This window comes from Methanobrevibacter arboriphilus JCM 13429 = DSM 1125 (assembly GCF_002072215.1).
Taxonomy (GTDB): domain Archaea; phylum Methanobacteriota; class Methanobacteria; order Methanobacteriales; family Methanobacteriaceae; genus Methanobinarius; species Methanobinarius arboriphilicus.
The window spans coordinates 1-51,263 of record NZ_JXMW01000015.1; the positions used below are offsets into that span (position 1 = coordinate 1).

At 25.1% G+C, this 51,263-nt stretch carries 44 protein-coding genes, 1 tRNA gene and 1 riboswitch; of the genes, 34 read left to right on the top strand and 11 right to left on the bottom strand.

Annotated features, from left to right (window positions below):
- From MBBAR_RS10305 to MBBAR_RS07320, 6 genes are all read left to right on the top strand, one after another.
- Nucleotides 1–2,366, top strand: a 2,366-nt coding sequence (locus MBBAR_RS10305; RefSeq protein ID WP_158082553.1) for a beta strand repeat-containing protein, incomplete at its 5' end; no start/stop codon positions are given.
- Nucleotides 2,367–3,111: 745 nt separating this feature from the next.
- Nucleotides 3,112–4,683, top strand: coding sequence for a phosphoglycerate dehydrogenase (gene serA / locus MBBAR_RS07300; RefSeq protein WP_080460646.1), 1,572 nt, complete (start codon nt 3,112–3,114; stop codon nt 4,681–4,683).
- Nucleotides 4,684–5,278: 595 nt separating this feature from the next.
- Entirely contained in the window at nt 5,279–5,650 is a 372-nt protein-coding gene (locus MBBAR_RS07305; protein WP_080460647.1) for a PRC-barrel domain-containing protein, read from the top strand.
- Nucleotides 5,651–6,322: 672 nt separating this feature from the next.
- On the top strand, nt 6,323–7,087 hold the full coding sequence (locus MBBAR_RS07310; protein WP_080460648.1) for an aspartate dehydrogenase: 765 nt from the start codon (nt 6,323–6,325) through the stop codon (nt 7,085–7,087).
- A gap of 227 nt (nt 7,088–7,314) precedes the next feature.
- On the top strand, nt 7,315–8,049 hold the full coding sequence (locus MBBAR_RS07315; protein WP_080460649.1) for a tRNA(His) guanylyltransferase Thg1 family protein: 735 nt from the start codon (nt 7,315–7,317) through the stop codon (nt 8,047–8,049).
- A gap of 37 nt (nt 8,050–8,086) precedes the next feature.
- Nucleotides 8,087–8,515, top strand: coding sequence for a Mov34/MPN/PAD-1 family protein (locus tag MBBAR_RS07320; protein ID WP_080460650.1), 429 nt, complete (start codon nt 8,087–8,089; stop codon nt 8,513–8,515).
- 163 nt (nt 8,516–8,678) lie between these two features.
- Here MBBAR_RS07320 and MBBAR_RS10310 read toward each other — a convergent pair whose 3' ends face one another.
- From MBBAR_RS10310 to MBBAR_RS07330, 3 genes are all read right to left on the bottom strand, one after another.
- Nucleotides 8,679–8,855: a hypothetical protein gene (locus MBBAR_RS10310; RefSeq protein WP_158082554.1), complete on the bottom strand. Its 177-nt coding sequence runs from the start codon at nt 8,853–8,855 to the stop codon at nt 8,679–8,681.
- A 271-nt stretch (nt 8,856–9,126) separates the two neighbouring features.
- A complete protein-coding gene (locus MBBAR_RS07325; protein WP_158082555.1) occupies nt 9,127–9,426 on the bottom strand; it encodes a DUF4389 domain-containing protein in 300 nt (99 codons plus the stop codon).
- Between the two features lie 94 nt (nt 9,427–9,520).
- Nucleotides 9,521–10,570 (bottom strand): transposase, encoded by a 1,050-nt coding sequence (locus tag MBBAR_RS07330; protein ID WP_158082556.1) that lies wholly within the window; start codon nt 10,568–10,570, stop codon nt 9,521–9,523.
- Nucleotides 10,571–11,191: 621 nt separating this feature from the next.
- Nucleotides 11,192–11,268: riboswitch (Fluoride riboswitch) on the bottom strand.
- 326 nt (nt 11,269–11,594) lie between these two features.
- Here MBBAR_RS07330 and MBBAR_RS10315 point away from each other — a divergent pair.
- The 5 genes from MBBAR_RS10315 to MBBAR_RS07350 all read left to right on the top strand — a co-directional run bounded on the left by MBBAR_RS10315 (nt 11,595) and on the right by MBBAR_RS07350 (nt 16,922).
- Nucleotides 11,595–11,744 (top strand): hypothetical protein, encoded by a 150-nt coding sequence (locus MBBAR_RS10315; protein WP_155930698.1) that lies wholly within the window; start codon nt 11,595–11,597, stop codon nt 11,742–11,744.
- Between the two features lie 197 nt (nt 11,745–11,941).
- On the top strand, nt 11,942–12,118 hold the full coding sequence (rd, locus tag MBBAR_RS07335) for a rubredoxin (protein WP_080460653.1): 177 nt from the start codon (nt 11,942–11,944) through the stop codon (nt 12,116–12,118).
- A gap of 432 nt (nt 12,119–12,550) precedes the next feature.
- Nucleotides 12,551–13,276 (top strand): tRNA-binding protein, encoded by a 726-nt coding sequence (locus tag MBBAR_RS07340; protein WP_080460654.1) that lies wholly within the window; start codon nt 12,551–12,553, stop codon nt 13,274–13,276.
- 75 nt (nt 13,277–13,351) lie between these two features.
- Nucleotides 13,352–14,626, top strand: a complete 1,275-nt coding sequence (locus MBBAR_RS07345; RefSeq protein ID WP_394334524.1) for a tRNA(Ile)(2)-agmatinylcytidine synthase — start codon at nt 13,352–13,354, stop codon at nt 14,624–14,626.
- A 481-nt stretch (nt 14,627–15,107) separates the two neighbouring features.
- Nucleotides 15,108–16,922, top strand: coding sequence for a DUF11 domain-containing protein (locus MBBAR_RS07350; protein ID WP_143746165.1), 1,815 nt, complete (start codon nt 15,108–15,110; stop codon nt 16,920–16,922).
- A gap of 135 nt (nt 16,923–17,057) precedes the next feature.
- Here the strand turns inward: MBBAR_RS07350 and MBBAR_RS07355 are convergent, their stop codons facing one another.
- Together MBBAR_RS07355 and MBBAR_RS10320 are read right to left on the bottom strand one after the other, a co-directional pair.
- Nucleotides 17,058–17,738: a DNA alkylation repair protein gene (locus tag MBBAR_RS07355; protein ID WP_080460656.1), complete on the bottom strand. Its 681-nt coding sequence runs from the start codon at nt 17,736–17,738 to the stop codon at nt 17,058–17,060.
- A 114-nt stretch (nt 17,739–17,852) separates the two neighbouring features.
- The gene (locus MBBAR_RS10320) at nt 17,853–20,837 is read right to left on the bottom strand and encodes a U32 family peptidase (RefSeq protein ID WP_158082557.1); all 2,985 of its coding nucleotides are present in this window, start codon (nt 20,835–20,837) and stop codon (nt 17,853–17,855) included.
- Nucleotides 20,838–21,259: 422 nt separating this feature from the next.
- Here MBBAR_RS10320 and MBBAR_RS07375 point away from each other — a divergent pair, with 422 nt between their 5' ends.
- From MBBAR_RS07375 to MBBAR_RS10435, 23 genes are all read left to right on the top strand, one after another.
- Complete coding sequence (locus MBBAR_RS07375) at nt 21,260–22,918, top strand: MmgE/PrpD family protein (RefSeq protein ID WP_158082558.1); 1,659 nt, start codon at nt 21,260–21,262, stop codon at nt 22,916–22,918.
- Nucleotides 22,919–22,947: 29 nt separating this feature from the next.
- Nucleotides 22,948–23,823, top strand: a complete 876-nt coding sequence (locus tag MBBAR_RS07380; RefSeq protein WP_080460658.1) for a hypothetical protein — start codon at nt 22,948–22,950, stop codon at nt 23,821–23,823.
- A 177-nt stretch (nt 23,824–24,000) separates the two neighbouring features.
- On the top strand, nt 24,001–24,873 hold the full coding sequence (locus MBBAR_RS07385) for a peptidase (RefSeq protein WP_080460659.1): 873 nt from the start codon (nt 24,001–24,003) through the stop codon (nt 24,871–24,873).
- Between the two features lie 132 nt (nt 24,874–25,005).
- Nucleotides 25,006–25,863 carry a fumarate hydratase gene (locus MBBAR_RS07390; protein ID WP_080460660.1) on the top strand — a complete coding sequence of 286 codons (858 nt, stop codon included), beginning with the start codon at nt 25,006–25,008 and terminating at the stop codon, nt 25,861–25,863.
- Between the two features lie 124 nt (nt 25,864–25,987).
- The gene (locus tag MBBAR_RS07395) at nt 25,988–26,980 is read left to right on the top strand and encodes a citryl-CoA lyase (protein WP_080460661.1); all 993 of its coding nucleotides are present in this window, start codon (nt 25,988–25,990) and stop codon (nt 26,978–26,980) included.
- Between the two features lie 646 nt (nt 26,981–27,626).
- Nucleotides 27,627–28,625, top strand: coding sequence for a peptide-methionine (R)-S-oxide reductase MsrB (gene msrB, locus MBBAR_RS07400; RefSeq protein ID WP_249025046.1), 999 nt, complete (start codon nt 27,627–27,629; stop codon nt 28,623–28,625).
- Between the two features lie 343 nt (nt 28,626–28,968).
- Nucleotides 28,969–30,057, top strand: coding sequence for a hypothetical protein (locus tag MBBAR_RS07405; protein ID WP_080460663.1), 1,089 nt, complete (start codon nt 28,969–28,971; stop codon nt 30,055–30,057).
- Between the two features lie 657 nt (nt 30,058–30,714).
- A complete protein-coding gene (locus tag MBBAR_RS07410; protein ID WP_080460664.1) occupies nt 30,715–31,221 on the top strand; it encodes a nitroreductase family protein in 507 nt (168 codons plus the stop codon).
- A 371-nt stretch (nt 31,222–31,592) separates the two neighbouring features.
- A complete protein-coding gene (locus MBBAR_RS07415) occupies nt 31,593–31,940 on the top strand; it encodes a hypothetical protein (RefSeq protein WP_080460665.1) in 348 nt (115 codons plus the stop codon).
- A 150-nt stretch (nt 31,941–32,090) separates the two neighbouring features.
- Entirely contained in the window at nt 32,091–32,213 is a 123-nt protein-coding gene (locus MBBAR_RS10650; RefSeq protein WP_282956051.1) for a hypothetical protein, read from the top strand.
- Nucleotides 32,214–32,473: 260 nt separating this feature from the next.
- Complete coding sequence (locus tag MBBAR_RS07425; RefSeq protein ID WP_080460666.1) at nt 32,474–32,836, top strand: hypothetical protein; 363 nt, start codon at nt 32,474–32,476, stop codon at nt 32,834–32,836.
- 17 nt (nt 32,837–32,853) lie between these two features.
- Nucleotides 32,854–33,540, top strand: a complete 687-nt coding sequence (locus tag MBBAR_RS07430) for an SdpI family protein (protein ID WP_080460667.1) — start codon at nt 32,854–32,856, stop codon at nt 33,538–33,540.
- A 1,293-nt stretch (nt 33,541–34,833) separates the two neighbouring features.
- Nucleotides 34,834–35,148 (top strand): ATP synthase archaeal subunit H, encoded by a 315-nt coding sequence (ahaH, locus tag MBBAR_RS07435; RefSeq protein ID WP_080460668.1) that lies wholly within the window; start codon nt 34,834–34,836, stop codon nt 35,146–35,148.
- 77 nt (nt 35,149–35,225) lie between these two features.
- Nucleotides 35,226–37,265: a V-type ATP synthase subunit I gene (locus MBBAR_RS07440; RefSeq protein WP_080460669.1), complete on the top strand. Its 2,040-nt coding sequence runs from the start codon at nt 35,226–35,228 to the stop codon at nt 37,263–37,265.
- Nucleotides 37,266–37,417: 152 nt separating this feature from the next.
- Nucleotides 37,418–37,900 carry a V-type ATP synthase subunit K gene (locus MBBAR_RS07445; RefSeq protein WP_080460670.1) on the top strand — a complete coding sequence of 161 codons (483 nt, stop codon included), beginning with the start codon at nt 37,418–37,420 and terminating at the stop codon, nt 37,898–37,900.
- A 12-nt stretch (nt 37,901–37,912) separates the two neighbouring features.
- Nucleotides 37,913–38,536, top strand: a complete 624-nt coding sequence (locus tag MBBAR_RS07450) for a V-type proton ATPase subunit E (protein ID WP_080460671.1) — start codon at nt 37,913–37,915, stop codon at nt 38,534–38,536.
- A gap of 12 nt (nt 38,537–38,548) precedes the next feature.
- Nucleotides 38,549–39,703 (top strand): V-type ATP synthase subunit C, encoded by a 1,155-nt coding sequence (locus MBBAR_RS07455; RefSeq protein WP_080460672.1) that lies wholly within the window; start codon nt 38,549–38,551, stop codon nt 39,701–39,703.
- Nucleotides 39,700–40,020 (top strand): V-type ATP synthase subunit F, encoded by a 321-nt coding sequence (locus MBBAR_RS07460; protein WP_054835030.1) that lies wholly within the window; start codon nt 39,700–39,702, stop codon nt 40,018–40,020. The genes MBBAR_RS07455 and MBBAR_RS07460 overlap by 4 nt, the downstream gene beginning before the upstream one ends.
- Nucleotides 40,017–41,771 (top strand): ATP synthase subunit A, encoded by a 1,755-nt coding sequence (locus MBBAR_RS07465; RefSeq protein WP_080460673.1) that lies wholly within the window; start codon nt 40,017–40,019, stop codon nt 41,769–41,771. The genes MBBAR_RS07460 and MBBAR_RS07465 overlap by 4 nt, the downstream gene beginning before the upstream one ends.
- A 3-nt stretch (nt 41,772–41,774) precedes the next feature.
- Complete coding sequence (locus MBBAR_RS07470; protein ID WP_080460674.1) at nt 41,775–43,163, top strand: ATP synthase subunit B; 1,389 nt, start codon at nt 41,775–41,777, stop codon at nt 43,161–43,163.
- A gap of 80 nt (nt 43,164–43,243) precedes the next feature.
- Complete coding sequence (locus MBBAR_RS07475) at nt 43,244–43,888, top strand: V-type ATP synthase subunit D (protein ID WP_080460675.1); 645 nt, start codon at nt 43,244–43,246, stop codon at nt 43,886–43,888.
- Between the two features lie 11 nt (nt 43,889–43,899).
- Nucleotides 43,900–44,292 carry a DUF22 domain-containing protein gene (locus MBBAR_RS07480; protein ID WP_080460676.1) on the top strand — a complete coding sequence of 131 codons (393 nt, stop codon included), beginning with the start codon at nt 43,900–43,902 and terminating at the stop codon, nt 44,290–44,292.
- A 105-nt stretch (nt 44,293–44,397) separates the two neighbouring features.
- Nucleotides 44,398–44,547: a hypothetical protein gene (locus MBBAR_RS10435; RefSeq protein WP_169835755.1), complete on the top strand. Its 150-nt coding sequence runs from the start codon at nt 44,398–44,400 to the stop codon at nt 44,545–44,547.
- Nucleotides 44,548–44,764: 217 nt separating this feature from the next.
- Here MBBAR_RS10435 and MBBAR_RS07485 read toward each other — a convergent pair whose 3' ends face one another.
- The 6 genes from MBBAR_RS07485 to MBBAR_RS07510 form a co-directional block, all read right to left on the bottom strand.
- Nucleotides 44,765–46,081, bottom strand: a complete 1,317-nt coding sequence (locus tag MBBAR_RS07485) for an ATP-grasp domain-containing protein (RefSeq protein ID WP_080460677.1) — start codon at nt 46,079–46,081, stop codon at nt 44,765–44,767.
- Between the two features lie 383 nt (nt 46,082–46,464).
- Nucleotides 46,465–46,536 (bottom strand) — tRNA-Gln (locus tag MBBAR_RS07490).
- A 183-nt stretch (nt 46,537–46,719) separates the two neighbouring features.
- The gene (locus MBBAR_RS07495; protein WP_080460678.1) at nt 46,720–47,370 is read right to left on the bottom strand and encodes a DUF1284 domain-containing protein; all 651 of its coding nucleotides are present in this window, start codon (nt 47,368–47,370) and stop codon (nt 46,720–46,722) included.
- Between the two features lie 326 nt (nt 47,371–47,696).
- Nucleotides 47,697–48,302 (bottom strand): biotin transporter BioY, encoded by a 606-nt coding sequence (locus tag MBBAR_RS07500; RefSeq protein WP_080460683.1) that lies wholly within the window; start codon nt 48,300–48,302, stop codon nt 47,697–47,699.
- A gap of 320 nt (nt 48,303–48,622) precedes the next feature.
- Entirely contained in the window at nt 48,623–49,792 is a 1,170-nt protein-coding gene (locus tag MBBAR_RS07505; RefSeq protein ID WP_080460679.1) for a UPF0104 family protein, read from the bottom strand.
- 23 nt (nt 49,793–49,815) lie between these two features.
- Complete coding sequence (locus tag MBBAR_RS07510) at nt 49,816–50,652, bottom strand: RraA family protein (RefSeq protein ID WP_080460680.1); 837 nt, start codon at nt 50,650–50,652, stop codon at nt 49,816–49,818.
- Between the last annotated feature and the right edge of the window lie 611 nt (nt 50,653–51,263).

The window sequence follows — 51,263 nt, forward strand, 5'->3', positions numbered from 1 at the left end:
TTATTCGTGGTAATACTATTTTTGCTACTAATGCTGGTTTGAATTTCGCTGGTTTAAGTGTTGGTTCATTGGTTAATGTTACTGTTGAGTATAATCGTATATTGGCAAGTTTTGGTGTTAATATTACTGGTCATAATGATAATAGTAGTTTTGATCGTAATTGGTGGGGTGTTAATGATATTACTGGTATGATTTTGGGTGTTGATACTCTTAATCATTTTATTTTGAATATTACTAATACTTCTAGTTTGGATGGTGTTCATTTTTGTGATAATGTTAGTTTTATGTTGTTAGTTTTGAATACTACGCTTAGTAATGATGGTGTTGAATTTTTACCTGATTTTGTTGTTAATGGAACTTTCAATGGTGCTGATTTTAATAGTAGTCGTGTTGATGGTTTTGTTTATAATGCAACAGCTACAGCTGGTGTTCAAACTTTAGCTGCTACTTTAGATAATGTAGATGATAATGTAGCTTTTAATGCCCAATTAACTACTAATTCTAGTATAATTGTTAGTAATGATCCAGTGAGTATTGGCAATAATGTTACTATTTCTGGTCAGTTAGCTAATTATACTGGTATAACTGGTGTTAATGTTACTGTTGATGGTAATCTTTATACAGATGTTTCTGTTAATGGTACTGGTGGTTGGAATTTTAATTATACAACTAATCGTACTGGAACTATAACTGTTAGTGTTACTTATGCTGGTAATGATAATTATACTGGTTTTACTAATAGTACTAGTTTTGAAGTGTTGAGGAATAGTACTAATTCTAGTATTATTGTAGCTAGTGTTCAAATTGGTACTAATGTTATTATTTCTGGTGAGCTTGAGGGTTATGTTGGTAATGGATCTGATTCTTTGACTGTTAGTGTTGATGGTAATGTTTATGATAATATTATTATTAATTCTACTGGTGGTTGGAGTCTTAATTACACAACTAATCGTACTGGAAATATAACTGTTACTGTTAGCTATGTTGGTAATGATAATTATACTAGTTTTACTAATAGTACTAGTTTTGAAGTTGTTAAGAATAGTACTAATTCTAGTATTATTGTAGCTAGTGTTCAAATTGGTACTAATGCTATTATTTCTGGTGAGCTTGTTGGTTATGTTGGTAATGGTTCTGATTTTTTGACTGTTAGTGTTGATGGTAATGTTTATGATGATGTTATTATTAATTCTACTGGTGGTTGGAGTCTTAATTACACAACTAATCGCACAGGAAACATAACTGTTACTGTTAGCTATGTTGGTAATGATAATTATACTGGTTTTACTAATGCAAGTAGTTTTACTGTGATTTTGAATGATACTAATTCTAGTATTGTTGTTAATCCAGATTCAGTGAGTATTGGTGATAATGTTACTATTTTTGGTGAGCTTGTTGGTTATGTTGGTAATGGTTCTGATTTTTTGACTTTTAGTGTTGATGGTAATGTTTATGATGATGTTATTATTAATTCTACTGGTGGTTGGAGTCTTAATTATACAACTAATCGTACAGGTACTATTGATGTTATTGTTACTTATGTTGGTAATGAGAATTATACTGCTTTTACTAATATTACAAGTTTCAATGTTACTAAGTTATCTAGTAGATCTACTATTGATATTCTCGAGACTGTTAAGTTTAATCAAACAGTTTTAATTTCTGGTCTTTTAACTGATCAGAACAACAATACAATAAAAAATGCTAATTTAGAACTCATTATTGAAAATGAATCATATAACATAGTTACTGATTCTGATGGTAATTGGAATTTAAATTATACTCCAAAAAAGCCAGGAATACTTGATTTATCATTGATTTATCAAGGTGATAACCATTACGAAGGTTTTATTGAAAATAAGACTTTCAATGTTAGTAAATTAGCTACTAATTCCACTATAAAACTTCCTAGTATTATTAAAGTAGGTGAAACTATAACAATTAATGGTAATGCCTATGATGAAAACGGTAATCCATTAGCTAATATTACTATTACTGTTATACTTGATGGTCGTGTTTATAATTTAAGAACTGATTCTAGTGGTTTTTGGAGTTTAAAATATAAACCAACTCATAATGGTAAAATCAATATTAAATTAACTTTTAATGGAAATGAAATATATTTAGGTTTCATTAACGATTCTAGTTTTAATGTAAAAAACAGCAACACTAATAACACTAACAACACTAATAATACTAACAACACTAATAACAATACTAATAATACTAATAATACTAAACATACTAATACTAGTACTGGTGATTTAGTTTATGCTTCTATGAAAAAAACAGGAATTCCAATAATAGCTGTTGTTTTATTATTGGTAGGTATTTTTACTGTTACTTTTGCAAGAAAACGAAGTTAAAAACACATTTAAAATTATATTTTATTTGGGGAGAATTGATTATTTTTCTCTTTTTATTTTTTTCTATTTTTTATATTTATATTTTTTATAATATTAATAATAATACTAATGATAATATTAATACTATCATTAAAACGATTGATAACATTAATAATGCTAATAATGTTAATACTATCTCTAATATTATTAATACTATTAATACTACTAATATTATTTAATAATACTATTTAATAATACTGATATTATTAATAATACTAATAATTTTGCAATTCTGATAATACTAAAATTTTGATAGTTTTGTAATTAGATTTTTATAATACTTTGAACATAGTAAAAATATTAGATAAAGTTAATATTTTATATCTATTATAAATGTTATATTTATTATGAATTTTTATATTGTTATATTATTATAATTTATATTATTATAATTTAAAATAGTAATATTTAAAATAGTATTTAAAATAGTATTATTTAAGATATTAATATTTAAAATATCAAATTTAAAATATTAAACTTAAAATATTAAACTTAAAATTTTATATTTATAATATTAATTTTAGTATATAAGTTTATATTATTATTAAGTTTAGTATATAATTCTATATTATTATTAAGTTTATAATATAAGTTTAGAATATTAAATTTAGAATATTAATGGTATATTAATTAATTGATTATATATAATAATAGTTTATTGTTATTACATCCAATTCTTAGCTAAAATATTATATAGGTGAATTTAATGAAGGTAATAGTTGCAGATTCAATAAATCAAAAAGGTATTGATAATTTAAAAGAAGTAGCGGAAGTTGTGGTTGACACTGATATAACTCCAGAGGAATTGCTTAGTACTATATCTGAATATGAAGCAATAATTGTAAGAAGTAGAACTAAAGTAACTCGTGAAGTAATTGAAAAAGCAGACAAGCTTAAAATAATAGCTAGAGCTGGTGTAGGTGTAGATAATGTGGATATAGAAGCAGCTACTGAAAAAGGAATAATGGTAGTAAATGCACCAGAATCAACTTCAATTACTGTTGCTGAGCATACTATGGGTATGATGCTTACAGCTGCAAGAAAAATAGCTATTGCTGATAAATCTGTTAAGGAAGATAAATGGGAAAAAAGCAGATTTATGGGTGTTGAGCTAAGAAATAAAACTCTTGGTGTTGTAGGAATGGGAAGAATTGGTTCTCAAGTTGTAAATCGATGTAAAGCTTTTGAAATGGATGTAATTGTATATGACCCATATTTACCTAAAGAAGTAGCTAAACAGATGGGTATTGATCTTGCTGATCTTGAAACAGTATTAAAAGTTTCAGATTTTATAACCATTCATGTTCCATTAACTCCTGAAACAAAACACTTAATATCTAAAAAAGAATTAGAAATAATGAAAGATGATGCATTTGTTGTCAATTGTGCAAGAGGAGGTATTATTGATGAAGATGCATTGTATGATGCTTTAAGTAATGATAAGATTGGTGGTGCTGCTCTTGATGTTTATGAAGAAGAACCTCCAAAAGGAAGTAAACTTTTAAGTTTAGACAATCTTGTAGCTACTCCTCATATTGCTGCTTCAACTAAGGAAGCTCAAAGAGATGCAGCTATTATAGTGGCTAATGAAGTGATTGAAGTTTTAAAAGGTGGAACTCCAAAGAATGTTTTAAATATGCCTGTAGTTGATTCAAAGACTTATGAAGAGATAAAACCTTATGTTAATTTATGTAAAAAATTAGGTAGTTTTGCTTCTCAATCTATTAATGGTCAGATAAAGGAAATCGAAGTTGTTTATTGTGGAGAACTTAGTGAAACTCCTCATCAGGATATATTAACTAGAACTGTTCTTCAGGGTGTTCTAAATCATGTTTTAATCGACCCAGTTAATATGATCAATGCTCCAACAATTGCACAAGAAAGAGGAATAAGTATAACTGAAGGAAAAACTTGTGATTCTAAAGGATATGATTCATCAGTTAGAGTTAAGGCAATTACTGATGATGATGAATTTTCAGTAGAAGGAACTGATTTATATGATCCAGCAATTATAAAAATTAATGATTATTGGGTTGATGTAAAACCAGAAGGACACATGTTTATATCTAAATATAATGATATTCCTGGAGCTATTGGTACTATTGGAACAAAATTAGGTGAAAGAAATATAAATATTGGTACTATGCAGGTTGGTAGGGATATAGCTGGTGGAAATGCTATAATGATTTTGACAGTTGATCAAAAAATCCCTGATGATGTTATGGAAGAAGTAAGAAATCTTGAAAATGTTTTTGATGCTGTTGGATTAGAGCTTTAATTAAGAATATTTTTATATTCTTATTTTTATTTTATTTTAATTATTTTTATTTCATTTTTAGATAGCTATTTCTTATTTATTATTATTTTGTTTCAACTATTTTTTATTATTTTTATTTCATTTTTAGATAGCTATTTCTTATTTATTTTTATTTTATTTCAACTATTTTTTATTATTTTTATTTTCATCTTTAGATAGCTATTTTTTATTATTTTTATTCTATTTTTCTAAATATTAGAAAAAATTATTCATATTTTAATCATTATTTTTAAATCTTTTTTTATTATTTATATTTGAAATATTTCATTATTTTTAATAGATTTCCTTGTTATTACCAAAACTATTTATATTATCAAAAATAAGATAATATATATTCTTAATTATATTTTATTAGTAAATAAATGACGATAAAATAAAACGATAAACAAACTATAAAATTGTTTATAATTCTTCAATAAAAAATAAAAATAATTTAATAAAAAAATAATTTGATAAAAATTATATATTTTTATAATATAATTATTTTTGATATATACTATTACAAATAACATTTAATAATAATTATAATTTGAATTAATAGGGGTATGGTGAAAAAATGGTAGAAGTTTCAAATCTTTATGATTTAGATATATATACTATTACAGGTCAGTATGTTGGGCGTGTTGTAGATGTAGTTCTCAATATTAGGATGGGAACAATTTCTAAACTTCAAGTAAAGGCTTTAGAGCCTGAAAACAAAAATGTTGGAATTAGAGATATTTTTAGAAATGGATTACAATTTGTTCCAGAAGAAAATGAGATGAGGGCTTTTCAAGAAGGAGTTCTTAACGTAGACTTTGATAAAGTCAGAGCTATTGGAGATATTATGTTAATAGATCCTCAAGATATTCAAAGACAATCTCAAACAGCTCAAACTCAACCACAGGGTCAAGTTCCAGATAAGGAGCCTCAAAACCAAATGCAATAAAAATTTTAACAGTTAATTTCTTAAATTATTATTTGAATTGTTGATTTCATTAGCCTTGTTAGAATGTATTATCTATTAATTTAATAATCATTTTATATTTATTTAATAAGGTTATTTAATATAATAATCATAATTTTATTATTTTTTCATTATTTCCATATTTAAACAACAAATATTAAACACATTTTTATTACTATAACTTTTCTATTAATATAATAATTTCTTTATATTAATGCATGATTTTTTAATAAATATCATGTTTAATATAAAATTATTTTTAATAAGATTGATTTTAATAGAGTTATAAATAATTCTTAGTATAAAATTATAAATATTTCTTAATATAAAATTACAATATGTTAATAGATATTTTTATTAAGTTTTAAAATTTAATGTTTTAAAATTTTAATTAAGTCTTTTAAGTTTTAATCAATCTTTTTAAGTTTAATTAAGTTTTTTAGATTTTATTTAACTTATTTATATTATAATATCTTATTTTATATTATAGTATTCTATTTAATTTATAATTTAACTTATTAAATTGTTTAATTTATTAATTCTTATTTAATTATTATTTAATTATTATTTAATTCTTCGTTTAAATGGGTTTTATGTGTTAGATAGTGTTTAAATAAGTTTATTAAATACTTTTAGTTCTAATAAAGTGGTCTTATGATAGTTGGAATATTAGGTTGTGGGGCAATAGCTAGCATCATTTTAAATAATTTTTTATCTAAAGATAGTGGAATTGATATTAAATATTTTTATGATCATGATATGGAAAAGGCTGAAAATTTAGCTACTATATCTGATGGAATAGCTGTTTTAGATATTGATGATATGATTGATAATGTTGATTTAGTTTTAGAAGCTGCTTCTCCTATTTCTGTTGAAAAATTCGGCCTTAAAGTTTTAAAAAAAGGTAAAAATATTATTATTATGAGTATCGGTGCTCTCATGGATAATAAATTCAGAGATCGCATGATTGAAGCTGCTACTAATAATGATGCTAAAATATTTGCTCCATCAGGAGCTATCGTTGGATTGGATGGTATTAAAGCTGCTTCAATTGGAAAAATCAATAGGGCTACTTTAACTACAAGAAAACCACCTAGATCTCTTGGAAAACTTGTTGATGAAGAAGAAATTCTCTATGAAGGAAAAGCATCAGAAGCTGTTAAAATGTTTCCTGTAAATATTAATGTAGCAGCTGCTCTTAGTATTGCTTGTAATTTAGATGTTGATGTTAAAATTATTGTTGATCCTAAAGTCGATAAAAATGTCCATGAAGTGATTGTTGAAGGAGATTTTGGTCAATTTAAAACTAGAACTGAGAATTTACCTTGTGAAGTTAATCCTAAAACCAGTATGTTAGCTGCTTACTCAGCAATTAAACTATTAAAAAGTTTAAATGAGAATTTTATAATGGGGACATAAGTCTAGGTAACATAAGTATAAATTTTACTACATAAAATAAATATTACTAAAACTAAATACTAATAAAATAAATAATATTAAATTAAATATTAGTAAAATGGATATTAATAAGCTAAATAATAGTTAAATAAATAATATTAAACTAAATATTAGTAAAATTAATATTAATAAGCTAAATACTAAATAAATTACACTTTATTTAAGTTATGAAAGAATTTGTGAATTATATGAAAGAATATGAAATTTATAATAATTTAAAAGTTCCTAAAGGATTCAAATTAATTTTAAGGTTAGATGGAAGAAATTTTCATAGTTTATCTAAGAATTTAGGTTTTAAAAAACCATACGATGAAAATTTCATTAAATCGATGATTAATACATCTCAAGATATTTTTAAAGAGTTTTCTCCATTATTCATATACACTTTTTCTGATGAAATAAATATATTACTATCTGAAATACCTTTTTCTGGAAGAATTGAAAAATTAAACTCTGTTTTTCCCAGTTTGGCTTCTAGTTCTTTGGCACTTAACTTAAATAAATATTTTAAACCAACTCATTCTATTATAATTTCGTTTGATTCAAGGATTATTCCAATAGCTAATAAAGATGATATCGTTAAATACTTTAAATGGAGGCAGGATGAATCTTGGAGAAATTGTATAAATAGTTATGGTTATTGGGTATTAAGAAAAAATTATTCACCTAAAGTAGCTACTCAAAAATTGAAAAATCTTAAATCTTCTGATATTCATCAGCTATTGTTTGAAAAAGGAATCAATTTAAATAATGTCCCTATTCATCAAAAAAGAGGAATAGCTATTTATAAACAAAAAGAAAAGATTTTTGGATTAAATCCAATAAAAAATAGAGAAGAACCATCTTATAGAAATAATTTAATTATAGATAAAAATATTACTATTTTTAATAAAGAATTCTTTAAAAATATTGATATTATATAAGATACAAATAATATATAAAAATTCAATCGGTGCAAATATGGGATTAGGAAACTTGTTTTCAAAGATTTTTGGGAATAATAAATATAAATTCAGTGAGGTTCACATAGATAGTGAAGTAATAGACTCTATAATATGGTATGCAAGGAGTTCTGATCCTGATGAATTTATGGCTATTTTTGATGGTGAGGTTAAAAATGAGATTCTTCACATTACTGGGTTAGTATTTTTACCAACACAAACATCTGGTGAAGGAGCTATTGTAAATACTGGAATGCTTCCAGTTATGACAACTCAGTGGGGTTCAGTTCACAGTCACCCAGGACCTAGTGCATTACCATCAGATACAGATTTATTTACCTTTGCTAAAACAGGATTGTTTCATATGATAATCTGTCAACCATACAATGTTGATGATATTTTAGCTTATAATAGATATGGTGAGTTTACTGATTATAAAATAATATAAAAAATAAAATAAGATAAATAACAAGATAAATAACAAGATAAATAATAAGATAAATAATAAGATAAAATAAATAATAAGATAAAAGAATAAGATAATAAAAAATAACAACAAAAAATATCAATTAAAAAAAGAAAAATAAGATAAAAAATAAAAAACAAGAATTCTAAGTTTTTTTATCATCAAAAATCTTTTTCTGCATTACTAAACCAATAATTCCTGCTATAATTAGTCCTAATATGAATCTAATCATGCCTACTGGTAGGAAGAAATACAGAATTAATATTGCAATTAAAAGTACTATACTAAGTCCAACTAGTTGGATTATCTTTTCTTTTTCCATTTATTAACCTCTAAATTAATTAAAATATTTATAATTCTATTATATTAAGCTTTACTAAATATTTTTATTCAAATAATAATAGCTATTTAAGTAATAATGGTTATTTGAATAACGCCTATTTAATTAATAGCAGCTATTCAAATAATAATATTAATAGTAATATTGATAATAATGTTAATAGTAATATTAATGATATTTATTCAAGTAAGAATAACTATTTAACAATAATAAATATTTGTAAAGAGAATATTACTTAGAAATAAGGGATTATCTATTCTTCTTTTTCAAAAAATATTCTATATGGTTCTGGTAGTATTTTTGGGCGTTCATCTGATAAGTTATGTGCATAAGCTAATACTTTGATTATATACTTCACATATCCTTGAACAAATTTACTTAGATATTTGTTTCTAAATCCAAATATTAATACTATGAACCATTGTATTAAGTGGCATATTCCTGCTAAGATAGTATATACATGTATTATTAATAATATGGGTATTAAATATATTATCCTTATGAAAAGTTCTATCCTGCTTGCTTTTCTTTGATATTTTAAGTATTCTTTCAATATTCTCACCCTTTAAATTATTTATATATTATTATATTTGAAGGGCTTATTTAATATCTTCTAAAAAATATAATCTTCTTAGGGTGCTAGATTTTTAGGTTTCTGAGAGCTTTTGCATGCTCTCTGATTCGTTGTATCCTTGTTTTATGATGAGTCCTGTTAAAAGTACAAGCAGATAACTTGTTTTTGCTATGGATTCTTTTGTATATTTGTGGAATTTGTTATTTTTCAGTCCTTTTTTGGTTAATTTGAAGAAATCTTCGATTTTTCCTCTTATTTTTTTAAATTTCTTCCATTTGGTGATTAGTTTTTTGAATTTAGAAACTAATTCTTTGTAAATGTCTTCTTTTTTGTTTTTAACTTTGAAATATTCTAAAGGATAATTGAATTGGCTTAAAATTTTGTTTATTTTCATGTTTTCTTTTGGAAATATTAATGGAACTATTTTATACTTTAAAATTCCCTCACGATAATTATTAAAACTTATATATCCTTTATCTGCTATTATAATGTCTTTGTTTCTTATTATTCTTCTTTTTCTTAGTTTTTCCATTATTTCAGGGAATAATTCGGAGTCATGCTTAGATCCTTTATGTATTAACATGGTCAATGGTTGTCCAGTGTGATAATCAAGTGCTAAAGTTAATTTAAATCCTATATAAAACCCTTTTGAAGCTGATTTGGCCCAATAAAGCCCTTTTTTCTCGAGAAATTTTTTAGTGTAATTTTGCTTGTTCCAGTTCATATCAACCTGTATATCGGTTCCATCAATTAAAACTGTGCGTTTTCCTCTTTTAATTGGTTTAAATTCCTTATTTAATGTTTTAATCACGAATTCAAGTATTTGCTTTTGATTAAATCTTGCCAAAAATTCATATATTTGATTTGATTTTGGAACTTGATTAAATCCTAAAGACTTTCTCAACTCATGGCTTCTTTTAAGCTCACTAACAACGTATGAAATATCTGATGCGAAAAACATACTCATTAAAACTATTTTAAAATTAACAACACCTTTTTTAACAGGTTTAATTCCATTTCGAGTGAATTCCTGATGAATTTTTCTAGAATCGATAATTTTAAATATATTCAACAGCAATATCCATTTAGGGTCTTTTTCATCATAAATAATTGGTATTTTCATTTTTATCATCAATAAAACTTTGTTAATACCAATATTTATATTTATCGATTTAAAAGACCCTAAAAAATAAAATAAAACTCATAAAAAATGTACTTTTAAAAACAAAAAATAATCCAACATAAAAATAATGAAAATAAGGCTAATGAAGCCCTCAATTCTAGAAAAAAATCTAGCACCCTAAATCTTCTATATCAATCTTCTAAAAATATCATTTAAGTAAATGTTTTAAATTAAAAATAGAGTTTTTAATATAAGAATAAAGAAAGTTTTAAATTTTTATATAATTCTTATAATTTTATTATAATATTAGAATATCTTTATCATAATATTATAGCATTAAAAATTAGAAATATTAAAATTTAAGAATATTAAAAATATTAAAAATTAAAATGAATAATTTTAAGAGAATTAATTCATTGCTGGATTTAATGTTTCATGAAATTGAACTAAATTTCATTTTGAGGTTGAGGTAAAGTTCATCTTTTTTTCATGCATTAATCATATTACAATAAAATTAATTATCAAAATAGTGAAAAGTATAAAAATGATTTTTTATATATTTAAAGATTTTAGATCATGCCTCCTAATTTAACAGATAATGCTGCCTTATCATTCTGTTTTTTATTAGTAGAGGTCATCATCCAGAAAAAATAGTATTCTGGCAGTTTAAATAGGTGAACCTCATCACCTTATTATAATATATGTATATTTTATTATAAATAGTTTTTTATAGTATTTAGTTTTTTATAGTATTAATTTATTACTTATAATTATTTTATTTTTATAATAACAATCGTATATATTAATTTTTCGCTAATAAATATATAACATTATTAATTAGATTATTGGCCTTAATAATCAGATTAATTAGCTCATAATTAGATTGATTCTTTTAATTAGCTTTAATAATTACATTAATTTTTTAAGTTTGTATAATACTTTTGTGCTATTTTTTAATATTTTAATAATATTTATATATTTTTTTATACATAATATATATAATACTAATTGGAGGTATAATAGCATGTTAGAAGATGTTAAAAAGAAAGCTAAAAAAGTGAAAGATGATGTTCAAGACAAAGCTGAAGAAGTAAAAAATAAAACTGAATATGAAGCTAAAAAAACTAAAGCTAAAGCTGAATATGAGAAAAAAGAAGCAGATAGAAAAAGTTAAAGATAATTATTTGTTTTTTGAATTTATATTTAATATTCATACTATAATGAACATATAAATACCAGTTTATTACTAATTTATTAATATTATCTATTAATAACATTTTATAGATACTGGCTGTAAATTTTATTAGATTATATAAATATTGAAATTAATAAACGAAAATATAAAGTTTAATAAATTGGGGAGTTTAAAAAATGAGTGAAGAAAAGAAAGCTAGCTATTTATGTGAAGTTTGTGGGTATGTTTATGACCCTGCTGAAGGTGATCCAGATAATGGAATAGAACCAGGAACTGCATTTGAAGATTTACCTGATGATTGGGTATGCCCTATCTGTTTCGTTGGAAAAGAAGAGTTTACTAAACAAGAATAATTATTTAATAATTTTCTTATAGTATAAATATTGTACTTATTGAGTATGTATTAAATATATACTGTACTTACTAAGTATATATTAAGTATAAATTTATAAATGACTATTTTATTTTATTCTTTATCCTATTTTATTTTTTTCTTTACTTTTCTTCTTTTAATTAATGTTTTTGTTGTTATTTTTTATTGGCTAATTCTTAAATATTATTCATATTTTCTAGATTTTTTTAAAATTATTGTATGTTATAGTTTGAAGATATATTAATAATATCTTCTTAAAAGTAATGTTTAATAATACATTTTAACAAAGTATATTTGACTATTTAAAGATTGAATTAAAAAATTAGTAATACTAATTTGTATTAATTTTAAGTTAATCTAATTAATTTTTATTAATTCTATATAATATAATAATAAAGACAAGATGATGTATATGTGGGATACTACGAAAGATTATAGACTTTTACTTGGACAAAAAACCATTAATATGTTTGTTGGAACTGCTAGAAGTGGTAGCTTCAGAGGAAGGTGGAATAAGAAAATGGCTATAGAAAGTGCTGAAAGCATGGAAAGTGATTTTCAAGTCTTAAACTATTCATATTTAGATCCTGAAGATTTGGCAAATACTCCAGAAATAGCTAATCTAGAAGAAAAAGCTAATTTAGTTTTAAGATACTTAGGTGGAGAAGACTGGGCTCATCAGTTTATGGCTCAAACTCCGAAAGAAGAAAAAGAAAAAGCTGAAGAAGCAATAGCTAAAGCAAGATTTTTCATTGATACTATATTAGGATTAAAGAATAGGATATTGTTTGGAGAAATAAATGATCCTATTGTAGCAATTGATATTAAAGTAGGGGAGTTAATGAGTGTTAGTCACCATCATCAAAATGATGGGCTTATGATTTGTAATGTAAATCTTGGAAAAAGAGCTATTAAAGTAGTTACAAATGATTTAACAGTTAAAGAAGGAAATAATGTAGCTATTGCAATGCTTCCTCCAGAAACCTTTTCTGGAATAGCTAGTGAAGGAATGTTTTTAGGTGCAGGGGAAGGAATTTTAAAAGATGTTCAAGGAGAACTAGGTTCTATGCCTAAAGGAATTCCACTTGAAGCATTAAATGAAAGCAGGAATTTAATAGAAGGATATTTAAGTAAATAGTCTAATATTTATTAAACTTTTATTTTTATAAAAATTATATTATCATAAAGATTATATTGGGAAAACTTATTTTAGGTGATATTTATTTTTTTACACATTGGTATTGATGACACAGACTCTCCAGAAGGTATGTGTACAACTTATTTAGCTTGTCATATCATTAATAGGTTGAGAGATGAGAAAATATTTATTGAAGGGTCTCCTAGATTAATACGTTTAAACCCATTTGCAAGATTTAAAACTCGTGGAAATGGGGGAGTATCTTTTAAGATAAATATTGATGGATTTAGTAAAGAAAAAATATATCTAATAAAAAAAATAGTTCTTGAAGATGTAGAAAAGTTATCTGAAACATCATGTGATAATACAAACCCTGGAATAGTATTTTTTCAAGGTGAAATCACAAAAGAAATGGAAAATTATGCAATGAAAGCTATTTATTCAATAATCTCAATTAAAGAAGCAGAAAAGTTTCTAAATAAGATAAATGCAGAATTTCACAAATTTAAAAAAGGAAGAGGAATCATAGGATCTCTTGCAGCTATATCTTGTCCACTTAAAGATTATACTTATGAACTTTTAGCTTATAGAAAAAAAGAAAATTATGGTAAAAAAAGACAGATAAATAAAGACTCAGTTTATTTAATGGATAAGGAAGTTACTGATACTTTTGAAAATATAGATTTAAAAAATGATTATATAGCTATTGAACCTAGAACTCCATGTCCTATCCTATATGGAATAAGAGGAGAATCATTAAAGGGGTTAAAATTAGCTAAAAGCATAGTAAAAACAGAAGAACCAATTGAAAGTTATTGTATTTTTAAAACAAACCAACACACAGATATGCATCTTCAAAAAATAGCTAAAATCTCAGACATGGAAAAATATGGATGCTATATTATTACTGGATATGTGAAAGAAGATCCTCATGTAATTGAAGGGGGGCATGTTTTCTTTAAGCTTGGGGATGATTCTGGTGAAATAGATGTAGCTGGATATGAACCAACAAAAGAATTTAGAAAAATAATAAAACAGTTGAAAACAGGAGACCAAGTTCAATTATTTGGTGGAATAGGTTGTGGTGGAACTTTTAATATAGAAAAAATTAGAATAATAGAACTTAAAAATAAACAGGTTTTTAAAAATCCTATCTGTGTTTGTGGTAAAAGAATGACTTCAGCAGGGAAAAATAAAGGATTTAAATGTAAAAAATGTGGTAATAAATTACCTAATGGTAAAAAAATTGTCGAAGATGAAAAAAGGGATTTAATTGAAGGTAAATTCTATGAAACTCCTGTATCTGCTCGGAGACATTTAGCTAAACCTCTATGTAGAATGGATTTGTAATAATCTATTCATTTACCAATAAAAAAAATATTAGTATTATTGACTATTATAAATTATCATGAAACTAAAACTATTATAATAAACTATTATTAAACTAAAATTATATAATAAACTATTATTGAAATATTATTAATAAAATAATATTCTGAAAATATTTTATTAAAATATTATTAAAAACTTTTTTTATAAATTATACATTTATAATTATATTTTTGTAAATTTTTTATCTACTATTTTTAACATTAATCTTTTATTTATTTAATCTGTTAGATTAATTAGAGATAATTTTATATTATATTAAATTCGTATTATATTGTATAGGTGATATAAATGATTTTTTATATATTTTAAAAATTTTATATATCCTAATATTAAAATTTTAATTTTTTCATTTATTTATTTAAAAGGGGGTGAAAAAATTTTAAAAATTAGAAAAAATAATAATTTAGCTTTAAAAATTACAATAGTATTAACAATTATATTGGGGTTTACTATTATTTTTAGTAGTGGATTATCTGCTGCTGATGTTATTATTGATAATAGTACGAGTGAAGGTATTAAAGGAAGTCTTGGTAATGATACAATCAGTTTAAATAATGGTACTTATACTGGAGTTAACAATACTAATGTTAATGTTCCTTCAGGCAAGAATTTAACTATTCAAAGCCAAAACCCAAACAATAAAGCAATAATTGACTGTCAAGGTACATGGTTTCTTAATAATAATGGTAATTTAACTTTAATCAACCTAATCATAAAAAATGCTAATGGTGGGGCAATAGGCTCTAATGGTTATTTAACTATAATAAACTGTACTTTCATTAATAATACTGGTGGAGATGGTGGTGCTATTCGTAATAATGCTAATTCTAGTATTATAGGTTCTACTTTCATTAATAATACTGCGACTGGTAGTGGTGGAGCAATTTATAGTTATACTGGAAATTTAAATGTTTCAGATTCAAATTTCATTAATAATATAGCTCTTTCTACTGGTTGGGGTGGTGGTGCTATATATACTACCTCAGATACTGTAATAATAAATAACTCTAATTTTACAAATAATACTTCGGGATTCTTTGGAGGAGCTATAATGGCTCAAAATGGAGCGAATTTCACAATATTAAACAGTAATTTCACAGATAATAATGCAAGTTATGGTGGGGCTGTTATGAACTCTGCTATTGCCAATTTTAACATATTTAACTCTTTATTCAATAGTAACAATGCTACAAAATATGGTGGGGCAGTTTATACTCATCCTAACTCTGGGTATACAAATATACGTAATTCTATATTTAACAATAATTATGCAAGTGAATATGGTGGAGCTATATTTAGTGGTAAAGCTATGAATCTTTCTGGTAACTTAATGTCTGGTAATATTGCAGGTATTATGGGTAATGCTATACTCAATTATGGTGCTATGGGGGTTTTAAATTTAACTTACCTTAATAATAGCACTGTTAAAGTTGATACTGGTACTAATGTTGTTATTTTTGCTACTTTGACTGATGATATGGGTAATCCTGTTTCTTATGGAAATATTTCTTTCTATGTTAATGGAGTACTTATAGGAATTGTTGAAGTTGTAGAAGGCTATGCAAACATTACTTACTATTTTAATGAAACAGAAGGTATATTTCCAGTAACTGGTCAATATTCTGGTAATGAAATGAATGTTTCAACAGTTAATGGAACAGTTCTTGTCCATTATGATATCAATATATTAAATGGTCAACTAATTGTTGGTGATACTAATGTTACTGGTGATATTAAACTTGATAAAAATGAATATTGGGTTAATGAAACCGTGAAAACTACTGTTAATGTTAAAAATAATGGTCCGAATATTGCAAAAAATGTTTCAGTTAAAATTAACCTACCCGATGGATTTGTACTTAACACTGGCAGTATTATTGTTTCCAAAGGAAGTTATGATCCTAATACTGGTATTTGGTCTATCGGTGACTTAAACCCTGATGAAGAAGTAATGATGACTTTTAATGGTAAATTCAATAAAGATGGAGAGTTCAGTATTTCTATGTTAGTTTATGGAGATAATTTTAATAATTCAACTAGTGTAGCTAACGCTTTAGTTAAACAAAACTCAACACCTACTCCCGGACCAACACCAGGACCAACTCCTGGACCTACTCCTCAACCAACTCCAGAACCTAACTATAATAAGCAAAATGTAAATGCAAATATGAAAGAAACAGGAATTCCAATAATTGCTGTTATTTTGATATTATTAGCATCTTTGGGTCTTTTAACCTATAAAAAAGGTAAATAATATTTTAAATTATCTTTGGGTCTTTTAACCTATAAAAAAGGTAAATAATATTTTAAATTTTTAAGGGTTTTTAATTTTCAAACCCTTTATTTTTTATTTTAATTATATCTTTTTAATTTTCATATTCTCAGTTTTTCATTTTTTCTTTATTCTTTGGATTGTTTTTTCATCTTTTAATTCTTTAAGAGCATTTTTAGCTATCCAATGAGCAGATTTTGAATCTATCTTATCAATCTCTTCTGCTTTATCTATAGCTATTTTATTTAATTTCACGTTTCTTTTTCCAATTTGCCTTAAAGCCCAATTCACTGCTTTTTTAACAAAATTCCTATTATCTTTTGATTCTCTTTCAATTATATTTAAAAGTTTGATGAATATTTCATCATCTTGCTTCTTATCATGAACAGCTAAAACAGCAATAAGTGCAAATCCTGCACGCTTAACAAATTCTTTATCTTCATTTGTCCATTGATATACCTTATCATATGCAAATCGTGTTTTTCTAAAAAGATTGATACAACATTGATCACAAATTTCCCAGTAATCAAAATCAGCTGCCCAATTATCCATTTGTTTTTGTGTAACTAATTTAGGATCATCTACAAGAGAAGCTAAAATTCTAGTTTCCCTAGTATTAATATCCCACAAACTTAAAGCTAACTCATGATCATTTTTATAATTTTTAGCTATCTTTTTAATAACTGGCATTCTTAAACCATAAGTATGTTCAGGGGTGATTCCAAATCTTGCCATTCCTTCAATATCTTCAGGGCTTGATAATTTCTTAAATGTAGTTATAATTTCTGAAACTGTCATATAATTCACTTAAAACTTTTAATAATTATTTATAGTACAATTTTTTTATTTATTTAATATATAATCTTAAAAATATATAATTTTAAAAATTAGAATTTTAAATATATACTACTTTTAGATATCTAGACTTATTTTAGAATTATGACTTTTTTTTGATTTTTTATTTTTTTCATGTATACGCCCATCTAAAAAGTTTCCTTTACTTAGATAAGAATGTGATAATGAATATATTTGGTTTTTAAGAGAATCTAGATTCTTTTTACTTGTGTCTTTTAGTCCTTGTTGATATATTGAGATAGTATTAGATGTATAATTATTATTTGAAAATCTACAGTCTAATATGATGGAATCAATACCAATCTTTTCAATCTTACTTATTTCATCAATTAAACATAAACAATCTTTATTTATAATATGGCTTTTATTATTAAAATCAGATAGGACTTTATACTTAAATTTTTTTCTTTTTTTATCTTCTAGTATAGCATAATCTTGTTTTTTCATATTAAGACTTTTATTATCTTTTAAATTAGAGAAATCATCATTACTAACAATTACTTCTAAGTTTCCATGTGCAATAATTTCAAGATCTATATCCTTTTTTATGTATTTTGAAACTAAAATCTTCATTTCATCATAAGATAGCTCAGGAGATAAGATTAAGCTTTTAAAGCCAGATTCACTTAATTCTTCACAACAAAAATTGTTCCATACATTCAAGGTATGATTACCATACATATTAGAATTAAATAAATCATTAACCCCAGGAATATCACTCATTATAGATATTGGGATTTTTTTACTTTCTAAACTATTGAAAACTTTCATACAATCTTCAATCTCATCATCAGATATAAATGATGGTAAAACCCAAACTAACTCTTGTGTTGTTATTTTAGCTAATGCATTGGTTAATATCTGTTCTATATTTTCAAAATATTCTTCAGGATTATTGAATAAATAAGAGGGGTCAAAATAAATTTTCTTCATGTCGTATTTTGAAGCAATTTCAACTAATTCAAGGGTATCTACAAAGACAGATAATCCTAAATTATTCTTAAATTTTGAATTATTTTTATTTTTTAAATTATTATTTTTTAAGATATTTTTATTATTTAAGTTATTTTTATCTTTTAAACTATTAACATTGTTTAAACTATTATTTTCATTATTTTTTATATTTTTAGATTTATAATTTTTAATAAAACGATTTAATCTACTTTTAGCATCTTTCATCTTATTTTTATCTTTTTTATAATAATTTAACAAATTTGCACTAGCTTCATCTAATATTTCACGACGAATTTTATTTAATCTGCTAGTTGGGATAAAAAGATTGTCTGGAAGATCATTAATAGCTATATCATTCATAAAAAATGAGGTATTTCCTGTTTTAGACAATTGTTTTTCTATTTCTTCTTTTGTAATAGGGCGATTAATAGCTTTTTCAAATTTTGATGAGGATTTATATTTAAATTTGATAGTTTCATTGTTTAAATTAAATTTAGTTTCTATTTTTGCATGTAATTCTTTATCTAAAGATATATTTAGTGAAATAGGTATTTTTGATTGAATAAATTCTTTTTTATATTTTTTAAGTTCTTTATTTATTGATCTAGAATAACTTATATAAACTTCATCTCCTACTCTAATGTTACGTGTAGTATTAAAGATAATATATTCATCATTTTGTTCTATTATGTCATCGATATATATTCCTTTAACTTTTTTGCCATATTTAAAAGCTATTCCATCTCCTTTCTCTATATTGATAGGATTTTCTTTAGATACTTTTATTTCCTTAACAGTTCTGTTTTTTCTCTCTTGAATATTGTTATTATTATTACTAATACCTTTATTATTAGTATTGTTAATATTACTATTTAATTCAGTACTATTACTATTTTCCACATCATTACTATTATTATAAATATTCCTATTATTATTATTATTATTATTATTATTATTAATATTCTCAATATTATTAATATTATTACTATTATTAATATTCTTAATACTATTATTACTATTATTATTAGTGTTGTTATTATTTTTATTATTTTTATTTTTCTTACTATTTTTTCTATTTCTATTATTTCTACTATTTTTGCTTGAAATTTCTATTTTTTCAAATATTTCTGGATATTCTCTATTTATAGCTACTATATCTCCAATATATAATCCTAAATGCCCTGAACTTTCACGCCCCATAACTTCACTTGGAGATTGGTTCATTATGTATCCTTTTGTAAATTTTCTATTGAAAACAAAATTCAAATCATCTTTAAATGAACCTTCTTTTTTATCTAGAATATTTCTATAGGAATTTACAATAGTTCCAACATAATCTTCTGATTTCATCCTACCTTCCAGTTTAATTGAGTTAATTCCTGATTTAGCTAACTTATTTAAATCATCAGAGAGATTTAAATCATGTGTAGATAATAAGTAGCCATCACTAACCTTATGTCCTTTATATTTTAGTATATATTCTCTTCTACAAGGTTGTGTGCAAGCCCCTCTATTACCACTTCTACCATTATTTAATGATGAAATATAGCATTTTCCAGAAATTGAATAACAAAGAGCTCCATGTGCAAAAACTTCTAATTCGAGCTCTTTATTATTTTCTTTTAATTTTGTATGTATTTTGGATATTTCATCAATACTAATCTCTCGAGGAAATATAACTCTAGAAATTCCATTTTCTTTTGCCCATAACACACTATAGTAATTATTTAATGACATTTGTGTAGAGGCATGTATCTTCATTTCTGGAAAAATAGATTTTATTAGTTTCAAAACCCCAAAATCTTGAACAATAACTGCATCAACACCTATTTTATAGAGTTTAAATATGTATTTTAAAAAATCAATTATCTCAAAGTTATTTATTAAAGTGTTAACTGTTATAAAAACTTTAACATTGTTTAAATGAGCATATTCTACGCTTTTTTTAATTTCTTCGGTATTAAAATTTTCTGCATATGCTCTAGCTCCAAAATTTTGTCCAGCTAAGTAAACCGCATCTGCACCAAGATTTATTGCAATTTTAAAAACATCATAAGAACCTGCAGGAGCTAATAATTCCATAACCATAATTTAAAACCTCTTTGAGTATAAAAATTTAATTTTTTAATAAATAATCCTCAATAAATAATCCTCATTAAATAATCATCTAATAAATAATTCTATAATAAATAATTTTTTAATAAATAGTTCTTTATATATAATTTCTTATAGATAATTTTCTATAGATAAATTTCTATAAATAAATTTTATATTTTCTTATTTAAATAAATATTATTAGAATTAATATAATATTAGAATTAATAAATATTATTAGAAATAATAAATATTATCATAATTAATATTATATAATTTATAGTGTGTAAAAAATTATAATTAGAAAAAACTTGTAAGTATATAATTAACTTATAATTTAATTAACTTATAGTTTAATCATTATATAATTTAATTATCTTATAGTTTAATTAGCTTATAATTAGAGTATGAATTTTATGATTGTAGAGGAAATATCTAAATTCATTGTAAATTTAGATTATGATGAAATTCCTGAGACAGCTATTGAAAAAGCTAAACTATGTTTTTTAGACTTTTTAGGGGTGACTAATAGAGGATTTCTTGAAGAAAGTGTTCAAATAGCTTTAAAATCTGTTGAAGAACTTTTTGGTTTTAATACTACTCTAAATAATAATAGTAATAATAATATAAATAATATTAATAACAGTAATAATATTAATAATATTAATAATATTGAGAATATTAATAATAATAGGAATATTTATAATAATAGTAATGATGTGGAAAATAGTAATAATACCGAATTAAATAGTAATATTAACAATACTAATACTAAGGGTATTAATAATAAAAAATCTTCTATTATTGGAAATGGTTATTCAAATATTTCTATTTCTGGTTTTATAAATGGTATTTCTGCACATGCTCTTGAATTAGATGATGGCCATAGATTTGCACAAATACATCCAGGTTCTGTTGTTTTTCCACCTGCAATAGCTATATCTGAGGCAAACAATATTGATGGAAAAAAATTTTTGGAGGCAGTTATCTGTGGATATGAAGTAGCTATTTTTCTTGGAATTTTAGCTAATCCACAACACAGAAACCAGGGATTTCACACTAGTGGAACTGTAGGAACTTTTGCTGCAGGTGCAGTTGTAGCTAAATTACTTGATTTAGATTTAGAAAAAACAATAAACACTCTTGGACTTTGTGGAACTCAAAGTTCTGGTCTTCTTGAATCAGATCATAAAGGAACAATGGGAAAACACCTCCACATAGGAAATGCAGTCTATAATGGGATTTTATCAGGATTTCTCGCAAAAAATGGTTTTACTGGGGCAGGATCTATTATTGATGGAGAAGAAGGCTTTCTAAGATCTATGTGTCTTGAAATGTTTAAAAATACAGATTTATGTAGTTCAAATAATATTCAAGATTATTTAAATCATTGTTTGGATGAACCTCTAGATGAACCTCTGGATGAACCTCTAAATGAATCTGTAGATAGACCTCTAGATGAATATTTAGATAAATATTTACATAAATATCTATATGAAAATCTTGGGAAATTCCATATTAATGATGTTTATTTGAAGAAATACCCTTTTTGTAGACATTTACATTCTTCCATAGACACTACTTTAAATATTAAGAATAAATTTGATTTTAAGGTTAAAAATATTAAAAAAATAACTATTGAAACCTATAAAATAGCTAGTGAACATGATAATTTTAATCCAGAATCTAAGGAAGACATTAAGCAAAGTTTACCTTATGCAGTAGCTATTTCTTGCTTTGATAAAGTTGATATTAACAATTTAAATTGTTTAAATTTTGCTAAAGATCATAATTTGAATGATATAATTAAAATAATAAATATTAAAGAATCTGAAGAATTTAATAAGTTAACTCCTAATAATAGACCTTCTAAAGTTATCGTTGAAACTAATAATAATGTTTATGAAGATTATATAATGCTTCCTAAAGGTGAATCAGAAAATCCTTTTACAAAAGAGGATATTTTGAAAAAATTCAAGTCACTTAATCCAAATTTTGATTTGAATAAGTTAAAAAGTATTGATAATATCGAATCTTCAAATATCGCTGATTTTATGAAAACAGTTAATATTTAAATGTATAATAAACTAAAAGAGGTTATTTTATGATTGAAATTCCAGAAAGCAATACTCTTGCAAATCAGTTAAATGAAACAATTAAAGGAAAAAAGATTTTGAGTGTTATTACAAACAATTATCATCATAAGTTTGCGTTTTTTTATAATGATCCTAAGGAATATAATAATCTTCTTAAAGGAAGACTCATTGGAAATACATTTGCATATGGAGGCCAAATTAAAATATCGGCGATTAATGATTCTAAATTTGAGGGTAATAATGAAATTATAAAAGATGATGTAATAATTGTTTTAAGTGAAGATACAATTATTAAATATGTTGATGGAGAAGAAGAAATTCCTAAAAAACACCAATTATTAATAAAATTTGAAGATTCTTCAGCACTTATATGTTCAGCACGTATGTATGCTCAGCTTCATGTTGCTTTAGAAAATGATTATGAAAATGAATATTTTGATATTGCTATGGAAAAACCTTCTCCTTTATCTGAAAATTTTGATATGGATTATTTTGAAGGATTATTATCTGAAGTAAGAGCTAATTCATCTGTTAAATCATTTTTAGCCACAAAACAAAGAATTTCTGGTCTTGGAAATGGTTCTTTACAAGATATATTATTTAATGCTAAGATAAATCCAAAGGCTAAGATTAAAAAATTATCTCAAGAGGATAAAAAGAGGTTATTTAATAGTGTAAAAAGAACATTGTATGAAATGACCAAAAATGGTGGAAGAAACACCGAAAAAACATTATTTGGAGATTATGGAGGTTATGAAGTAATATTATCTTCTAAAACATATAAAATTCCTTGTCCTTCTTGTGGGGATAAGATTGTTAAAGAATCTTACTTAGGAGGAACTATTTATTATTGTCCTACCTGTCAAAAAACTAATTCTTCTTAGAATTTGGAGATATTTTTAGTTAAACTAATAGTTAAACTAATAGTTAAACTAATAATCAAACTAATAATCAAATTTATAATCAAATTTAAATAATAATTATTTATATAAAATTTAGAAAACATTAAAAAAACATTATAGAATATTAGGGTATTATGAAATATTTTATGGGTTGTAAAAATGAAAAAAACTAAACATTCTCTTAAAAAACTTGGAATCAATGAAATTAGTTCTAATTATGTTTCAGAAAAAAGATTTTCTGATGGTAGTCAGTATAAATTTGAAGTTCCAGGTATTCAAAATCCTTCTGCTTTAATTTCTTTAATTTCTGCTTGTGAAGAAAAAGATGTTAAAATTCATAGAGTGACCCAGACAAAAGGAATCATGTTTTTAACTGATGAAGAAATTGAAGAAATGGTTAAATTAGCTAAATATAATAGTTTAGATCTTTTTTTAAGTGTTGGACCTCGTGCTGTATATGATACTAGTGCTACAGCTCAAACTAAAGAAGGTTCAAGGATAGGATATCGTCTTAGAGGTTATGATAATTTAGTTTATGCAATTGAAGATGTAAAAAGAGCATTAGAGCTAGGAGTTAGAGGGATAGTAATTTATGATGAAGGTCTTCTATTGGTGTTAGCTAAAATGAGAGAAAATGGAGAAATAGCTAAGGACACTAAATTTAAGCTTTCTGCACATGCGGGTGCTGCTAATCCTGCTTCTGCAAAATTATTTGAATCTATTGGTTTAAATTCTTTTAATCCTGTTCGAGATTTATCTATTTCTATGATTGGAAGCATTAGGGATGCAATTGATATTCCTATTGATATTCACACTGAAAATCCAAAGTCTACTGGTGGCTTTATACGTCATTATGAAGTTCCTGAAATAATCAAGGTTGGTTCTCCAGTTTATTTAAAAACAGGAGGATCGGTAGCTAAACATCATAATTGGGAAACTACATCTGTTGAAGCTAGAAAAAGAATCAAACAAGTTCTCTTAGTTCAAAATGTAATTGATAGATATTATCCAGAAGCTGTTGTTTCTAAATGAATGATTATATTTTAGTGGATAATTATTTTTAAATTGATAATTAATCATTTCTAACTGAATAATTATCTTTTGTGAATAATTTTTTCTAGATTGGAAACTTTTATATTATAATATACTATATTATATGATACTATGAATTTATCATCAAAAATAGAAAAAGAATTGATAAAAGCAAGTACTTCTTACCCTAAAGATAGAATAACTGCTTTTAAAAGAAGTTTAAATCAAGAAACCAATGAGAATGCAAGATGGGCATTGGAACTTATGCTTAAAAATGCAAAAATTGCAAATAAGCAAAAACTTCCTCTTTGTGATGATACTGGAATTCCGCATGTTTTTATAGAATTAGGTAAAAATACATCTTTATCCTCAGATTTATTAGAATCAATAAAGGAAGGAATAGCTAATGGCCTCAAAAGTTTACCTGGTAGACCAATGGCGGTTAGAGGAAATGATATAGAAAGGATTGACCAATCTAAAGGTCTTTATGATGAAAGTGAAAAGGTTGTAACTCCTTCATTTTTAATAGAAAACTCTAATGATGAAGATTTGTCTGATAAGATTAAGATTCATCTTTTATTGTTGGGAGGAGGCCCAGAAATAAGAGCTAAAACTTATAGGGTTTTCCATAAAAGGGACTATAAAGAAGTTTTAAATGTGGCTGTGGGGAGATTTGAAGGTACTTTGAAACTTTTAGGATGTACTCCTTCTATACCTGCTATTGGTATTGGGAGAACACATTTTGAAGCTAATTCTTTGATGATAAAAGCTATGATTTGTGGTAATTTAAATTATCAATCAGAAATTGAAGATTATATAACGAATAAGCTTAATAAAACTAATATTGGACCAATGGGGCTAGGTGGAAAGACAACTGTTCTTGGATCATTTGTAAAAATAGGTCCTCAAAGAGCAAGTGGTGTTAGGATATTAGCTACTCGTCCTTGTTGTTTTGTTGAACCTAGATCAGCTAGTATTTCTATCATTTAACTATTCAACTATTTAACATTTAATTATCTAATCATTTAATTATTTAATTATTTAGTTAATTAGTTATTTAGTTATTTAGGTTAATTAGTTATTTACTTATTTAAGTTATTTGTAGGTGGATTAAATGAAAATAGAAGAAAAACTATCAAAAATTAACAATAAAAATAACGTTAAAACTAATACTAAAACTAATACTAAAATCAATACTCAAATCAATACTAAAACTAAAACTAAAACTAATAATGGCACTGATAATCATAGAATAAGAACTTCTATTACTAATATTCAACCAAATAAGATTATTACAAGAGGTTATCCTCAAGAAGAGTTAATAAACAATATTAGTTTTTCTGAAATGGTCTATCTACTTTTAAAGGGAGAATTACCATCTCTTAAGGAAGCTAAAATGCTTAATCATATATTAATATCTTTTTGTGATCATGGAGTAACTCCTCCCAGTACTCAAACTTCAAGGTTAATAGCTTCTTCTGGATCTCCATTAAATGTATCTTTAGCTGGAGGATTACTTTCTTTTGGAAAAAACCATGCTGGAGCGATTGAAGATTCTATGGAGTTATTTCAAGAATTAATAAAATCTGATTTTTATATTCATAATAATCTTAATAATAACAATAAACATAATAATAACCATAATAATAACCATAATCGTAACCATAATCATAATAACTATAGTAAATGTAATAAAAATATGGATATAATTGCAAATGACATTATAAATGAATATAAATTAAAAAATAAGAAAATTCCAGGATTTGGACATAGATATCATAATAAAGACCCTCGTGGAGCTAAATTAATGGAGTTAGCTAAAAAAGAAAACTTTATTGGGCCACATAGTGAGCTTGCTTTAGCTATTGAAGAAGTACTTTTCAAGGAAAAAGGGATTAATATCAATGTTGATGGAGCAAGTGGAGCATTACTTTCTGATATGGGATTTTCAAGTAATGAAGGTTTTGGAATATTTATGATTGGTAGAATTCCCGGGATTATTGCTCATGTAACTGAAGAAGTTAATGATGAAGAAGAATTTAGAAAATTTTGTGATATTAGTGATATTTCTTATTGTGGGGATTTAAACAAGTCAATAGACGATTAATATTATTATATTCTTTAGATTTTTATAAAATCATTTACTTGTTATATTTTTCAGTTTTAGTAATTATTCAGTAATATTTCTTATCATCATTACTATTATTCGTATTGTTATTATTTTTATTATTATAATTTTTTATCACTATTATCACTATTATTATTCTTATTATCACTGTTACTGCAATTATTATTTGTTATTATTTATTATTATTTTTATTATTACTGTTACTGCAATTATTATTTGTTATTATTTATTATTATTTTTATTGTTCCTTTTTATTACTATTAATGGTAGTATGATTATATTGATATCATTACTATTACTAGTATTATAGTTAATATTATCATATATTACTGTTATTATCAATATAACGAATTTTATTATTAATGATATTTTTTATTTATAATTCAAATTAAAATTTTAACATGATTTTAATGAAAAATGTTATTTGCTTATTAATACATAATTATTAGTAGATAATTTATTAGAAAATTTGGAAATCTAAAAACCATTTTGAAAAATTTTTGGAGGAGATCTTATTTTTAAAAATAAAAAACAGAAAACAGATAAGGAAGATTCTCATAAAAATATTGATTTAGAAAATAATGATTTAAAAACAATTTATTTAGCTGGAGGATGTTTTTGGGGAATTGAAGCATACTTTTCAAAATTAAAAGGAGTTGTTGAAACTAAAGTAGGTTATGCAAATGGATTTATTCCAAATCCTAGCTATGAAGAAGTATGTAGGATAGATACAGGTCATGCTGAAACAGTTAAGATTGTTTATAATAAAAATATAATCTCTCTTCGTCGATTGATTGAAGAATTCTTTAAAATCATCGATCCAACTACATTAAACCAACAAGGTGGTGATATTGGTAAACAATATCGTACTGGAATTTACTATACTTCAGATGGTTCTAGAGAAGCTTCAAAAGATTTAGCTATTATAAATAGTGTTTTTTCCCAAGAACAAAAAAGATATGGGGGTAATAATGGAGTTAATAATAAATCAGTTGTTACTGAAATAAAACCTCTTGAGTCTTTTTATGAAGCTGAAGATTATCATCAAAAATATCTAGACAAAAATCCTAGTGGATATTGTCATATTGATCTGGATTTAATTCCTAAAGATATTCTAGAAATTGAGACTACTAGCTCTGAACTTATTGATGATTATGATTTCGATGAATGTAATTATAAATATTTCACTCCAGAAGAAAAAGAAGAAAGATTAAAAAAATTATCTTCTCTTGAATATGAAGTTACTCAGAAAAATGCAACAGAAACACCAGGCACTGGTAAATACAACGATTTCAATGAGGAAGGAATTTATGTTGATATTATTAGTGGAGAACCTCTTTTTACATCTTTAGATAAGTTTGATTCAGGTTGTGGTTGGCCTTCGTTTACAAAAACTATTAATGATGATGTTATTGATGAAACTAAAGATACTTCTCATGGAATGGTTAGAACTGAACTTAAAAGTAAAATAGCTAAATCCCATTTAGGGCATGTTTTTGATGATGGGCCTATAGAAAAAGGTGGAAAAAGATATTGTATAAATTCAGCATCTTTAAAATTCATACCTCTTAAAGATCTTAAAAAAGAGGGATATGGTGATTATTTACACTTATTTAAAAAATAATAGGTGTTTTTAATAATTAAAAGTTTTAATAATTATGGATATATTTATTAATATTAGATTTAAAATAAGTAAAAAACTAATATATTAAAATATAGATATATAATATATTAAAATAATACACACATAAAATATTAAAATAATATACACACAAGATTATAGACACAAGATATTAAAATAGTGTATATATTAAACTATTAGTAAGACATTAAAGTAATTTAAACATAACATAGTATATAATAAGTTATAATTTAAATTTTTTAGGCCTATATTTGATTATTGGGGTTTATATTATTTATGGACAACTTTTTGAGGTTTAATATTTCTAGAATAGGGAGGGGTGTTTTTGCATAAAAAGCTTTTTTTAATTTTAATTCTATCATTTTTTATATTAGTTTCTTTTAGTGCTGTCCATGCTACAAATAATAATGAAAATAATAACCAAACAATCGATAATACAAACTCTAGTTTAACTCTTAATAGTTTAAGTTCTAATTCAACTTCTACTACTTTTAAAACTTTAAATAAAGATAAAGATAAAAATAAAGATAAAAATAAAATTGAAAAAATTGCAAAATCAAAATCTGTTTTTAAAGCTGGAACTAAAATTAAGATAAAGGTATATACTGTATCATCTATTAAAAAGGTTCAAGGTCATGTTTCTGGCAAAAAAACTTTCAAATTCAAAAAAAATAACAATGGTATTTGGTATTATTATTTGAATACAAAAAAATATAAATCAGGAAAATATAAACTCTATGTTAAAGCTTTTGATTCTAAAAACAATATATATAAAAAATACACTAATTTCACAGTTGATAATAAGCCTCCTAAAGTAGTTTCAATAAAGCCTAGTTCTAAGTCTGTTATTGCAGGCAGACCTTTTTATATTGTGAACATTGCAGATAGTAGTTCTAAAAAAGTTATTGCAAAAATCAAAGGAAATAAATACTATTTTAAATGCAATGGTTATGTTGATAATAAGAAACTTAAAAATTATAAAAATTGGACTTTAAATACTAAAATTAATTATAAAGTGCTTGGAACTTTAAATATATCAGTTTATACTTTTGATTCTGCTGGTAATTATCTAAAGAAGAACATATATGTTAAATCAATCCCTTATTATGTAAAATGGAACCAAACAGTTTTACTTACTAAACCAATTCAGGTATATTATTCTAATCCAAAAAATGCTTATGAAAGAAGTATTAATGAATTAAGTAAATATGTAAATGTTTATGAGGGGTGTGCTGGGACTAAGTATACTTTAGGAATCACTTATAATAATGGTATTAAAGCAACTCGCGTTATTATTGCTTATATGGATCCTTTTGTTGTTTATCATGAAATGGGTCATGTTTTAAACTGGAAATGGACAGAATATCAGTGTGATTATTATGCTTATAAGCGAACTGGCTATTGGATAAAATAAATATTTAAAATTAAAAATATTAAAATTATTAAAAATATTTCATTATTTTATATTTTACATATATTATTCTATATTTTATATATATAATTCCATATTTTATATATACTATTCTATATTTTATATATATTTTTTAGATACATTTTAGATACTATTTTTGATATCATTTTTCGTCATGTTCATTAATTTAGTAATATTATTTTCTTGAAAAATAGAAATATTTAAATTAAATAGAAAATATAAAAATTAATGTTAATAATTTAACTAAAATTTAAATAAAAAATATATATAAAATTTAGCTAAAAATTAATTAAACTTTAAATAAAATTTAAATAAATTTAAAAAAGTTTAACTAAAACTTATATAAGGGTAAATAGAATTTATCTTTACAAAAATATTATAATTATGGAGGTGACATAATATGGCAAAAGTAAAAGGAACTAATAAAAGAACAAGACCTAAATCTCATTATAGGAAGCCTGGAACTAAAAGAGGTAGAGGTATTAAGAAAATATAATTCAATTTTACTTAAATTTAATTAATTCTTTCTAATTATTTCTTATTTAATATTTACTTATTATTATACCAGTTTAAATAGTTATAGAATACAATTTTTATTATTTCATACTATTTTTGATATACTTCTTGAAGGGATTTAAAATGGAATTTTCAGAACTTATTGAAAAAAGATATAGTGTAAGAGGATATAAAAAAGATCCTATTGAAAAAGAAAAGCTTGATAAAATCCTAAATGCAGGAATACTTGCTCCAACCGGAGTGAATGCGCAAGCTTTTAAAATTTATGTTATTGATACTGAAAAACATAAAGAAGCTTTGGAAAAGATTTATCCTCATCCATGGTTTGTTGAAGCACCTATAGTTTTGTGTTTAGCTATGGCTCCGGCTAAATCTTGGACTCGTCCATGGGATGGAAAAAATATTAGTGATATTGATGCAGGTATTGTAATGAATCATATTATTTTACAAGCTACTGATTTGGGAATTGGAACTTGTTTCATTGGTGCTTTTAAAAAATATGCTGCTCAAGATCTTTTACAACTTGATGAAGAATATGAGCCTGTTTTATTTACTCCTTTAGGATACCCGAATGATGATGGTAGAAATACATCAAGAAAGTCTATTGAAGAATTGGTTGTTTATAAATAATTTTATTGTTAAACTTATTATTTTTATTTTTAAATTTCATATTTTCATATTTTTATTTTTTTGTCATGTATTATTATAAATGTATTATTATAATATTATATAGTTTTTTTATTAGATACATTTTTATAGGATATTTTTAATATACTATTTTTAGAATAATTAATTAGCTTAATAGAAATTATAAAACTATTAATAATATTAAATTATTAAATATAATAGAATTAAGTATAATAGAATTAAATGTAATAGAATTAAACATAATAAAATCAAAAATAATAAAATCAAATAAAATTAATTTAAATAAGATTAAATTTAATAGATGGAAATTTAATAAATGGAAATTAAAAAACTTTTAACTACTATGTGAGATAATGAAAGAACCTATAATATTGAAAGCAAAAAATTTCGATGATATGGAAGATATAGCTGAAAAATTCATTGAAAATGGATATAAAATCATGTCAGCTGATTCTGAACATATTATAGCTAAAAAAAGAAACTTTGGAACTATTTATATACATTTACTATTACTATTCCTTATTTTATTCGTTGTTAGCTATAATTCCTTGGTTTTATATATTCTTTGCATGGTTTATATTGGTTATTTTATTTTTAATTTATTTAAAAATTCAAAAATAGTTTTAATTACAACAGAAACTGTTGATGAAAAAGGTAAACCTGTTAAATTTAATAATATTGAGAATATTGACTATTCGTAGGAATATAGGAATTTATTATAAAAATATATTATAAAATTATATATTTAATTTCCTTAAGATTATATATTTAATTTCCTTAAAATTATATATTTACTTTTTATCGTTTTATATTATTAAAAGTTGTGGTGATATTACAGATGATAAAGAAAAATGATTCAAACATTTAAAGACTCAGATGAACTTTTAAATGCAACAAAAGTATCTGAAATTTCAGGTATTGAAAAGACAGAACTAGATAAAATAATGAAAGAATTAAAAAAGATGAAACAATAATATCTCCAAAAAGATGTTATTTGGTATTTAATTATAATGATAATATTTTTAGTAATATTTATTATTTATAATAATTTTATATATTCTTAAATATAATATTTATAATAATTTTATATTAATCTTAAATATAATATTTTTTAATATTTATAATAATTTAATTTATAATAATTTATATATTCTTAAATGTAATATTTTTAATATTTATAGTAATTTTAGATGTAATATTTTTTAATAGTTATAATTTTATGGGGAGAAAATTTATGTCATATAGTAGAATTCAACAATTTTCAATTGTATTCGCATTTATCATGATAACATGGGGTCTATTGCCCTTTTTTAATATTGGAGGAACAACTCTTAACAATAATACTTTAGCTACAAGTACAATATTGTTCTTAATTGGTATAGCTTATCCACTAATTATTTTCATACCTGAATGGAAAAGAGCTATTTTACTTGTTGAGGGGATAATTTTTGCATCTGTTGGTGTTGCTTTTTTGGAACCTTTTTTCAATCTTTATTTTCTAGTAATTGGTATATTCTTTATAATAGTTTCTGTTTTAGCTTATGCTGAAAAACTACCTAGATCTATGTTAAGATTTTTTAATACAAGAAAAAGATAGTTTTTTTAGAGGATATTATGAAAACTATCCAATTTATTTTTCCTTTAGCTATATTGAATTTTTTAACTTTAATTTTAGTGAGTTTTGGGCTTCCTGATTTTGTTCCTACTCATGTTAATATATATGGATCTATAGATTCCTTTGGATCTAAATGGTTCATCCCACTATTGGGGATTATTCCAATTATCCTTATTGCTATTTATATCTTGTATTTATATTATGGAGAGTCAGATATAAATAGAAGTATTGAAGAAAAGGTGATTCCAGCAATAGCTTTTCTTTTTATTATTATAAGTTGGATTCCAGTTTTTTTGGCTCTAGAATTTAGTGATAGTAATAATCCTTTGAATTTGGTGTCTATTGATATATTTCATTTTCCTATTGATATAGTTCCTTTAATTTTAATATTATTGTCAGTTTTTTTTATTTTTATTGGCTATTTTATGGAGGATATAAAGCCTAATCATTTTTTAGGTATTAGAACTCCTTGGACTCTTAAAAATGATATTGTTTGGAAAAAAACTCATAAATTAGGCTCTTATACATATATGATAGCAGGATTCGTTTTATTAGTATATACATTAGCTACATTTTTAAGTAATAATATTGTTTATAGTATTATTGGATTACTTCTTTCTATAATTTTAGTTTTAATAGTTCCTATATTATATTCTTATTATAAATTTAATGAGATAAATAATTAATTTTTTTAATACTTCATTTTTTGGTTAGTATTTTATTTTCTGACTATTATTTTCTGTTTATAATTATATTTCAGAGTTTGATTTTATTTTTTAATTAACTTAATAAAATATTTAATTTAATATTTTAGCATTGTTTATCAGTTTTATTTGTAAAATATTATATTAAAATATTTTTATTACTTTTTTAGATATAATCTTTTAAAAAGGAAAATACTTACTTTTGATTCCTTTTTTAATGATTGGGATTATTATAATTTTATTATTAGTAATTTTTCTATATAATATAATGATTAATAATGAAAGATTAGCTAAAATGTATTTTCTGCTAAAATCTATTTTTCCTATAAAATCAGTAAATTTACATATAAACATATATATGTAAGTGTATTATTTAGTTAATTATTCAAAAAAGCTAATTTAAAAAAATAAATAATTGTTAAATTTATTAAAAATAAAGTTGAGTAAGGTAATTTCTAAAAAATAATTTCTAAAAAATAATTTCTAAAAAATAATTTTTAAAAAATACCTATCTTTATAATAGCATAAAGACTATTTATCTAGTTTAGTTGCAATTGCAAGTATAATTACTATTATTAGTATGATTAGAAGCATTCCCAATTGAACTATATTGTAGACTTGAAATATAATTGTCAAACCTAGCATAAATATGAAAATAACACTTAATAGAGTTAACAAACTTTTCTTTAATACATTTTCAGGCATCATGATATCACATAAATTATTCTATGAATTTTAAATATAATTTAGTATTTAATATAAATTATTCTAGTTATTCTAGTTATTATAATAATCTAGTATTTTAAATATTTTATTATTATATTTAATAAAAGTTTCGTCTTTATTTTTGAGTTTATAGTTATCTAATATTAAGTTATTTAATATTATAATTATCTAAATTTAATTTAGTTTAATTTTTCTCATATTATTATAATTTCATATTATTATAATTAATTTGACTTTAATTTAAATAATATCCATCTTAATTTTAAGATTTTTTAATTTTTTAAGTCTAATTTCTAATTTTAACTTTAAGATTCTAATTTTCAATTCTAGTTTTAAGATTTTAATTTTAAATTTTGAAATCTTTCTTTTATTGATATAATATCTTTTCAGCAGATTTAAAAGAATTTTGATTAAAGAATTAAAAGAAGCTAAAAAAAGTTATTAAAAATAATAAAGATTTTATTAAATGAAATGGATTTTCTATTAAAGCCAAGTAGAAAAAGGTATATATAAGGTGTAATAAAATTTTAGTTACCATGGTGGTAAATTATGACAGCGATATCGGAAGCTATTAAAACGATTAAGGAAGCCGAAAATAATGCTGATGAATTAGTTAATGATTCTAAAGCGAAATCAGTTGAAATGATTGAAAACGCAAAATTAGAATCTGATAATATCATTAAAGATGCTAAAGAATCAGCTAAAGATCAGGCTAAAGATATTATTTTTAAAATAGAAGAAAATGCAAGAAAAGAAGCAAGATTAATAATCGATAAGACTGAAAAAAATGTCAATATTTTTGAAAATGAATCTCGGTCTAATATTGACGAAGCTGCTTCAATTATTGTCAAAAATATACTATAAGTTCAATATTTGAATATTTAGTTAATATTTAAATATTTATATATTATTTATTGAAAAAAGATTGTAGTGTGAGAATAATGTTCCAAACAGAAAGGATGCGTAAACTCAAAGTTATAACATTGAGTGAATATTCTCCAGTAACTGTTAAAAAGTTACATGAAGAGGGTATTGTTCAAATCAATGATATATCAGAACGTATTCAACAAAATCCTGAATGGGGACAGCTATTAAAGCCTTCAAAGGCGGCTCCACTCACTAGTAAGATTTCTTCGCTTCTAATGAAAGCTACTGGAATTTCAGAGTTATTTGGAGATGTATTAACTCCCAACTTGGGTATTAAGGACATGATTAGTTCTTATATAAATCCTGTTATTCCTACTAAGGTAGAAGTTGAAGAAATTGATATTGATAGCTTAATTGTTAAAGCAGAATCAATTTTAGGTGAAGTAGAGTCTCAAACAAGTGTTATAGAAGATAAAATTGCTGCTCTTGATACAGAAGCTAGTGAACTTAATTCAAAAAAAGATTTAGCCGAAAAATTAAAAAATTTTGACATGGATTTATCTCTTTTAGAGGATTCTAAGTACACTTCTAATATTGTAGGAAGGATAAATGTTGAATCTGCTCAAGAATTCAAAAAAGACATTAAAAATATTAGTGATGATATTTTAATATTAGAAGAAAATGACAACGATAAAAATCAAATTATCTTTATTATTAAATTTTTAAATAGTTATAAAAATGATGCTTATTCTTTATTAAGAAGATTTGAGTTTGAAAAATTCGAAATTAATGGATTAGAAGGAAGTCCTAATGAACTAATAAATTCAGCCGATTCAAGACTCAAATCTATAGAAAATGAAAAATCTCAATTATCTAGCGAATTGAAAGAATTAGCTGATAAATGGGATGATGAAATATTTATCATCAAAGAACAGTTAGAAATCGAAAAAGATAGAAATGAGATTTTTGCTACATTTGGTGAAACTGAAAGTACAACCATGCTTGAAGCATGGGTTCCTTTAAAAAAATTAGATGAAACTTTAGCTTTAATTGATTCATCTACTGATGGACATTCTGTTGTTGAGGTCGAAGAACCTACAATAGATGATGATGATGAAGTTCCTGTTCTTAAAGATAACCCTGCATATGCTAAACCATACGAGTTTCTTGTAGATATGTATGCTCCATTAAAATATAATGCGATTGATCCTACTATTCTTGTAGCTTTATCTTTCCCATTTTTCTTTGGTTTTTGTTTAACTGATGGTTTTTATGGGATAATCGATGCTCTTATTGGATATATAATCTTTAGAGGTTTAGGTAAGAGAAGCGAAACTATGAAAAGTTTTGGTTTAATTTTAATTGCTTGTGGTATATGGACGCTTGTTCTGGCACTTATAAGTAATGGTTTTGTTGGAGATTTCTATGGTAGGATTTTCCCACTGCTTTTACCTGACTTTTTTGCTGCAGGAGCTGCTTTACCAACTACAATTGGTTGGTTTGATGCATTTGGACATCCAGATCATATATTGATGATGGCTATATTAACTGGTATTATATATTTGAATATTGGTTTTATAATAGGTGCAATCAACAATTATAGGTATGGAAATAAAAAAGAAGCATTAACTGCTCAAATCGTTTGGTTTGTTTTAGAAGCAGGAATTGTATTTTTAGCATTAGGCTTCATAATACCATCTATTGGAATGATAGGATTTGCCATTGGTGGAGCATTACTTGTTGCAAGTTTAGGTCTTTTACTATATGGTGGAGGAGCTTATGGAATAATGGATATATTTGGATATATGGGAGATATAATTTCCTTTTCACGTTTACTAGCACTTTGTCTTTCTACAGGGGGAATTGCTATGACCGTAAATATATTAACAGTAATGTGTGGTGAAATGATTCCATTTATAGGAATTGTTCTTGCAGTAATTGTTTTTATTTTTGGTCACATTGTGAATTTACTCTTCCAAAGTCTAGGTGCATTTATTTCAGGACTTCGTTTAAATTATGTTGAATTTTTCTCTCAATTCTACATGACTGGTAAAAATAAATTCCAAGCATTTGGTGTAAACAGAGTTTATACAAAATTAAAAAGTGATAATTAATATTAATATTAAAAATATTAATGTCATAAATTTTTATTAAGTTTCATATAGTTTTAATATAGTTTAATTAAAATGATTAAATTATTACTTAAATTAATTATTATTTAAATAAATCAATTAAGATAAATTAAATATTATAAGGAGATCAAAATATGGTAGAAATTGTTTTAGGAACTGCTTTAGCAGCTATTGGTGCTGGAATAGCAGTAGGTTTTGCTGGATTAGGATCAGGTTTAGGTCAAGGAATAGTAGCAGCAGGGAGTGTTGGTGCAGTAGCAGAAGATAATGATATGTTTGCTAGAGGTATTATATTCTCTGCATTGCCTGAAACTCAGGCTATTTATGGGTTTTTGGTAGCTATTCTCTTGTTAGTATTTTCCGGATTATTAGGTTCTGGTTCATTAGACGTCACATCAGGTATTGTTGCTATTGGTGTTGGTGCTGCAGTTGGTTTTGCTGGTCTTGGTTCTGGTATGGGTCAAGGTATCGTTGCTTCTGCATCTATCGGAGCAGTAGTTGAAGATAATGATATGTTTGCTAGAGGTATTATATTCTCTGCATTGCCTGAGACTCAAGCTATTTACGGGTTCTTGATTGCTATATTATTAATGGTATTCGGCGGAATATTAGGTTAGGAGGTTAAAAAAATGAGTTCTGGGACAGAAAAAATTGTCTCTAATATAACCTCTGAAGCTCAGAATACTGCAGATAATATTATTCAACAAGCAGAAGAAGAAGTAAGATCTATTTTAGATAATGGAAATAAACAATCTGAACTTGAAAAGAATAAAATACTTGAAGATGCCAAAAAGCAATCCGATATGAAATATCAGCAGATAATATCTGAAGCTAAAATGAATTCTCGTCGATTAGAATTAGAGACAAGAGCTAAATTAATTGAAGAAGCTTTTGATAAAGCTACTACTGATTTAACTAATATCGCATCTACAAATGATGCTGAATATGTAAATTCTTTAAAAGATATGATTAAAGAAGCCGCTATTGAAATTGGTGGTGGGAACTTAGTTGTATTATTAAAAGAGGAAGACATTTCAAAGGTTAGTGGAGATATTGATAATATTGCTAATGAGGTTAAATCTGAATTATCAAAAGAAACCACATTAAAAATTGGTGAACCTATTTCAACTATTGGGGGAGCTGTATTAAAAACTGAAAATGGTGAAATTGAAGTTAACAATACAATTGAAGCTAGAATGTTAAGATTTAAAAAATCTTTACGTTCAGAAGTTGCAAAAGTTTTATTTAAATAATGAGGAATGATTATGGCTGATGAATTAATTGGAATAATAAACAATTTGGGCATCCCTACTGAAGCATTTCTTGTTATAGTAATTCTTGCTTTTTTGGCTATTGGAGCAGTTATTGTTATTGTTGCAAGTAGGCCTGTACTGGATATTTATCCTTATCTTCAACCTAATGCTAGAGTTAGAGCTAGAAAAGGAAGATTATTCAATGAAAAGCAACTTTCTGAGATAATAGAAGCAGATAATATTGAAGAAGTTACAAATTATCTTAGGGGTTTTAAGGATTATGCCGATTATGTAGATAAATACCCTATTGAAAAGGCTTTAGATGTTCAGCTTGCTGAATCATATAATTTAATTTCAAGAATAGCCCCAAATTCAGTTAAAGATACTTTTTCTCTTCTAGCTAAAAAAGTTGATATTTCAAATATAAAAAGCCTCATTGCTGCTAAAGAAATGGGTTTGAGTAGAGAAGAGACTTTAAATTTCTTAATACCTGTTGGAAATCATTATGAAACTTTTGAACAACTAGCTGATGTTAAAACAGTAAGTGATATTATAAATGGTTTGGATGGAACTGAATATGCGACTTTACTTGAAGATGCACTTCCAACTTATAATGAATCAAAGATGGTTTTACCTTTAGAGTCTGCTTTAGATAAATACTTTTTAGAAAGTATCTTATCAAAATCTGCAGTTGCTACAGATAATAATAGTAGATTATTACATGAATTTATTGGTGCTCAAGTTGATGTAGCTAACCTAAAACTTATAATTAGGGCAAAAAATGATAATTTATCATTTGATGAAGCAGGTTCTTTCTTAATTAAAAGTGGTTATCAAATAAGAGAATGGAAAATGAAAGATCTTCTTGAATCTGATAGTGTTTCAGATATTGTTGGTAGGTTAGAAGGAACTGATTATCATGAAGTGCTTTCTGAGTCTCTTCCAGAATATAATGAAAAAAATTCTCTCGAAGTTCTTGAAAAAGCATTGGATAATTTTGTTTATGAAACTGCAAAGTCATTATCTATACAAAACACTTTAGGTGTAGGTCCAATAATTAGCTACTTAACAAAGAAAGAAAATGAGATTAAAAATTTAAAACTTATTTTACGTGCTAAAAGAGAGGTTAACTTTTCAGTATCTGAAATTCAGGAGATGTTAGTATGAAGTCCTCTGTAGCAATAATTGGAGATCTTGATACTGTTACAGGTTTTCAACTTGGTGGAGTAAAGGTAAGTAAGGTTGTAGAAACAAATGAAGATGCAGAAAATGCATTGGATGAATTAATTAATGATGAAGTTTCAATTATAATTATCACAGAAAATATAGCTGATAATATTAGGAAATACATGGAGAAAAAAATTGGTTCCAATGTGTTACCAATGATTATTGAAATACCAGATAAATCTGGCCCATCTGATAGGGAAAGCGATCCTATGGGTGAACTTATTAAAAGAGTTATTGGGGTAGAGATGGTTAAATGATTACTGAAGGAAATATTATTAAAATTGCAGGTCCTGTTATCATCGCAGATGGTATGAGAGGAACTCAAATGCATGAAATGGTTAAGGTAGGTAGCGACAAGCTTATTGGTGAAATCATTGAGCTTGAAGGTGACACTGCAACTATTCAGGTTTATGAAGAAACAGCTGGGTTAAAACCTGGTGAAAAAATAGAAAGTACTGGTGGACCATTGTCTGTAGAACTTGGACCTGGTATTATGGGTTCAATCTTTGATGGAATCCAAAGACCACTAGAAGTTATTAAAGAAAAAACTGGCGACTTTATTGAAAGAGGTGTAGATGTACCATCTATTGATAAAGAGAAAAAATGGACTTTTAAACCAGTAGCAAAAGTAGGAGATAAAGTACAAGGTGGAGATGTTCTTGGAGAAGTACAAGAAACTTCTGCAGTTCTCCAAAAGATTTTACTTCCTCCAACTATTGAAGGTACAGTAAAAAGCATTGTTAGTAGTGGTGAATTTACAGTAGAAGAAGATATTGCTGAGATAGAAACTGCTGATGATGTTAAAAAAGTTCAAATGTTACAAAAATGGCCAGTTAGGAAAGGTAGACCTTACAAAGATAAGCTTGACCCTGATGTTCCTCTTGTAACTGGACAAAGAACACAAGACACATTTTTCCCTGTAGCTAAAGGTGGTACTGCTGCTATTCCTGGTCCTTTTGGGTCTGGAAAAACTGTTACACAACAACAATTAGCTAAATGGTCTGATGCAGATATTATTGTATATGTTGGATGTGGAGAACGTGGAAACGAAATGACTGAGGTACTTTTAGAGTTCCCAGAACTTGAAGATCCAAAAACTGGAAATCCTTTAATGGATAGAACAGTTCTTATAGCTAATACATCTAACATGCCTGTTGCAGCTCGTGAAGCTTGTGTATATACTGGTATTACTATTGCTGAATACTTCCGTGATCAAGGTTATGATGTAGCTCTTATGGCAGATTCAACTTCACGTTGGGCAGAAGCTATGAGGGAGATTTCAGGAAGACTTGAAGAGATGCCTGGTGAAGAAGGATATCCTGCATATCTTGCTTCAAGACTTGCTCAATTCTATGAAAGAGCTGGAAGAGTTAATACATTAGGTAGTGAAAGTAAAGTTTCCTCTGTTTCTGTTGTTGGAGCTGTTTCTCCTCCTGGTGGGGACTTATCTGAACCAGTTACACAAAACACTTTACGTATTTGTAAAGTATTTTGGGCATTAGATGCGTCTCTTGCAGATAAACGTCATTTCCCTTCAATTGATTGGTTACAAAGTTATTCCTTATATGTTGATAGTGTACAAGAATGGTGGAAAGAAACTGTTGGGGGAGATTGGAGGTCTGCTCGTGATGAAGCTATGGTTTTACTACAAAAAGAATCTGAACTTCAAGAAATTGTACAGCTTGTAGGTCCTGATGCACTTCCAGATAGTGAACAAGTTACCTTAGAAACTACTCGTATGTTAAGAGAAGATTTCTTACAGCAAAACGCTTATCATGAAGTTGATACTTACTGTTCTCCTTCAAAACAATTCCAACTTTTAAGCACAATTATACTATTCCAAAAAGAAGCAAATAAGGCTTTAGAAAGAGGAGCTAACTCTAAAGATATTATTGGATTAAGTGTTAAAGAAGATATTGGTAGGTTAAAATTTATTGCTGAAGATGATTTCCCTACAAAGGTGAAATCTGTTCAAGAAGAGATTATTAAACAATGTGGTGAGGTGTAAAAAATGAATACTGATATTAAAACAAGAGAATACACCACAGTTACTGAGGTTGCTGGTCCTTTAATGATTGTTGAAGGAGTGGAAGGTGTTGCTTATAACGAGATAGTAGAAATTGAAACACCCGATGGCGAAAACAGAAGAGGTCAAGTTCTTGAAGTTAGAACAGATATTGCAGTTATCCAAGTTTTTGAAGGAACTAGTGATTTAAATACTAAAAATACAAAAACTCGTTTTACTGGTGAAACAGCTAAGATTGGTGTTTCATTAGATATGATGGGACGTATTTTTGATGGTACTGGTAAACCTATTGATGGTGGTCCAGAGATTATACCTGAAAAAGAATTAGATATTAATGGTAACCCAATGAACCCTTCTGCTCGTGAATTTCCTGCAGAATTTATTCAGACTGGTATTTCTACTATTGATGGTATGAACACTTTAGTTAGAGGCCAAAAATTACCTATATTCTCAGGTTCTGGTTTACCTCACAATGACTTAGCTGCACAAATTGCAAGACAAGCTAAGGTAATTGGTGAAGATACTGAGTTTGCAGTTATATTTGCTGCTATGGGTATTACTCACGAAGAAGCTAACTTTTTCATGAAGGATTTTGAAAGAACTGGAGCTCTTGAAAGGGTTACTGTATTTATGAATTTAGCAGATGATCCTGCTATTGAAAGGATTCTTACTCCTAAAATGGCTCTTACTACTGCAGAATATTTAGCTTTTGAACATGACATGCATGTATTGGTTATTTTAACTGATTTAACTAACTACTGTGAAGCTTTAAGGGAAGTTTCTGCAGCTCGTAATGAGGTTCCTGGAAGAAGAGGTTATCCTGGATACATGTACACTGATTTAGCTGGTTTATATGAACGTGCTGGTCGTATAGCTGGTAAAGAAGGTTCTATTACTCAAATGCCTATATTAGTCATGCCTCAAGATGATATTACTCACCCAATTCCTGATTTAACTGGTTATATCACTGAAGGGCAAATTGTACTTAGTCGTGATCTTCACAGAAAAGGTATTTATCCTCCTGTAGATGTACTTCCTTCTTTATCTCGTTTGATGAGTGGGGGTATTGGTGAAAACAGGACTCGTGAAGACCATAGTGGTGTTTCTGATCAATTATACTCTGCTTATGCAGAAGGTCGTGATTTAAGAGATTTAGTAGCTGTTGTTGGTGAAGAAGCTCTTACTGAAAGAGATCAAAAGTTCTTGAAATTTGCTGATGCTTTTGAAGAAGAATTCATTACTCAAGCTAAAGATGAAGATAGGACTATCCAGGAAACTTTAGATCTTGGTTGGAAATTATTAAGTTTATTACCTAGAACTGAACTTAAAAGGGTTAAGGAAGAACATATTCCAATTTATCTTCCAAATGAATAGTATGAATAATTAAATCCATAAGAAAATTATAATTAGTACAAATACTTATTTTACTAATTATTTTTTCTAGGAGGTAAAAAATGGCACAAGAAACAATGGAAGGGATTAATCCCACAAGAATGGAGTTATTAAAACTCAAAGATAGGGAAAAACTCGCAGTTAAAGGCCATAGTTTATTAAAAGAAAAACGTGATGCTTTGATTAAAGAATTTTTTGATATATTAGATAGAGTTAAAGGATCACGTAGTAAAGTTGAAGAAATTCTTAAGGAAGCATATAGTGACTTAACCAAAGTTCAAGTGGACATGGGTGACTTATCTGTTCAAAGGGCATCATTATCTGTAAAAGAGTCCGTTGAAGTTGAAATAGATTCAAGGAGTATTATGGGTGTTGTTGTTCCTATAATGGATTCAGAAATCAAAGAAAGAACATTGGTTGATAGGGGATACAGCTTTTTAGACACTTCAGCAAAATTAGATGAAACTGCAAAGAAATTTGAAGAGGCAATTTCGTTAATAATTGAATTAGGGGAAGTTGAAAAAACTATTTATCTTTTAGCTGCTGAAATTGAATCAACTAAACGTCGTGTTAATGCATTAGAACATATAATGATTCCTAAGCTACAAAATTCTGTCAAATCTATTGAAACAAGACTTCAAGAGATGGAGAGAGAAAACTTTGTTAGGTTAAAGATAATTAAATCCAAAATTGAAGTTGAAGATTAGGTAGTGATTGAATGGTTAGATTTTTAAATCCTGTTGGTGAATTCAAAAGAGAACTTAAAAGTTCTCAAAGTAAAATGGATCTTAAAATGGGAGATATTCCTATTTTATCAAGAGTTATTGTTGCTAATGAAGATATTGTTTTAGAAAATGGAAAATCTGTTTCAATTAAAATTAAAGAGATTTCAATTCCTGCAAAACATATAGTATCTATTAGTAGTTATGCTGCAAATAAATATGGTCATCCAATTGCTGTTGGTTCAGAAACTCATATCCCTCTTTCAATGGATAAAACTGTCAATAGGGCCGCTTTTATTGCATCTTCTGATGGTGCTATTGAGAAAGGTGATCTTTTAGGATTTTTATCTCTTTTCCCGGTTGAGATTATTAATAATTTATTTAAATAGTGTTTTATTTATAAAACATTTTTTATTTTTTATTTTTTTAAGTTCTATTTTTTTAAAGTATTAACTTCTTTATATTTAATATTATTCTTCTAAATTTGTGTAATTATGAAACGTGATCCATTTAATCAATATATTAAAGATCCTGATAAAAAAGCCAGGTTATATTTGATAATTACTGGAGCTATGATTGCTACTACTATTTTGATAGTAATTGGAACTTTAATTTTTATTTTACTACTTGTTGGAGTAATTTAATATAATATTTTGATAGGAATTTTTAAGGAATTTTTCTATAATTCCTTTTTATTTTGCACTATTATATATCATTTAATATTTTTTATTATATTTTTTATTATAATTTTTATTATTAATTTATTATTATTTTATCTTTAGAATTTTATTTTTAGAATTTTATTTTTAGAATTTTATTTTTAGATTTTATTTTTAGTAAAATTTTTTAGTATATTAATTGTTAATTAACTTTTTTATCATTTTTAAGTTCTTTTTCTATTAAATAAACAGCATTATTTACTTCATTTTTCACATTTGAAATGCTATCTTTGGGAGTTATGATTGTTAATAATGGTTCATCTTTTTCGATAATTACTCCTTTATAAGGTATATCATAAAAATTAGCTATATTAATATTATTCTTTAATTTGATTCTTTTAGAGGAGTAGATTATTCTTTTGATAGTATATTTATCTTTGGTGATTTTTGGAATTTCTATTAATTCTCCTTCACATGCTTTTATATGTGCCTCTAGTAAGTTGATTCCTAATAGTTCCTCTACACATTCATAGGTTCCTTGGAATCGTGGATTAACTTCAATAACATATGCTTCTTCTAGATTTTCACCTATTATCATATCTAACCCATTAGAACCGATTAATTTTAGATATGGTATTAAATCTTCAGAACTTCTTTCTATATGTTTTATTATGTTTTTTTCTTTTTCTAAACTTAAGATATTATTAACATTATTAATATTGAAAGGCACTATATTACCAAAATATTTGAAACTATTTTCTATTCCAAAATCTAAACCTGTTAGCATATTGCTAGTTACTATTGTTTTTGATTCCTTTTTAGTTGATAAGATAGATGAACTAACATTTGTTCCATTTATATATTCTTGGACTATTAATCCTGAATTTTCATATTTTATATGGTCATTATAAAATTTATTGATATCTATATTTCCTTTGCTATTTTTTTTGGAAGCATTACTTGGAGTGTTTAAAATAATCTCATTTTCATCATTGTATTTTATATAGCTAATCCCATAACCTCCAGATCCTTGGAGGGGTTTTATAATAAATGGAAGATTAGGATATTGTTTAGCTATTTCAAGTATTTCAGATATATTGTCTTCATTGTTTCCATAGTTTATTTTAAAAGTTTTAGGAGTCAAATATTTATTTTTTATTTTCTTATAAAATTTATATTTATCTTCAACATGTTCTGTTTTTTGGTTACCTATTATCTTCCTTTTATGTTTCTTAAAAGTCCCTTTAAAATCATTACAAGATATTCCTGAAGACAAAATGATTCCATCTACTTCTTCGATAAAATCTTTTGATAATTCTAATAATTTATTTGGATTATAATTTTTTTCAATAAATCCACAAGAAGTTCCTTCTTTTTGTTTTAAAATATGTTTTTCTTTATAAGGTAATTTAAAATCAAAAGTACAATAATAACTTGTTGAATAAGTTTTATATGGTAATGTTAGACTAGAATTTACTAATCCTCGGGTATTTATTCCCATTATTAGCAATTTTTCCATTTACTGCACCATCTTAATAATTTTTTATTTATATAAATTTTATTTATCTAAGATTAATTTTAATTTAATATTTTAAATTATTATCTTTTTAAATCACTATCTAATTTTAAATAATGTTAATTTTTAGATAAATAAATTATATTTTTAGTTATTTTTAGTTATTATCTAATTGGTATTTAATATTAAAATATTTAATATTGAAATGTTTAATATTGGAATGTTTAGTATTAGAATATTATTTAATTTTAATTATTATATAAAATTCTATAGAATAAATAAAATTATTAAATTTCATTAAATATATTTAAAATAGCTTAATTCAATTAAATTTTTATAAAACAGATGTAAAAATAATAAAAAGTGTAAAAATAATAAAAATAAGATAGTCCCGAGCGGAGTCGAACCGCCGTCTCCGGGTCCAAAGCCTAGAAGGATTACCACTACCCTACGGGACTATATATGCTGATTTGTATTTATCTACAATTACAGCAATTTTACTTTAATTGAAGTTATATTTAAATGTATTGGTTTTATTCATGATTATATTATTGCTATTATATTTTTAATACTAAAATTAATCTTATTAATACTAATCTTATTAATATTAATACAATATTTTTTTGTTTTGGTTTAATTATTCACTCTCTTGATTGATACCAAAGACATTTATCTATCCATCCACATTCTCCACAAACTTCTTTAGCATCTTTTAAGTATTTAAATGAATTATTAACTAATATAACTGCTTCACTAAATAAATATTCCTTTTTTTTGTTTATTTTTGCTTTTTTCAATACTTTAGAATCCATATTTACAATTTTTTCATTGTTAATGGAGTGCATTAATTTATTTTTAGGATATTTATTATCTTTATTATTTTTAGTATTCTTAGTATCCTTAGTATTTTTAATACTTTTAGTATCCTTAGTATCTTTATTATTTTTAGTATCCTTAGTATTTTTAATACTTTTAGTAACCTTAGTATCTTCATTATCTTCAATATTTTTAGTATATTCAATTTTATTATCACTTTTAATATTTTCATTGATTTCAGTATTGTTTGATTCCCCTATACATATTTTGTCTTTTAAATTTGGACAAAATTCACATAAAGCATCAGGAGACTCAGTTAAAACTACTTTAACATTAGAATCTTCATTTTTTAAAATGCTAATTATAGTTTCAATATTTTTTTTAAAATTATCATCATAACCATATCCTTGATATCCTTGTAAACATAGTAGATGATGTCCACGTAAATAAATGACTTTTTTTTCATTAATATTCATTTTTTCACTGTAGAAATTTAGTATTAATCAATTTATTTGATAAATAATGATCTTTTTAAATTATCTTATATTATTAAAGTTTTATTATTAAAAATAAATCTTTTAAAAATAAATCTTATTGTTAAAAGTAGTTAATATCTAATATTATATTCATTTAATTTTTGGAAATCTTTAAAAATCGCCATGTTTCTTTTAAAATTTATTATATTTATTTTAGGATTTAATGTATTTATTCTAAAAATAGTTAAATTTCTTAAAAATTAATATATTAAAAAAATAAGGATAAAATAATAATTTTTAGTTATTATTTTTTAATTATAAATCTATTATTCTTTTGGTAAAGCTACTTTAGATATTCCAGCTGCAATTCCGACTTTAAACAAGTCACCTATTATAAATGGAGCAAGACCCATCATAATTAAAGTTATAATATCTGGAAAAGCACCTTGAGTAAAGTATAACCAAATGCTTAAACCAATCAATCCAGGAATGTAAATACAAGCAAAGTTGGCTACTAACATTAGACCAAACATTTTCTTGAAATTTCTGCTTTCTGTATACTTTTCTGAAATATAACCAATTAATGCAGCAGCTAGTATAAAACCTATGAAGTATCCACAGGTTGAACCTAAAAAAACACTCAAACCACTACTCATTTCAGCAAACCAGCTTACACCTAAAATTCCTGCAAATATGTATATAACTTGGCTTAATACACCAAATCTTTTTCCAAGGAATAAACCAGATACTAAAACTCCAAAAGTTTGCCCGGTTATAGGAACTGGGGTCCAAGGTAAAGGGATTATAATTTGTGCTAATATTCCAGTCAAACAAGCCATTAGAACTGCCATAGCTAATTTTTCTACATTACTAGCTTTTTGAACTTTATCAAAAATATTATCTCTCATATAATAATAAGAATCAATATTAATATTCACTATGCTTCCTCCATTAATTCTTCTCAATTTCATATTATATTTAATTTTACAGCATATAATAATTGGTTAAAACAATATAAAAATCTTTCTATAGTATATTAAAAAATAAGTCACTCTTTTTATTTTATATTAAAAAAATTAAATATTGTATATTTTTTTCATGAAATATATGATTTTTTTTATAAAATGTATAAAATAATTAATATTATAGTATTAATGTTATGGATATTGTTATTAATGAACTTTTTCATTGATTAACCTTTACCGATGAATTTTTATGAAGTTTTTCAAAAATGAAGTTTTTAAATTCATAGCTATGATTTATTTTCATCTGTATTTTTGTTAACAATTTTTTTACCATAATAAATAGCGGTTAATAACCCTGCAATTGTAGGTAATATATATGAAGCTATTCTTTCAATTGCGCTTGCAGCTATTACATGATCTGCAGTTATTCCTACAGGAACAAAAAGAGCTATCATTATTATTTCAGTAATACCTAATGATCCTGGTAGTAATGGTAAAAATGATAATAAAATGGCTATTGTAAATATTGTTATGAATGGGGCTAATGGTGGTGTAACACCTATAGCTACAAATGCTAGATATGAATTAGACAAATCCAATCCCCAAGTTAAAAGTGCTAGGAATGCTCCTGCAAAAAATAATCTATTTTCTACTATCATAGTAAAGCTAGAATTAAAATTATCAATATAATAAATAGCTTTTTTCTTCAATTTATCTAAATTATATTTTTTTTGAGTCATTCTCTCAACTAAAGGATGAACCCAACCTAATATCTTTAAAGCTATTTTTTCAGAAACACTTTTATTGATTCCAGCGTATATTACAAATGAAAATCCAAATATTGTAGCTAATATTAATATTATTAGAAAAATTTTTGATAAAATATCTAAATACCATGACAAAAGGGCAAAGACTGCTAATATGGACATTAATAAGAAGGGAAGTATTTCAAATACTCTATCTGCCATTGTTGAAGCGAGTCCAACTTCAAATGGAGTATCATTGTATTCTTTCAGTACATATGCACGTAGTGGTTCTCCTCCTATTGATCCTGGTGTTATGTTATTTCCAAATATACTTGTCATTAAAATACCAAGAACATTTATATATTTAGGGGACTCGTCCATTTTATCTAATATAATCTTCCATCTAAGTGCCCAAACTAAGTAGACAAATATCTGTATCACAATTGTAAGAGCTAATATCCACAGATTTGTTCTTTTTAAAGTGTTAATTACATCATTGATTCCTGCAAGTATTAGTATTGTAAAAATTAGTCCAAATACTATAATGAAAGAAATAATTATGCTTTTTTTGTTATCTCTAATTATAGAATAAATATCCTGATTTTCATTGTTTTCTTTTTCTTTTCTTTCTATTTCTTCCAATTCTTTTTTTTCTTTTTGAATTTTAGGAGTATTAATGTTAAAAAATTCATCAGATTTTTTAGAACTCATTTAAATCCTCATTTTATCTAATATTATTCGAGTTTATCTTTTAATCCTACTATTTGAGATAAAGGTTTTCCTTTTTTAATTTCAGAAATAATATTTGTTTCATTAGCTTTTATTTCCAAGGTCTTTATCATTACATCACAAAAAAGTTCTTGAGGAACATGAACAACTCCACTTTTATCTCCAAATATAAAATCTCCATTTTTAATTATTATTTCAGGGGTTTCACTTATTTTAATTGGAATATTTACTTTTCCTAAGCCTAAAGCATTACCTGCATTAGGTATAGTTTCTTTTGCAAATACTGGATAATTGTTTTCTGAAACAAAATTTATATCTCTAGTAGCTCCCCATATAACTGTCCCTGAAATACCTTTTTCTCCTGAACAGGTTGAAGTTAGCTCTCCCCAAACTGCAGAGCTAGGTCCATTAGTCTTTATGAAAAGAATATTGCCTTTTTTACAAGCATCGATTCCGAGTAGAGAAGTTCCCCAATCATCTGATGAACTTTCAACTGTAACAACTCTACCATAAGCAGTTTTACTATTTATAGACTTTAAACCTTTTAAAACTCCATTTCTTCTTGTTAGCTTATTTAATGCATCGGATATTTGGCAAGAAGAAGTATTATCTAAAAGATCTTTAAGGTTTTCAAATCCAATTTCTTTTTTTATTTGATTTTTTCCTTTAATTTTCTCTGTTTTATGGGAATTTTCTGATTCTAAAATATCTAAGTTTTTAATTTCAAAATCTTCTTTACAGACTCTTAAATTATTAACTAGAATCGTTTTTTTATTTTTCAGATGTTTTTTGTAAGATATTTCATTTAATAATGATTTTGCGGATAATTTTGATTTTCCCATTTTAACACCTAATAAATCTTTTAATTACTACTTTTATAAGATATTTGATTCTTTTTATAATTTATTTGGCTCTTTTTATAAGTTTTTTAGATAAATATGTTTTATTTCTAATTTTTATTTTGTTTTAATCATTAATATAATTTGTTTAATATAATTTATCATATTTATATAATTATAATTTATCATGATTTATAAATAATCTATAATAATTTACAATGATTTATGATAATCTATAATAATTTATAATAATAATATAATAATTTATCATGATTTATGATAATATATAATAATTTATAATAATATAATAATATAATAATTTATCATTGTTTATTATTATTTGTTTTAAAATGTTTGTTTTGAAGTATATTTATTCTATCAATAACTATTAATTTATTTAATTATTTAAATGTTAAATATAACTTTTGAACTTTAAATATTAATCCTAAATGTTTAATGTAAATTATTAGATCATATAATCTTTTTAGAAAAATTATTTTTAATTTTTAATTAAATTAAAGAATGGAACATTTATCATGATTTTTAAATATACAATTTTATATAGTAGTAATTATATATTATTATTTAAGATACTAATCATAATCATTATATGC

What these genes read in the sequence shown, in the direction of transcription:
- serA (WP_080460646.1), top strand. Translation starts at nt 3,112, where the DNA reads ATGAAGGTAATAGTTGCAGATTCAATAAATCAAAAAGGTATTGATAAT.
- MBBAR_RS07305 (WP_080460647.1), top strand. Translation starts at nt 5,279, where the DNA reads ATGGTAGAAGTTTCAAATCTTTATGATTTAGATATATATACTATTACA.
- MBBAR_RS07310 (WP_080460648.1), top strand. Translation starts at nt 6,323, where the DNA reads ATGATAGTTGGAATATTAGGTTGTGGGGCAATAGCTAGCATCATTTTA.
- MBBAR_RS07315 (WP_080460649.1), top strand. Translation starts at nt 7,315, where the DNA reads ATGAAAGAATATGAAATTTATAATAATTTAAAAGTTCCTAAAGGATTC.
- MBBAR_RS07320 (WP_080460650.1), top strand. Translation starts at nt 8,087, where the DNA reads ATGGGATTAGGAAACTTGTTTTCAAAGATTTTTGGGAATAATAAATAT.
- MBBAR_RS10310 (WP_158082554.1), bottom strand. Translation starts at nt 8,855, where the DNA reads ATGGAAAAAGAAAAGATAATCCAACTAGTTGGACTTAGTATAGTACTT.
- MBBAR_RS07330 (WP_158082556.1), bottom strand. Translation starts at nt 10,570, where the DNA reads ATGAAAATACCAATTATTTATGATGAAAAAGACCCTAAATGGATATTG.
- MBBAR_RS10315 (WP_155930698.1), top strand. Translation starts at nt 11,595, where the DNA reads ATGTTAGAAGATGTTAAAAAGAAAGCTAAAAAAGTGAAAGATGATGTT.
- rd (WP_080460653.1), top strand. Translation starts at nt 11,942, where the DNA reads ATGAGTGAAGAAAAGAAAGCTAGCTATTTATGTGAAGTTTGTGGGTAT.
- MBBAR_RS07340 (WP_080460654.1), top strand. Translation starts at nt 12,551, where the DNA reads ATGTGGGATACTACGAAAGATTATAGACTTTTACTTGGACAAAAAACC.
- MBBAR_RS07355 (WP_080460656.1), bottom strand. Translation starts at nt 17,738, where the DNA reads ATGACAGTTTCAGAAATTATAACTACATTTAAGAAATTATCAAGCCCT.
- MBBAR_RS10320 (WP_158082557.1), bottom strand. Translation starts at nt 20,837, where the DNA reads ATGGTTATGGAATTATTAGCTCCTGCAGGTTCTTATGATGTTTTTAAA.
- MBBAR_RS07375 (WP_158082558.1), top strand. Translation starts at nt 21,260, where the DNA reads ATGATTGTAGAGGAAATATCTAAATTCATTGTAAATTTAGATTATGAT.
- MBBAR_RS07380 (WP_080460658.1), top strand. Translation starts at nt 22,948, where the DNA reads ATGATTGAAATTCCAGAAAGCAATACTCTTGCAAATCAGTTAAATGAA.
- MBBAR_RS07385 (WP_080460659.1), top strand. Translation starts at nt 24,001, where the DNA reads ATGAAAAAAACTAAACATTCTCTTAAAAAACTTGGAATCAATGAAATT.
- MBBAR_RS07390 (WP_080460660.1), top strand. Translation starts at nt 25,006, where the DNA reads ATGAATTTATCATCAAAAATAGAAAAAGAATTGATAAAAGCAAGTACT.
- MBBAR_RS07395 (WP_080460661.1), top strand. Translation starts at nt 25,988, where the DNA reads ATGAAAATAGAAGAAAAACTATCAAAAATTAACAATAAAAATAACGTT.
- MBBAR_RS07410 (WP_080460664.1), top strand. Translation starts at nt 30,715, where the DNA reads ATGGAATTTTCAGAACTTATTGAAAAAAGATATAGTGTAAGAGGATAT.
- MBBAR_RS07415 (WP_080460665.1), top strand. Translation starts at nt 31,593, where the DNA reads ATGAAAGAACCTATAATATTGAAAGCAAAAAATTTCGATGATATGGAA.
- MBBAR_RS10650 (WP_282956051.1), top strand. Translation starts at nt 32,091, where the DNA reads ATGATTCAAACATTTAAAGACTCAGATGAACTTTTAAATGCAACAAAA.
- MBBAR_RS07425 (WP_080460666.1), top strand. Translation starts at nt 32,474, where the DNA reads ATGTCATATAGTAGAATTCAACAATTTTCAATTGTATTCGCATTTATC.
- MBBAR_RS07430 (WP_080460667.1), top strand. Translation starts at nt 32,854, where the DNA reads ATGAAAACTATCCAATTTATTTTTCCTTTAGCTATATTGAATTTTTTA.
- ahaH (WP_080460668.1), top strand. Translation starts at nt 34,834, where the DNA reads ATGACAGCGATATCGGAAGCTATTAAAACGATTAAGGAAGCCGAAAAT.
- MBBAR_RS07440 (WP_080460669.1), top strand. Translation starts at nt 35,226, where the DNA reads ATGTTCCAAACAGAAAGGATGCGTAAACTCAAAGTTATAACATTGAGT.
- MBBAR_RS07445 (WP_080460670.1), top strand. Translation starts at nt 37,418, where the DNA reads ATGGTAGAAATTGTTTTAGGAACTGCTTTAGCAGCTATTGGTGCTGGA.
- MBBAR_RS07450 (WP_080460671.1), top strand. Translation starts at nt 37,913, where the DNA reads ATGAGTTCTGGGACAGAAAAAATTGTCTCTAATATAACCTCTGAAGCT.
- MBBAR_RS07455 (WP_080460672.1), top strand. Translation starts at nt 38,549, where the DNA reads ATGGCTGATGAATTAATTGGAATAATAAACAATTTGGGCATCCCTACT.
- MBBAR_RS07460 (WP_054835030.1), top strand. Translation starts at nt 39,700, where the DNA reads ATGAAGTCCTCTGTAGCAATAATTGGAGATCTTGATACTGTTACAGGT.
- MBBAR_RS07465 (WP_080460673.1), top strand. Translation starts at nt 40,017, where the DNA reads ATGATTACTGAAGGAAATATTATTAAAATTGCAGGTCCTGTTATCATC.
- MBBAR_RS07470 (WP_080460674.1), top strand. Translation starts at nt 41,775, where the DNA reads ATGAATACTGATATTAAAACAAGAGAATACACCACAGTTACTGAGGTT.
- MBBAR_RS07475 (WP_080460675.1), top strand. Translation starts at nt 43,244, where the DNA reads ATGGCACAAGAAACAATGGAAGGGATTAATCCCACAAGAATGGAGTTA.
- MBBAR_RS07480 (WP_080460676.1), top strand. Translation starts at nt 43,900, where the DNA reads ATGGTTAGATTTTTAAATCCTGTTGGTGAATTCAAAAGAGAACTTAAA.
- MBBAR_RS10435 (WP_169835755.1), top strand. Translation starts at nt 44,398, where the DNA reads ATGAAACGTGATCCATTTAATCAATATATTAAAGATCCTGATAAAAAA.
- MBBAR_RS07485 (WP_080460677.1), bottom strand. Translation starts at nt 46,081, where the DNA reads ATGGAAAAATTGCTAATAATGGGAATAAATACCCGAGGATTAGTAAAT.
- MBBAR_RS07495 (WP_080460678.1), bottom strand. Translation starts at nt 47,370, where the DNA reads ATGAATATTAATGAAAAAAAAGTCATTTATTTACGTGGACATCATCTA.
- MBBAR_RS07505 (WP_080460679.1), bottom strand. Translation starts at nt 49,792, where the DNA reads ATGAGTTCTAAAAAATCTGATGAATTTTTTAACATTAATACTCCTAAA.
- MBBAR_RS07510 (WP_080460680.1), bottom strand. Translation starts at nt 50,652, where the DNA reads ATGGGAAAATCAAAATTATCCGCAAAATCATTATTAAATGAAATATCT.